At 72.4% G+C, this 56,237-nt stretch carries 55 protein-coding genes, 1 pseudogene and 1 riboswitch (2 of these 57 cut by a window edge); of the genes and pseudogenes, 31 read left to right on the top strand and 25 right to left on the bottom strand.

Going from position 1 to position 56,237, the window contains the following annotated elements; translation table 11 throughout:
- Both AC0I8G_RS04200 and AC0I8G_RS04195 read right to left on the bottom strand, forming a co-directional pair.
- Window positions 1–82, bottom strand: the 5' portion of a protein-coding gene (locus tag AC0I8G_RS04200) for a DUF4235 domain-containing protein (protein WP_380261614.1). 221 nt of this gene lie to the left of the window's left edge; the window shows 82 of its 303 coding nt (coding positions 1–82); it begins with the start codon at window positions 80–82; its stop codon lies off the left edge, out of view.
- A gap of 15 nt (window positions 83–97) precedes the next feature.
- A complete protein-coding gene (locus tag AC0I8G_RS04195; protein WP_328293306.1) occupies window positions 98–238 on the bottom strand; it encodes a hypothetical protein in 141 nt (46 codons plus the stop codon).
- A 92-nt stretch (window positions 239–330) separates the two neighbouring features.
- A riboswitch (TPP riboswitch) is annotated at window positions 331–435 on the top strand.
- Between the two features lie 51 nt (window positions 436–486).
- On the opposite strand from AC0I8G_RS04195, the gene AC0I8G_RS04190 reads away from it, so the two are divergent.
- The 3 genes from AC0I8G_RS04190 (at window position 487) to AC0I8G_RS04180 (ending at window position 3,411) form a co-directional block, all read left to right on the top strand.
- A complete protein-coding gene (locus tag AC0I8G_RS04190; RefSeq protein ID WP_471728805.1) occupies window positions 487–1,107 on the top strand; it encodes an ECF transporter S component in 621 nt (206 codons plus the stop codon).
- Window positions 1,100–2,569 (top strand): ATP-binding cassette domain-containing protein, encoded by a 1,470-nt coding sequence (locus AC0I8G_RS04185; RefSeq protein ID WP_471728804.1) that lies wholly within the window; start codon window positions 1,100–1,102, stop codon window positions 2,567–2,569. The genes AC0I8G_RS04190 and AC0I8G_RS04185 overlap by 8 nt, the downstream gene beginning before the upstream one ends.
- A 68-nt stretch (window positions 2,570–2,637) precedes the next feature.
- Window positions 2,638–3,411: an energy-coupling factor transporter transmembrane component T family protein gene (locus tag AC0I8G_RS04180; RefSeq protein WP_471728803.1), complete on the top strand. Its 774-nt coding sequence runs from the start codon at window positions 2,638–2,640 to the stop codon at window positions 3,409–3,411.
- Window positions 3,412–3,451: 40 nt separating this feature from the next.
- On the opposite strand, the gene AC0I8G_RS04175 is transcribed toward AC0I8G_RS04180, so the two are convergent.
- Window positions 3,452–4,540 carry a DUF3616 domain-containing protein gene (locus AC0I8G_RS04175; protein ID WP_471728802.1) on the bottom strand — a complete coding sequence of 363 codons (1,089 nt, stop codon included), beginning with the start codon at window positions 4,538–4,540 and terminating at the stop codon, window positions 3,452–3,454.
- A 188-nt stretch (window positions 4,541–4,728) separates the two neighbouring features.
- On the opposite strand from AC0I8G_RS04175, the gene dnaK reads away from it, so the two are divergent.
- From dnaK to AC0I8G_RS04145, 6 genes are all read left to right on the top strand, one after another.
- The gene (gene dnaK, locus AC0I8G_RS04170; protein WP_328293301.1) at window positions 4,729–6,588 is read left to right on the top strand and encodes a molecular chaperone DnaK; all 1,860 of its coding nucleotides are present in this window, start codon (window positions 4,729–4,731) and stop codon (window positions 6,586–6,588) included.
- Complete coding sequence (gene grpE / locus AC0I8G_RS04165; RefSeq protein WP_471728801.1) at window positions 6,588–7,172, top strand: nucleotide exchange factor GrpE; 585 nt, start codon at window positions 6,588–6,590, stop codon at window positions 7,170–7,172. The genes dnaK and grpE overlap by 1 nt, the downstream gene beginning before the upstream one ends.
- 31 nt (window positions 7,173–7,203) lie before the next feature.
- Window positions 7,204–8,241 (top strand): DnaJ C-terminal domain-containing protein, encoded by a 1,038-nt coding sequence (locus AC0I8G_RS04160; protein ID WP_471728800.1) that lies wholly within the window; start codon window positions 7,204–7,206, stop codon window positions 8,239–8,241.
- A 138-nt stretch (window positions 8,242–8,379) separates the two neighbouring features.
- Window positions 8,380–8,745: a heat shock protein transcriptional repressor HspR gene (locus AC0I8G_RS04155; protein WP_471728968.1), complete on the top strand. Its 366-nt coding sequence runs from the start codon at window positions 8,380–8,382 to the stop codon at window positions 8,743–8,745.
- Between the two features lie 37 nt (window positions 8,746–8,782).
- Window positions 8,783–9,793: a beta-propeller fold lactonase family protein gene (locus AC0I8G_RS04150; protein WP_471728799.1), complete on the top strand. Its 1,011-nt coding sequence runs from the start codon at window positions 8,783–8,785 to the stop codon at window positions 9,791–9,793.
- Between the two features lie 59 nt (window positions 9,794–9,852).
- On the top strand, window positions 9,853–10,629 hold the full coding sequence (locus AC0I8G_RS04145; RefSeq protein ID WP_471728798.1) for an aminoglycoside phosphotransferase family protein: 777 nt from the start codon (window positions 9,853–9,855) through the stop codon (window positions 10,627–10,629).
- On the opposite strand, the gene AC0I8G_RS04140 is transcribed toward AC0I8G_RS04145, so the two are convergent.
- Window positions 10,600–11,145: a P-loop nucleotide/nucleoside kinase family protein gene (locus AC0I8G_RS04140; RefSeq protein WP_471728797.1), complete on the bottom strand. Its 546-nt coding sequence runs from the start codon at window positions 11,143–11,145 to the stop codon at window positions 10,600–10,602. The two genes, AC0I8G_RS04145 and AC0I8G_RS04140, sit on opposite strands and share 30 nt — an antisense overlap.
- Window positions 11,146–11,266: 121 nt before the next feature.
- Here AC0I8G_RS04140 and AC0I8G_RS04135 point away from each other — a divergent pair, with 121 nt between their 5' ends.
- Window positions 11,267–12,403 (top strand): hypothetical protein, encoded by a 1,137-nt coding sequence (locus tag AC0I8G_RS04135; protein WP_471728796.1) that lies wholly within the window; start codon window positions 11,267–11,269, stop codon window positions 12,401–12,403.
- A 48-nt stretch (window positions 12,404–12,451) separates the two neighbouring features.
- Here the strand turns inward: AC0I8G_RS04135 and AC0I8G_RS04130 are convergent, their stop codons facing one another.
- From AC0I8G_RS04130 to AC0I8G_RS04120, 3 genes are all read right to left on the bottom strand, one after another.
- Window positions 12,452–13,447, bottom strand: coding sequence for an iron-siderophore ABC transporter substrate-binding protein (locus AC0I8G_RS04130; protein WP_471728795.1), 996 nt, complete (start codon window positions 13,445–13,447; stop codon window positions 12,452–12,454).
- 121 nt (window positions 13,448–13,568) lie between these two features.
- Entirely contained in the window at window positions 13,569–14,930 is a 1,362-nt protein-coding gene (locus AC0I8G_RS04125) for a 6-phospho-beta-glucosidase (protein WP_471728794.1), read from the bottom strand.
- Entirely contained in the window at window positions 14,927–15,766 is an 840-nt protein-coding gene (locus AC0I8G_RS04120; RefSeq protein WP_471728793.1) for a DeoR/GlpR family DNA-binding transcription regulator, read from the bottom strand. Before AC0I8G_RS04120 ends, AC0I8G_RS04125 begins: the two co-directional genes overlap by 4 nt.
- A gap of 176 nt (window positions 15,767–15,942) precedes the next feature.
- Here AC0I8G_RS04120 and AC0I8G_RS04115 point away from each other — a divergent pair, with 176 nt between their 5' ends.
- The 5 genes from AC0I8G_RS04115 (at window position 15,943) to nagB (ending at window position 21,016) form a co-directional block, all read left to right on the top strand.
- Window positions 15,943–16,950: a carbohydrate kinase family protein gene (locus AC0I8G_RS04115; RefSeq protein WP_471728792.1), complete on the top strand. Its 1,008-nt coding sequence runs from the start codon at window positions 15,943–15,945 to the stop codon at window positions 16,948–16,950.
- Between the two features lie 71 nt (window positions 16,951–17,021).
- Window positions 17,022–18,392, top strand: a complete 1,371-nt coding sequence (locus tag AC0I8G_RS04110; RefSeq protein ID WP_471728791.1) for an extracellular solute-binding protein — start codon at window positions 17,022–17,024, stop codon at window positions 18,390–18,392.
- On the top strand, window positions 18,392–19,339 hold the full coding sequence (locus AC0I8G_RS04105; RefSeq protein ID WP_471728790.1) for a carbohydrate ABC transporter permease: 948 nt from the start codon (window positions 18,392–18,394) through the stop codon (window positions 19,337–19,339). The genes AC0I8G_RS04110 and AC0I8G_RS04105 overlap by 1 nt, the downstream gene beginning before the upstream one ends.
- Window position 19,340: 1 nt before the next feature.
- Complete coding sequence (locus tag AC0I8G_RS04100; protein WP_471728789.1) at window positions 19,341–20,165, top strand: carbohydrate ABC transporter permease; 825 nt, start codon at window positions 19,341–19,343, stop codon at window positions 20,163–20,165.
- A 65-nt stretch (window positions 20,166–20,230) separates the two neighbouring features.
- A complete protein-coding gene (gene nagB / locus AC0I8G_RS04095) occupies window positions 20,231–21,016 on the top strand; it encodes a glucosamine-6-phosphate deaminase (RefSeq protein WP_471728788.1) in 786 nt (261 codons plus the stop codon).
- A gap of 96 nt (window positions 21,017–21,112) precedes the next feature.
- Here the strand turns inward: nagB and AC0I8G_RS04090 are convergent, their stop codons facing one another.
- The 3 genes from AC0I8G_RS04090 to AC0I8G_RS04080 form a co-directional block, all read right to left on the bottom strand.
- Window positions 21,113–21,982: a phosphogluconate dehydrogenase C-terminal domain-containing protein gene (locus AC0I8G_RS04090; RefSeq protein ID WP_471728787.1), complete on the bottom strand. Its 870-nt coding sequence runs from the start codon at window positions 21,980–21,982 to the stop codon at window positions 21,113–21,115.
- A 22-nt stretch (window positions 21,983–22,004) separates the two neighbouring features.
- Window positions 22,005–23,348, bottom strand: a complete 1,344-nt coding sequence (locus AC0I8G_RS04085) for an MFS transporter (RefSeq protein WP_380160386.1) — start codon at window positions 23,346–23,348, stop codon at window positions 22,005–22,007.
- Between the two features lie 125 nt (window positions 23,349–23,473).
- A complete protein-coding gene (locus tag AC0I8G_RS04080) occupies window positions 23,474–24,292 on the bottom strand; it encodes a sugar phosphate isomerase/epimerase family protein (protein ID WP_471728786.1) in 819 nt (272 codons plus the stop codon).
- Window positions 24,293–24,521: 229 nt separating this feature from the next.
- On the opposite strand from AC0I8G_RS04080, the gene AC0I8G_RS04075 reads away from it, so the two are divergent.
- Complete coding sequence (locus AC0I8G_RS04075; RefSeq protein ID WP_471728785.1) at window positions 24,522–25,025, top strand: ribose-5-phosphate isomerase; 504 nt, start codon at window positions 24,522–24,524, stop codon at window positions 25,023–25,025.
- 82 nt (window positions 25,026–25,107) lie between these two features.
- Window positions 25,108–26,622, top strand: coding sequence for an FGGY-family carbohydrate kinase (locus AC0I8G_RS04070; RefSeq protein WP_471728784.1), 1,515 nt, complete (start codon window positions 25,108–25,110; stop codon window positions 26,620–26,622).
- A gap of 13 nt (window positions 26,623–26,635) precedes the next feature.
- Here AC0I8G_RS04070 and AC0I8G_RS04065 read toward each other — a convergent pair whose 3' ends face one another.
- Together AC0I8G_RS04065 and AC0I8G_RS04060 are read right to left on the bottom strand one after the other, a co-directional pair.
- Window positions 26,636–27,490 (bottom strand): NmrA family NAD(P)-binding protein, encoded by an 855-nt coding sequence (locus AC0I8G_RS04065; RefSeq protein WP_471728783.1) that lies wholly within the window; start codon window positions 27,488–27,490, stop codon window positions 26,636–26,638.
- Window positions 27,487–28,233 (bottom strand): SDR family oxidoreductase, encoded by a 747-nt coding sequence (locus AC0I8G_RS04060; RefSeq protein ID WP_471728782.1) that lies wholly within the window; start codon window positions 28,231–28,233, stop codon window positions 27,487–27,489. Before AC0I8G_RS04060 ends, AC0I8G_RS04065 begins: the two co-directional genes overlap by 4 nt.
- Before the next feature lie 88 nt (window positions 28,234–28,321).
- Here AC0I8G_RS04060 and AC0I8G_RS04055 point away from each other — a divergent pair, with 88 nt between their 5' ends.
- Window positions 28,322–28,777: a MarR family winged helix-turn-helix transcriptional regulator gene (locus tag AC0I8G_RS04055; RefSeq protein ID WP_471728781.1), complete on the top strand. Its 456-nt coding sequence runs from the start codon at window positions 28,322–28,324 to the stop codon at window positions 28,775–28,777.
- Between the two features lie 16 nt (window positions 28,778–28,793).
- On the opposite strand, the gene AC0I8G_RS04050 is transcribed toward AC0I8G_RS04055, so the two are convergent.
- From AC0I8G_RS04050 to AC0I8G_RS04040, 3 genes are read right to left on the bottom strand one after another with little or no spacing between them, the layout of a single operon-like run.
- The gene (locus tag AC0I8G_RS04050) at window positions 28,794–30,500 is read right to left on the bottom strand and encodes an acetyl/propionyl/methylcrotonyl-CoA carboxylase subunit alpha (protein WP_471728780.1); all 1,707 of its coding nucleotides are present in this window, start codon (window positions 30,498–30,500) and stop codon (window positions 28,794–28,796) included.
- On the bottom strand, window positions 30,497–32,053 hold the full coding sequence (locus AC0I8G_RS04045) for a 5-oxoprolinase subunit B/C family protein (protein ID WP_471728779.1): 1,557 nt from the start codon (window positions 32,051–32,053) through the stop codon (window positions 30,497–30,499). Before AC0I8G_RS04045 ends, AC0I8G_RS04050 begins: the two co-directional genes overlap by 4 nt.
- 2 nt (window positions 32,054–32,055) lie before the next feature.
- Window positions 32,056–32,817, bottom strand: a complete 762-nt coding sequence (locus AC0I8G_RS04040; protein WP_471728778.1) for a LamB/YcsF family protein — start codon at window positions 32,815–32,817, stop codon at window positions 32,056–32,058.
- Window positions 32,818–32,878: 61 nt separating this feature from the next.
- Here AC0I8G_RS04040 and AC0I8G_RS04035 point away from each other — a divergent pair, with 61 nt between their 5' ends.
- Window positions 32,879–33,532: a GntR family transcriptional regulator gene (locus AC0I8G_RS04035; RefSeq protein ID WP_471728777.1), complete on the top strand. Its 654-nt coding sequence runs from the start codon at window positions 32,879–32,881 to the stop codon at window positions 33,530–33,532.
- Here AC0I8G_RS04035 and AC0I8G_RS04030 read toward each other — a convergent pair.
- A complete protein-coding gene (locus tag AC0I8G_RS04030; RefSeq protein WP_471728776.1) occupies window positions 33,508–34,731 on the bottom strand; it encodes a hypothetical protein in 1,224 nt (407 codons plus the stop codon). The two genes, AC0I8G_RS04035 and AC0I8G_RS04030, sit on opposite strands and share 25 nt — an antisense overlap.
- 138 nt (window positions 34,732–34,869) lie before the next feature.
- Here AC0I8G_RS04030 and AC0I8G_RS04025 point away from each other — a divergent pair, with 138 nt between their 5' ends.
- Genes AC0I8G_RS04025 through AC0I8G_RS04010 form a run of 4 tightly spaced genes read left to right on the top strand, consistent with a single transcriptional unit; the run spans window position 34,870 to window position 38,051 of the window.
- Window positions 34,870–35,565 (top strand): DUF969 domain-containing protein, encoded by a 696-nt coding sequence (locus AC0I8G_RS04025; RefSeq protein WP_328293282.1) that lies wholly within the window; start codon window positions 34,870–34,872, stop codon window positions 35,563–35,565.
- Window positions 35,562–36,590 (top strand): DUF979 domain-containing protein, encoded by a 1,029-nt coding sequence (locus tag AC0I8G_RS04020; protein WP_471728775.1) that lies wholly within the window; start codon window positions 35,562–35,564, stop codon window positions 36,588–36,590. Before AC0I8G_RS04025 ends, AC0I8G_RS04020 begins: the two co-directional genes overlap by 4 nt.
- Window positions 36,590–37,618, top strand: coding sequence for a DUF2891 domain-containing protein (locus AC0I8G_RS04015; protein WP_471728774.1), 1,029 nt, complete (start codon window positions 36,590–36,592; stop codon window positions 37,616–37,618). The genes AC0I8G_RS04020 and AC0I8G_RS04015 overlap by 1 nt, the downstream gene beginning before the upstream one ends.
- Before the next feature lie 4 nt (window positions 37,619–37,622).
- Window positions 37,623–38,051, top strand: a complete 429-nt coding sequence (locus AC0I8G_RS04010) for a hypothetical protein (protein ID WP_380262871.1) — start codon at window positions 37,623–37,625, stop codon at window positions 38,049–38,051.
- Here AC0I8G_RS04010 and AC0I8G_RS04005 read toward each other — a convergent pair.
- Window positions 38,038–38,985 (bottom strand): sugar-binding transcriptional regulator, encoded by a 948-nt coding sequence (locus AC0I8G_RS04005; protein ID WP_471728773.1) that lies wholly within the window; start codon window positions 38,983–38,985, stop codon window positions 38,038–38,040. The genes AC0I8G_RS04010 and AC0I8G_RS04005 overlap by 14 nt on opposite strands.
- A 156-nt stretch (window positions 38,986–39,141) precedes the next feature.
- Between AC0I8G_RS04005 and AC0I8G_RS04000 the strand changes: the two genes are divergently transcribed.
- Window positions 39,142–40,236, top strand: a complete 1,095-nt coding sequence (locus tag AC0I8G_RS04000) for a zinc-binding dehydrogenase (protein ID WP_471728772.1) — start codon at window positions 39,142–39,144, stop codon at window positions 40,234–40,236.
- A complete protein-coding gene (locus AC0I8G_RS03995; RefSeq protein ID WP_471728771.1) occupies window positions 40,233–41,552 on the top strand; it encodes an MFS transporter in 1,320 nt (439 codons plus the stop codon). Before AC0I8G_RS04000 ends, AC0I8G_RS03995 begins: the two co-directional genes overlap by 4 nt.
- A 222-nt stretch (window positions 41,553–41,774) precedes the next feature.
- Here AC0I8G_RS03995 and AC0I8G_RS03990 read toward each other — a convergent pair whose 3' ends face one another.
- Entirely contained in the window at window positions 41,775–42,722 is a 948-nt protein-coding gene (locus AC0I8G_RS03990) for a ribonuclease Z (protein WP_471728770.1), read from the bottom strand.
- A 383-nt stretch (window positions 42,723–43,105) separates the two neighbouring features.
- On the opposite strand from AC0I8G_RS03990, the gene AC0I8G_RS03985 reads away from it, so the two are divergent.
- On the top strand, window positions 43,106–43,603 hold the full coding sequence (locus AC0I8G_RS03985; RefSeq protein WP_471728769.1) for a cell wall-binding repeat-containing protein: 498 nt from the start codon (window positions 43,106–43,108) through the stop codon (window positions 43,601–43,603).
- Between the two features lie 61 nt (window positions 43,604–43,664).
- On the opposite strand, the gene AC0I8G_RS03980 is transcribed toward AC0I8G_RS03985, so the two are convergent.
- The 4 genes and pseudogenes from AC0I8G_RS03980 to AC0I8G_RS03965 form a co-directional block, all read right to left on the bottom strand.
- Window positions 43,665–45,194, bottom strand: coding sequence for an FAD-binding oxidoreductase (locus AC0I8G_RS03980; RefSeq protein WP_471728768.1), 1,530 nt, complete (start codon window positions 45,192–45,194; stop codon window positions 43,665–43,667).
- 25 nt (window positions 45,195–45,219) lie between these two features.
- A pseudogene (locus AC0I8G_RS03975) lies at window positions 45,220–46,191 on the bottom strand (oxidoreductase).
- A gap of 61 nt (window positions 46,192–46,252) precedes the next feature.
- Window positions 46,253–47,011, bottom strand: coding sequence for an SDR family oxidoreductase (locus AC0I8G_RS03970; protein ID WP_471728767.1), 759 nt, complete (start codon window positions 47,009–47,011; stop codon window positions 46,253–46,255).
- Window positions 47,008–47,778 (bottom strand): SDR family oxidoreductase, encoded by a 771-nt coding sequence (locus AC0I8G_RS03965; protein ID WP_471728766.1) that lies wholly within the window; start codon window positions 47,776–47,778, stop codon window positions 47,008–47,010. Before AC0I8G_RS03965 ends, AC0I8G_RS03970 begins: the two co-directional genes overlap by 4 nt.
- Window positions 47,779–47,867: 89 nt before the next feature.
- On the opposite strand from AC0I8G_RS03965, the gene AC0I8G_RS03960 reads away from it, so the two are divergent.
- Together AC0I8G_RS03960 and clpB are read left to right on the top strand one after the other, a co-directional pair.
- A complete protein-coding gene (locus AC0I8G_RS03960; RefSeq protein ID WP_471728765.1) occupies window positions 47,868–48,347 on the top strand; it encodes an RrF2 family transcriptional regulator in 480 nt (159 codons plus the stop codon).
- 102 nt (window positions 48,348–48,449) lie between these two features.
- Window positions 48,450–51,086 (top strand): ATP-dependent chaperone ClpB, encoded by a 2,637-nt coding sequence (gene clpB, locus AC0I8G_RS03955; RefSeq protein ID WP_471728764.1) that lies wholly within the window; start codon window positions 48,450–48,452, stop codon window positions 51,084–51,086.
- Between the two features lie 100 nt (window positions 51,087–51,186).
- Here clpB and AC0I8G_RS03950 read toward each other — a convergent pair whose 3' ends face one another.
- The 3 genes from AC0I8G_RS03950 to AC0I8G_RS03940 are packed head-to-tail and all read right to left on the bottom strand — an operon-like array spanning window position 51,187 to window position 54,043.
- Window positions 51,187–51,981: a hypothetical protein gene (locus AC0I8G_RS03950; RefSeq protein ID WP_471728763.1), complete on the bottom strand. Its 795-nt coding sequence runs from the start codon at window positions 51,979–51,981 to the stop codon at window positions 51,187–51,189.
- Between the two features lie 35 nt (window positions 51,982–52,016).
- Window positions 52,017–52,316 carry a hypothetical protein gene (locus tag AC0I8G_RS03945; RefSeq protein WP_471728762.1) on the bottom strand — a complete coding sequence of 100 codons (300 nt, stop codon included), beginning with the start codon at window positions 52,314–52,316 and terminating at the stop codon, window positions 52,017–52,019.
- A complete protein-coding gene (locus AC0I8G_RS03940; protein WP_471728761.1) occupies window positions 52,316–54,043 on the bottom strand; it encodes an ATP-binding protein in 1,728 nt (575 codons plus the stop codon). Before AC0I8G_RS03940 ends, AC0I8G_RS03945 begins: the two co-directional genes overlap by 1 nt.
- A gap of 229 nt (window positions 54,044–54,272) precedes the next feature.
- Here AC0I8G_RS03940 and AC0I8G_RS03935 point away from each other — a divergent pair, with 229 nt between their 5' ends.
- The 3 genes from AC0I8G_RS03935 to AC0I8G_RS03925 form a co-directional block, all read left to right on the top strand.
- Window positions 54,273–54,533 carry a hypothetical protein gene (locus AC0I8G_RS03935; protein ID WP_471728760.1) on the top strand — a complete coding sequence of 87 codons (261 nt, stop codon included), beginning with the start codon at window positions 54,273–54,275 and terminating at the stop codon, window positions 54,531–54,533.
- A 305-nt stretch (window positions 54,534–54,838) separates the two neighbouring features.
- Window positions 54,839–55,723: a phosphotransferase gene (locus AC0I8G_RS03930; protein ID WP_471728759.1), complete on the top strand. Its 885-nt coding sequence runs from the start codon at window positions 54,839–54,841 to the stop codon at window positions 55,721–55,723.
- Between the two features lie 7 nt (window positions 55,724–55,730).
- Window positions 55,731–56,237, top strand: the 5' end (the start) of a protein-coding gene (locus AC0I8G_RS03925) for a peptide chain release factor 3 (protein WP_471728758.1). It continues 1,116 nt past the right edge of the window; the window shows 507 of its 1,623 coding nt (coding positions 1–507); its start codon is at window positions 55,731–55,733; its stop codon lies beyond the right edge, outside the window.

The raw sequence follows: 56,237 nt of genomic DNA, 5'->3' as shown, positions 1-56,237 counted from the left end.
CCTTCTTCGTGACGCGGCTCGCGACAGCCGTCGCGATGATGCCGGCACCGGGGCCGACCAGCTTCCAGACGATCGAACTCATGGCCCGAACCCTGCCCTACAGCAGGTCCAGGAGCCAGCCCAGGACCGGCGTGAGGGCGGCGGCGCTCGCCCCGAGGACCGCGATCACGACGATCAGGGTCATCAGCCGGACCGCCCGGGAGGGGCCGCCGTCGGGTCCACGCATCATCCGGAGCACCCGGCCATGGTCGCAGCACCCCACCCGTGGTCCCGCGGGGAATCCCGGCGAGATCACGGGCGAGGGTGGGGAGCGGGGGTAGTAGGGTCGCGGGACAACGACAGGGGAGCGCCGGGTGGCGCTGAGAGTGCGGGTTCCCGCAGACCCTCGAACCTGATCCGGGTCACACCGGCGTAGGGAGTCGGGACGTCCTCGACCCGCGGCCACGGTGGCGGCGGGTCCCCCTCCTGGACCACAGGAGGACCACCATGAGCACCACCCTCACCCGCTCGCGCGGGACCGCGCACTGGCGCACCGTCGACCTCGTCACCGCCGCCGTCCTCGGCGTCGCGTTCGGCGTCGTCTTCTGGGGCTGGGACGTGCTGTACCTCGCCATCGAACCGCTGTTCGCGGCGCTGCCGCCGCTCAAGGGCCTCGTCGCCGGGGTCTGGCTGCTGCCGGCCGTCGTCGCCGCCCTCGTGATCCGCCGCCCGGGCGCCGCGTTGTTCGCCGAGATGGTCGCCGCGACCGTCGAGGCGCTGCTCGGCAACTACTGGGGCATCACGACCCTGGTCTCGGGCGCCATCCAGGGCGTCGGGGTCGAGATCGCCGTCGCGCTGTTCGCCTGGCGCCGCTTCGGACCGCCCGTTGCCGTCCTCGGCGGGATCCTCGCCGGGGTCCTGGAAGGGCTCTTCGAGCAGTTCTACCGCTACGACGGGACCTGGGACCTCGGCTGGCGCCTGTTCTACGTCGGCACCTTCGCCGTCTCCGGCGCCGTCGTCGCCGGCCTGGGCGGCTGGCTGCTGGTGCGGGGACTGGCACGTTCCGGCGCGCTCGGTGCCTTCGCCGCCGGCCGCGAGCACCACGGCCGCGCCCGCGACCGTGGCTGACCTGACCCTGCGCGGCCTGACGGTCACCCCCGCGGGGTCCCGTCGACCCGTGGTGGCCGACGTGGACCTCGACCTCCGGCACGGGGAACGGGTCCTGCTCGTGGGGCCCAGCGGGGCGGGGAAGTCGACCGTCCTGCGGGCGCTCGCGGGACTCCTCGAGGACGACGTCGACGCGAGCGGCGAGGTCCTGCTCGACGGTCGCGCCCCGCGCGCCGGGGAGGTCGGGCTGCTGGTCCAGGATCCCCTGGACGCCGTCGTCGCCGAGCTCGCCGGCCGGGACACCGCGTTCGGTCCCGAGAACGCCGGCCTGGACCGGTCGCTGATCTGGCAGCGGGTGGCCCGCGCCCACGCGGCCGCCCGCTACACCGCCGGTCGCGACCGCGAGGTCGTCACGCTGTCCGGGGGGGAACGCCAGCGGCTCGCCCTCGCCGGGACGCTGGCCGCCGACCCCGCCGTGCTGCTGCTGGACGAACCCACCTCGATGCTCGACGCCCCCACCGCCCGGGCCGTGCGCGCCGCGGTGCTCGAGGCCGCCCGCGACCGCGGGCTCGTCGTCGTCGACCACGACCTCGCCGGGTGGGCCCCGCACGTCGACCGCGTCGTCGTCCTCGGCCGCGACGGCCGGGTCCGGGCCGACGGCCCCCCGGACCGGGTCCTCGCCGACCCGGCCCTGCTGGCCGACGGGCTCTGGCTGCCGGGGGTCCCCGCCCCGCAGCCGCTGGACCTCCCGGCGGGGCTGCTCCGCCCGGACCTGCACGTCGTGGGAGACGTGCTGCGCGGCCACGGGCTGGGACTGGTCCGCCGCCGCCGTGGACTGCGCCCGACCCCACCCGTCACCGTGCTGCACGACGTGGACGTCACCCTCCGCGCCGGCGTCACGACCCCCCTGACCGGCGACAGCGGGTCGGGGAAGTCCAGCCTGCTGGCCGTCCTCGGCGGGCTCGAACGTCCCACCGGCGACCTCGTCGCCGTGACGGGGTTCGCCCCGCCGGGACGTCCCGCACCGCACACCTGGCGCTCGCGCGACCTGGCCGCCCGGACCGGGTGGGTCCCGCAGTCCCCGGAGCACTCCTTCCTCGCCACCGACGTCCGGGGCGAGGTCCGCGCGACCCCCCGGGTCCTCGGCCGGGAGACCGCCCGGGCCGACGCCCTGCTCGACGTCCTCGGCCTGCACGACCGCGCCGACGTCAACCCCTTCCGGCTCTCCGGTGGTGAACAACGACGACTGGCGCTCGCGGCCGCCCTGGCCGCCGGCCCGGCGCTGCTGCTCGCCGACGAACCGAGCGTCGGGCAGGACCGGGGTACCTGGGCCGTCGTCGCGGGACTGCTCGCGGGTGCGGCCCGGGACGGGGCCGCCGTCGCCGTCAGCACGCACGACGCCGGTCTGGTCGATGCCGTCGCCTCGGGCGCCGGGGTCCACCTCGTCGCCGGTCGCAGCTCGCGTGGGGCGGCAGCGGCGTGAAGGACGGAGAAGTCCTCCACAGCGATGTCCACAGGACTGTGCACACACCTGTGGACAAGGTTGTGGGATTGCCCCCCGCGCCTGTGGACGACGGGGTTCCGCCGACGGCTGCGCAACGTCGCAGCGCTGGTCCCGGGCCTCTCGTGCGGCACTGCGGACCCCTCCCGCTGCTGGTCGTCGGGGTGCTCTGCGCCGTCGGCGCCTTCGCCGTCCAGGAGTGGTGGCAGGCGGCCGGAGCGCTTGCCGTGCAACTGCTCTGCCTCCCGCTCGTCGTCGGTGACCGGCGTGCGTTCCTGGTGCGGTCGTTGCCGCTGCTGGTCGCCGCGGTCTCCGTCGGGTGGTCCACGGTCGTCGCCGGCAGCAGTCCCGAACCCCTGTGGACGGCGTTGACGGCGTCCCTGCGCCTGCTCGTGCTCGTCCTCCCCGGTGCGCTCCTGCTCGGCTGGATCGACCCGGCCGAGGCCGGTGACCACCTCGCCCAGCGGCTCCGGCTGCCCGGACGCGTCGTCGTGGCCGTCGTGGCCGCCCTCGGTCAGCTCGACACCCTCGCCGCGTCCTGGGCGCAGATCGCCGCCGCCCGCCGGGTCCGCGGGTTCGGTCCCGGACGGGGTCCGCTGTCGCGCCTGCGGTGGTCGGCCTCGACGGCGTTCGGGTTGCTCGTCGACGCGGTGCGGCGGGCGGGGCGGACGTCCGTCGCGATGGACGCCCGGGGGTTCGCCGGCGACACGGCGCTGCGCCGCAGCTGGGCGCTGCCCGCTCCCTGGCGACGCGCGGACACCGTCCTGCTGCTCGTCGGGGTGGTCGTCGCCGCCCTGCCGCTGGTGCTCCGACTGGTGGGGTGAGCCTTCGTCGCCGTCGGTGGGCTGAGTGGCGGGCTGAGCCTCAGGTGAGGTCCCACAGGTCGGCGAGCATCCCGCCGTCGGGGGTGTGTCGCTGCGGCGCGGGGGAGTCGAGGACGACCAGCAGTCGCCCGCCGGTCCCGGTGACGTCGGCGGGGAGGAGGGTGATCCCCTCGGGGTGGTCCTCACCCTGGCCGTGCGGGAGGTCCAGGACCACCGGGAGCTCCGCGGCCCGGACGACGTCGGCGGCCTCGGTGACGCACCCGCCGACCCAGCGGTGCACGCGCACCGGCCCCGAGAGACCCATCGAGGGGCCGCTGAGCACGAGCAGGTCGTCCCCGTCGGGGCAGAGGTCGCGGATGCCGAGGCCCCGCAGGTCGAGCAGGTGCAGCCGGTAGGTCGCGCCGTCCGCGAACTCCTCGAGGACGAGGCGGCCCGGGTTCCTGCGGTGGGTGCGGGGGCGCAGTTCCAGCAGGACCGCCCAGCCGCGCAGCACCGGCCCGCGCAGACCGACCCAGAGCCGGTCGCCGTCGGGGGAGTGGTGGACGGCGATGCCCTCGACGTCGAGGCCGTTGTCCTTCGAGGGGATCGCGAGGAACGGTGCGATGAGGTCGTCGTCGGCGAGGTGGGTGCTCAGGTCGTCGTCGTGGGCCCCGAGGACGGCCGCGGTGCGGGTCTCACCGTCGACGTCGACCTCGCGGGCGGGAAGGCCGGTCGCCGGGTCGATCGGCAGCCGGACGAGGACGAACCGGTTGGGTTCGCGCACGACCCGGCCGAGGCGCCGGCGGGCCTTGTCGTCGGGGTCGTGGTCGCGGATCCGCTTGCGCTTCAGGCTGTGCGAACCGATGGCCCACAGCCAGGGACCGCTGCGGGCCAGGCCTTCGACGTCGGCCTCCTCGTCGTGCGGTCCGGGCAGGTCGACGAGCTCGGCCAGGGGAACGCTGACCTGACGGTCGTAGCCCTGGACCCGGCCGTCCTCGACGACGGCCGTCAGCCGTTCGACCGTGGCGGTCTCGTCGCCCGCCACCCAGAGGTGGGGGCCGTCGGCGCGGACGGCGGAGAGGTTCACGTGGGTCGTCCTGGCCCTCGACGCCTCGTCGAAGTGCAGGGGCAGCCGGCGCAGGGGTTCCACGTCCTGAGAGCGAACGGCTCTCCTCCCGAGTTCCCCGGGGTCCCCGTCGGGAACAAGACCCCCTCCTCGCGAGTTGAGCCCATCAGACTCAAGTTGCCGACGTTCCGGCTTGACAGATCCGGGGCGCCGGGCAGACTTGAGTGGAGAACGCTCAACACTCACCAAGCGCAGGAAGAGGGCCTCAAGCCATGGCACGTGCGGTCGGCATCGACCTCGGGACCACCAACTCCGTCGTCTCCGTCCTGGAGGGCGGCGAACCGACGGTCATCGCGAACGCCGAGGGTGGGCGCACCACGCCCTCCGTCGTCGCCTTCGCCAAGAACGGTGAGGTGCTGGTCGGCGAGATCGCCAAGCGCCAGGCCGTCACCAACATCGACCGCACCGTCCGCTCGGTCAAGCGTGAGGTCGGCACCAACTGGACGACCACGATCGACGACAAGAAGTACACCCCGCAGGAGATCAGCGCCCGCGTGCTGCAGAAGCTCAAGCGCGACGCGGAGAGCTACCTCGGCGAGGCCGTCACCGACGCCGTCATCACCGTCCCCGCGTACTTCAACGACGCGCAGCGCCAGGCCACCAAGGAGGCCGGTGAGATCGCGGGCCTCAACGTCCTGCGCATCATCAACGAGCCCACCGCCGCCGCTCTCGCCTACGGGCTCGAGAAGGGCAAGGAGGACGAGCTCATCCTCGTCTTCGACCTCGGTGGCGGCACCTTCGACGTCTCCCTCCTCGAGGTCGGCAAGGACGAGGACGGGTTCTCCACCATCCAGGTCCGCGCCACCTCCGGTGACAACCACCTCGGTGGGGACGACTGGGACCAGCGCGTCGTCGACCACCTGCTCAAGAAGGTCTCCAGCGCCTACGGCATCGACCTGTCCAAGGACAAGATCGCGATGCAGCGCCTGCGCGAGTCCGCCGAGCAGGCCAAGAAGGAACTCTCGACGGCCACCAGCACCGGCATCTCCCTGCAGTACCTCTCGATGAGCGAGAACGGCCCCGTCCACCTGGACGAGACGCTGACCCGCGCCCAGTTCGAGCAGATGACCCAGGACCTGCTGGACCGCACCAAGAAGCCGTTCCACGACGTCATCAAGGACGCCGACGTCAAGCTCGCCGACATCCACCACGTCGTGCTCGTCGGTGGTTCCACCCGCATGCCGGCCGTGACCAACGCCGTCAAGGAACTGCTCGGCGGCAAGGAGCCCAACAAGGGCGTCAACCCGGACGAGGTCGTCGCCATCGGCGCCGCGCTGCAGGCCGGTGTCCTCAAGGGCGAGCGCAAGGACGTCCTGCTCATCGACGTCACCCCGCTCTCCCTGGGCATCGAGACCAAGGGCGGGATCATGACCAAGCTCATCGAGCGCAACACCGCGATCCCGACCAAGCGCTCCGAGGTGTTCACCACCGCCGACGACAACCAGCCCTCGGTCCTCATCCAGGTGTTCCAGGGTGAGCGCGAACTGGCCCGCGACAACAAGCCGCTCGGCACGTTCGAGCTGACCGGCATCGCCCCCGCCCCGCGCGGTGTGCCGCAGGTCGAGGTCACCTTCGACATCGACGCCAACGGCATCGTGCACGTGAACGCGAAGGACCGCGGCACGGGCAAGGAGCAGTCGATGACCATCTCCGGCGGCAGCGCGCTGTCGAAGGAGGACATCGACCGCATGGTCAAGGACGCCGAGGCGCACGCGAACGAGGACAAGCAGCGCCGCGAGGAGGCCGAGGCCCGCAACCAGGCCGAGGGTCTCGTCTACCAGACCGAGAAGTTCGTCGCGGACAACTCCGACAAGCTCCCCGAGGACGGCAAGGCGAAGGTCGAAGCCGCTGTGGCGGAACTGAAGACCGCCCTCGCCGGCACCGACGCGGCCGAGATCAAGGCCAAGTCCGACGTCGTCGCGCAGGCCTCGCAGGAACTCGGCTCCGCGATGTACGCGGCCGCCCAGTCCGAGGGTTCCGCCGACGCGGGCGCCTCCGCCCAAGGGTCGTCGTCCTCCAACGACGAGGACGTGGTGGACGCCGAGGTCGTCGACGACGAGAAGGACAAGTGATGGCGGAGGACCACCAGCAGGACGAACCCGTCGTGGTCCGCGACAACCGCAGGCTCGACCCGGAGACGGGTGAGGTCCGGGGCGCACCCGCGGCCGAACCCGCTCCGGCCGCGCCCACCGTGGGCGGCCCGGACGACGGCGCGGCCGAGGCCGACCTCGACGCGGCGCAGACCCTCGCGGCCCAGCGCCTCGACGAGCTCCAGCGGCTGAACGCGGAGTACGCGAACTACCGCAAGCGCGTCGAACGCGACCGCGACGTCGCCAAGAACACGGCGCTCGCGGGCGTGGCCGAGTCGCTGCTGCCGGTCCTCGACGACGTCCACCTCGCGCGGCAGCACGGCGACCTCACCGGTCCGTTCGTCGCCATCGCCGACAAGCTCGAGGCGACGCTCACGCGTTTCGGCCTCGAGCGCTACGGCGAGGCCGGGGAACCGTTCGACCCGGCCGTCCACGAGGCGCTCATGCACAGCCACTCCGACGAGTACGAGGTCGCGACGTGCGTCCAGATCCTCCAGCCGGGGTACCGGTTCGCGGAACGGGTGCTGCGTCCGGCCCGCGTCGCGGTGGCCGACCCGCAGGGATGAACTCGACCAGGTCTGAGGAGGGGGGACGTTCGTGAGCATGCAGGACTGGGCGGAGAAGGACTTCTACGCCGTTCTCGGCGTCGCCCACGACGCGGACACGGCGGAGATCAAGAAGGCCTACCGCAAGAAGGCCCGGACGCTGCACCCGGACGCCAACCCGGGTGACGCGGCCGCCGAGGCGAGGTTCAAGGAGGTCGGGGAGGCGTACGCGATCCTCTCCGACCCCGAGCAACGCCGGCAGTACGACGGTGTCCGCGCGATGGTCGGCGGCGGGGCCAGGTTCTCCTCCGGGGGTTCCGGGCCCGGTGCGGCCGGTGGCGGCGCGGGGTTCGAGGACCTCCTCGGTGGTCTGTTCAACCAGGGCGGCGGGCGCGCCCCCGGCGGGGTGCGCTTCGGCACCCCCGGTGGGGGTTCCGCGGGCGGTTTCGAGGACCTGCTCGGGGGGTTGTTCGGTCAGGGCGGCGGCGCGGGGTTCCCGGGCGGTCAGGCTCCGCCGCAGCGCGGTCAGGACCTCGAGGCCTCGGCCCGGGTGTCCTTCCGCGACGCCCTCGACGGCAAGACCGTGTCGCTGCGGGTCCCCGACCCGCGCGGCGGCCCGGCCCGCAACGTCAACGTCCGGTTGCCCCAGGGCGTCCGGGACGGGCAGAAGGTCCGCCTGCGCGGCAAGGGGATGCCCGGCCCCGGCGGGACGGCGGGCGACCTGCTGGTCGCCGTGAACGTCGAACCGCACCCGGTGTTCAAGCGGGACGGCGACGACCTGCGGATGACCCTGCCGGTCTCCTTCGACGAGGCCGTGCTGGGCGCGACCGTCGAGGTTCCGACCCTGGACGGCGCGGTCGTCAAGGTGAAGGTTCCGGCAGGAACCCCGTCGGGACGGTCGTTGCGGCTCAAGGGCCGCGGCGTCAAGCGGTCACGCACGGACGACGACCGGGGCGACCTGTTCGTCACCCTCGACGTCGTCGTGCCGCAACGTGTCGACGGGGCGGTGCGCGAGGCCGTCGAGGCGTTCGCCGCGGCCACCGCCGGCGAGGACCCGCGGGCCGGTCTCGCCGACCGCGCCCGCAGCTGACCCACCCCCTCCACCCGTGATCCCGCTGGGAAACCCGGCGGGATCACGGGTCAGGAGGGTCGAGACGAGAGGAGAGGGAGCTTGTACGACGACGACACCGCGTTGTTCGTGATCTCGGTCGCGGCCGAACTCGCGGGCATGCACCCGCAGACGCTGCGTCAGTACGACCGCCTCGGCCTCGTCTCGCCCAGCCGGGCGCGGGGCCGCGGGCGGCGCTACTCCGCCCGCGACGTCGCGCAACTGCGCGAGGTGCAGCGGCTGTCCCAGGAGGACGGCGTGAACCTCGCGGGCATCAAACGCATCATGGACCTGGAGAACCACGTGCTGGCCCTCGGTCAGCGGGTCGAGGAGCTCGAGGCCGAGGTGGCGCTCGTGCGGTCCCAGGCGCGGCGGATCTTCGCGGCCGGGATGGCCGGGGACATCGTCGCGACCCCGATGGGTCGTCGCCCTGAGTCACAGCGTTCCAACGCCCTGGTGGTGTGGCGGCCCGAACCCCGCCGTTGACCCGGCCCCCGCCCCCGGTGTGGGGCATGATCTGGCCGTGACGTCATCGCCGACCGGTTCCACGGTCCTCGCCATCGGGTCCTACACCTCCGCCACCGGGGGTCGCGGTCAGGGCATCACGCTGGTGCCGCGCGACCCGTCCTCCGGCCGGCTCGGCCGTCCCGGCCACGTCGCGGACTGCGCTTCACCCTCCTTCCTCGCGACGGGAGCGCCCGGTCTCGTGCACGCGGCCCACGAGGTCGACGAGGGTTTCGTCTCCACCCGCCGCTACGCCGGCGACCGCTGGGAACTGCTCGGTGAACAGCCGAGCGGCGGTTCCTCGCCCTGTCACCTCACCGTGACGCCCGACGTCGTGCTCGCCGCGAACTACGGCGGGGGCGTCGGGGTCCTCGGGCTGACCGGGGGAGTCGTCACCGGACTGCGACAGACGCTGCACGGCAACGGTTCCGGGCCGGACCGCGAACGCCAGGAGGCGTCGCACCCGCACTCCACGCGACTGCTGACGCCGGACGCGTTCGCCGTCCTCGACCTCGGGACCGACGAGGTCCGGGTCCACACCCTCGGCGCGGACGGCGCCTCGCCCGACCCGGTGCAGGTCGTCGACCTGGCGCCGGGGACCGGGCCGCGGCACGCCGTCGTCGATGCCGGCCGGGTCCACGTCGCGGGTGAACTCGACGCGAGCGTCACGTCGTTCACGCTGCAGGACGGCCGGTGGTCCGACCCCGTCCGCACCTCCGCGCTGGTCGGCTCCGTCGACGAACCCGTGTACCCCTCGGAGATCGCCCTCGCGCCCTGGGGTCTCGTCGTCGCCAACCGCCGCGCTGACGTCATCACGTTGTTCGAGGTCGTCGACGGTGTCCCCCGTGCCGTGCGCGACGTGACGATCGGGGTCGCGAACCCCCGCCACGTCCTGGTGATCGGCCACCACCTCTACGTCGCCGCCCAGGACTCCGACGCCGTCGTGCACCTCACGCTGGACGACGACCTGACCGTCGTCGACCGTTCGGTCGTGGAGGTCGGGTCGCCGACGTACGTGCTGCCCCTCTGAGCCCACTGGACCGCGCCCGTCCGCAGCGGCAGGCTGGCGCGCAGCGAGAGGGGGTTCCGGTGGCGTCGGACGAGGAAGTGCTCACCGGTGGTGGGGTCAACGAGGTGGTCCGCACGGGGGACGCCGTTCGTCGTCCCACCGGCCCCCACACCCCGAGGGTCCACGAGTTGTTGCGCCGTCTCGAGGGCTTCGCCCCCGTTCCCCGGGTCCGCGGGCTCGTCGACGGTTTCGAGTTCCTCGACTTCCTGCCCGGGACCGTCCCGAACTACCCGGTCGGTGACGAGGCGGCCTCCCGGACGGCCCTCCTGAGCGCTGCGGAACTCCTGCGCGACTACCACCGGGCGACGGCGGTCTTCGCCGCGGAACTCCCGCGCGACGGGTGGCTGTTCCCCGCGCAGGAACCCGTCGAGGTCGTCTGCCACGGCGACTTCGCCCCGCACAACTGCGTGCTGCAGGGGGAACGCGTCACGGGGCTGATCGACTTCGACACCGCACGACCGGGTCCACGCCGCACGGACCTCGGCGTCGCCGTCTACCGCTGGGTGCCGCTCTCGGACCCGGGTCACGACGGCGTCCGCCCCGGCACCGCGGAACAGGCCTCTCGGCTGGCGGAGTTCTGCGACGCCTACGGGGCGACGGCGGCGGACCGGGCCGGCGTCGTCGACGCCGTGCTCGAACACCTCGACCTGCTCGTGCGGTACATGCACGAGCAGGCCGCCGCAGGCAGCGCCGCGTTCGCGTCCCACGTCGCCGACGGCCACGACCGGCTCTACGTCCGGGACGCCGCCTACGTGCGGGCGAACCGGTCAGTGTTCGAGACCGCGATCCTGCGCTGACGTGGGCGGCAGTGCGTCGGAGATCCGGGCCAGCGCCCGGGCGACGTCGACGGTGGTGCTCGTGTCCACCCGGACGACCGGTCCGAGCCGCAGCGGTTCGGCCTGCGCCGCCCAGCGGTCCCAGTCCTGCGCGAGCCGGGCCGCGTCCTCGTGGAGGGCCGGGCGGTGCCGCGCCGCGAACCGTTGCCGGGCCACTGCGGAGTCCACGTCGCACCAGACCTCGACGGTGCGCGCGTCGCGGACCCCGGTCCGGACGAACTCGAGGTCCCGTGGCCGGAACCACCACGACTCCACCAGGACCACTCCGGACATCCCCGCCGCCATGGCCCAGACCGTCTCCATGGCCACCGCGCCCAGCGGCCGCGACGCCAACGCGTCCCCGGCGAGCACGGCCAGCGACTCCTTGACATCGTCCTTCGACAGCCGCGGCCAGGACGTGAGTCCGGCCAGTCGCGTCGCGAGACTGGTCTTGCCCGCACCCGGCAGACCGTTGACGAGGACGATGACGTCGGCCACGGGGACATCCCAGCACGACCGGTCGGCCGTCCGGAACGTGGTGGACCGGTCGACGTCCCCCGGAGGGGGCCCCGCACCTGCTCTGATGGTCGTCGGGGACGTTCGAGACACGGGGGGCGACGTGCGACACGCAGTGGTGGCCGCGACAGCGACGGTGCTGTTCGGGGCGGGAGTGCTCACCGGTGGCGGGACGGCGGTGACCGACGACAGTGCGTCGTCGGGGCCGGTGCTCGCCTTCGTGGGCGACGACGGAGGACGCGGCCAGGCGCTGTTCGGCCTGGACACCGGGACCGGCCGGCAGTGGGGCATCGCGGCCGGGTTCACGCACGACCTGAGCTGGTCGCCGACGGGAACCCGCATCGCGTGGATCTCCTTCGACGACGACTACCTCGGCCACGTCCAGGTCGCGAACGTCGACGGCAGTGCTGTCACCCCGCTCGAGTCCGAGGGGGATTCCCGCGCGCTGACCTGGGGACCGGACGGAACTCTCGCGTGGTTCCACCGCAGCACCTGGAACCCCACCGACTGCACGACCGACGACCGCCTCACCCGGGTGGACGTGGTGCTGCAGGCGCCGGACGGAGCCCGCCGCGTCCTCGGTACTGCGTCACCGGTGTCTGACGGCCTGGAGTTCTCGCCGGACGGTCGCACCCTCACCTGGCGCGAGTCCGGGGGTGACGATCCCTGCGTGCAGGCGCCGACCCGACTGGTCGTGGCCGATGTGACGACGGGGGAGCAGCGGGTCGTCGCCGGCGCGGAGGGCACCCGGGGGACGGCGTTCTCGCCCGACTCCTCGACCATCGCGGCGACCCGCGACGACGAGGAGGGCGGGGACGTGGTGCTCGTCGACGTCGCGCGCGGCACCGCCCGCAGGGTCGCCACCCCCGGGGTCGGGGAGACGTTGCCGCGGTTCGTCCCCGACGGGTCGCAGCTCGTCGTGGTGCGGACGGCCGGCGGGGCGCAGCGCTACGCCGTCGTCGGTCTCGACGGTTCGCCGGTGCGCGACCTCGCGCCGACGCCCGGCCGCGTCGAGGACGTCGTCGTCTCCCCGGACGGTGCCGCGCTGTTCGCCGCGGTCAGCGCCGTGGCCCCGGTCGGGTCGGACCGGGGAACGGCCGAACCCGGCGTCTGGCGCCAGCCGCTGGACGGTTCCCCGGCGACCAGGCTCACCGACGGGTTGCCCGGGAGGGAACTCGCGGCGGCGGCGACGTCGGCCGCCGCGCCGCTGGTTCCGCGTCACGCCCGCCGGTCGCGCTGAAACCCGAACGCTCTGCACCGCAACGGTGCAGGGCGTCCTGGGTGGACGTCAGGCGATGGCCTGCGCGAACAGCGGCACCGCGTGGTCGAGGGCGTAGCCGAGGCCCAGCGTGGTCCCGCTGGAGAACGCGTTGGCCTGGGTGGTGTCGTCGAACACCACGATGCGCCCGTCCCGGGTGGCCTGCAGGTTCTGGATCCCCGGGTTCGCGGTGATCTCCGCCGCCGTGGCGCCGATGGGGAACACGACGACGAGGTCGGCCTCGAGCTGGTCGAGCTGCTCGTCGGAGAGCGACACGTAGAAGCTGGCGTCGGTGGAGAGCGCCTGCACCGTCGGGCTCTGGGTGAAACCGAGTTCGGTCATGAAGTCGACGCGGCTGTCACCGGTGACGTAGGCGCCGAAGGCGCCGGAGAAGAACGCGGCGACGGAGACGGTCCTGCCCGCGAACCCGGGGTTCGCCGCCGCGACGTCCTTGAACTTCGCCTCGAGGTCGGCGATCAGCTTCGCGCCCGCGTCGCTCGTGCCGAGGGCGGCGGAGACGAGTTCCACCTGGTCCTGCCAGGAGGTGCCGTACGTGACCTTCTGGCCGGGCGGCGGACCGACCGTGGGGGCGATCTGCTTCAGCTCGTCCTGCTGGGCCTGGGCGTTGCTCTGCCGGGTGTTGAGGATGACGTCGGGGGTCAGCGCGGCGACGGCCTCGTAGCTGAGTTCGGTGGTGCCCAGCACCTCGGGGGTCTGCTTCACCAGGTCGCTCGCCCAGGGACCGACGCCGTCACCCCCGAAGGCCAGCCAGTCGGAGGTGCCGACGACCTGACCCCCCAGGGCCAGCACGGTCTCCATGTCGCCCCAGCCGAGCGCGACGACGTTCTTCGGGTTCGCGGGGACCTCCACGGCGCCGAACAGGGTGTCGATCGAGGTGGTCGAGGACGCCGCCCCGGAGCTGCTCGCGGAGGCGCCCGCGTCGTCGGACGAGCCGCAGGCGGCGAGGGCGGAGAGACCCGCGACGGACGTGCCGGCGAGCAGGGTGCGGCGGGACAGCGACGGCACGGAGGCTCCGATCGGGGGACCACCTCAGCGGATGCGACTGAGGACAGCCTGACCATACCCGACCGGCACCCCGTCGGCAGAGCGTGCGGGCCACCCCGGCGGGTGGTCCGCACGCCCGTCGTCAGTGCGCCCCGAGGACCGCGGCCACCTCGGGGATGCGGTCGACGTAGCCGTCGAGGAGCTTGCGCCCGACCGTCACCGAGTCCACGAGCGGGTGCAGGGCGAACGCCTGCAGCGCCTCGTTCCGGTCGCCGGTCAGGGCGGCCGCGATGGTGTGCCGTTCGACGGCCTTCACCTGCTGCATGAGGCCCAGCTGGTGCAGGGAGGGGGCGGACGTGGTCAGCGGGTGGACCCCGTTGGCGTCGACCGTGGTCGGGACCTCGACGACCGCGTCGTCGGGCATCCCGGCGATGGTTCCCCGGTTGCGGACGTTGAGGATCATCGTCGCGCGCTCGTTGCGGGTGATGGCGGCCATCACGCCCAGCGCGACGCCCGCGTAGCCCTGGTGCGAGGGGTCGGTCTCGACCTGGTCGGTGTGCGCGGGTCTCCCCTGCTCGCCGCCCTTGGCCTCGGCCATGTAGCTGGCGCTGCGCGCGGTCACGGTCTCGCGCCAGAACGCCGCGGCGTCGGCGCCCTTGGACCGGACCTCGCGGTAGAAGTCGCCCTGGGTCTCGAGCAGGAACTCCCCGCGGGTCGTGCCCGAGTCGACGATCGCCCGCACCGCGTCACGGTTGAAGTAGTAGTAGTAGAGGTACTCGTTCGGGATGAGGCCCATGGTGCGCAGCCACTCCGGCCCGAAGACGATGCCCTCCTCGAGGACCGAGAGCTTCTCGTCGTCGGCGAGCAGGGTCGGGAGCACGTCCACCCCGTCGTACAGGACCCGGCGCATCCACCCGAGGTGGTTCAGGCCGACGTAGTCCATCTGGACGCGGCGGTGGTCCAGGCCGAGGACACCCGCCACGCGGCGTCCCAGACCCGAGGGGGTGTCGCAGATGCCGAGGACCCGGTCGCCCAGGACGCCCTGCATGGCCTCCGTGATGATCCCGGCCGGGTTGGTGAAGTTCAGGAAGTAGGCGTTCGGGGCAAGTTCGCGGACCTTGTGCGCGATGTCGACCATGAACGGGACGGTCCGCAGGGCGTAGGCCAAGCCGCCCGGACCGGTCGTCTCCTGACCGATGACGTTGAGGTCCAACGCGACCCGCTCGTCGCAGCAACGGGCGGCGAGACCGCCCACACGCACTGCGGCGAAGATGAAGTTGCTCCCCGCCAGCGCCTGGTCCAGGGAGGTCGTCGGCACCAGCCGGGGCGCGTCGGGGAACTCCCGGGCGAACTGGGACAGGACGAGGACCATGCCGTCGAGGCGGTCCTGGTCGGTGTCGTACAGGGCCACCTCCTCCACCCGCGGGGTTCCCTGGTCGCGCAGGAGGGCCTGGTAGACGTAGGGGGTTCGGAACCCGCCGCCGCCGAGGATGCAGAGTTTCACGTGATGATCACCTTTCCGCCGGCGTCGCGGCAGAGTTGGAGGGGGGCGGGGTCGGCGCCCTTGGTCGTGATGAGGACGTCGACCTCGCTGACGGAGCACAGCCGCAGGGAGCCGGTGCCCGGGAACTTGGTCTCGGTGGCCAGGAGGACGACCTTCTCGGCGGCCTCGATCATGGCGCGTTTGATCGGTTCCTCGACCGCCATGTTGTCCACCACGCGACCGTTGTTGCGCACTCCGGTGCAACTCAGGAGGACGGTGTCCGCGTTGAGGTGGCTCAGCACCTGGCCGGTCACCGAGCCGACGAGGCTCTGGTAGTTGCGCCGCACGACGCCGCCGAGCAGGACGAGCCGGACGGCGTCGTCGTCGCGCAGGACGTCGAAGACGGCGAGGTTGGAGGTGATGACGGTGAGGTCGCGCCCCCGGAGGAGTTCGGCCACCAACGGGGTCGTCGTCCCGATGTCGAGGATGACGACCTCGCCGTCGTCGATGGAGGCCGCGGCCGCGGCGGCGACGCGTTCCTTCAGGGGGCGGTCGGTCGTGGCGACGAGGTCGAAGGGGCGTTCGCGGTTCTCGCTGCCCCCCTCGAAGGACGCGTCGCCGGTCACCGGCTGGGGCCGGAGGACTTCCGCCCGCAGAGCCTCGCCCGCGGTCCGGTCCTCGAGGGCGATGGCGCCACCGTAGGTGCGGACCAGTTCGCCGTCCTTGTCGAGCACCTGCAGGTCGCGGCGGATCGTCGACTCGCTCACCTCCATCCGCTCGGCGAGGTCACGCACGCTCGTCGCGCCCTCGTGGTGCACCGCGTGCAGGATGCGTCGGCGCCGCTCAGCGGAGATCACCGGTCCAGAGTAGGACCTTCGCGCGGAGTTGACCAGACTCGAGCAGAGACGGCCGAATTTACCGAGCTGTAACCCCAGGATCGACGCGGTCCCTTGCGTGACTCTGCGCGTGATGCTCATACTCGGCGGATCCTGGGCGCTACCGCCCTAGCCCCGTCGCACGCTGAGGAGCGTCCGTGCCTCCCACCGTCCCCGCGTCGCCCGGACCGGTCGTCGAGACCGACGTCGTGTTCGGCGGCACCGTCTTCTGCGACCTGGTCCTCTCGGGCACCCCGTTGCCCGGTCCGGGTGAGGAGGTCTTCGCCGACGGGTTCGCGCTGGTGGCCGGCGGTACCGCGAACCGCGCGGTCGCGACCGCACGGCTGGGCATGCACACCGGGATCCTCGCCGTGCTGGGGACCGACGTCCTGGGCGAGCACCTGCACGACCTCCTGGCGCGTGAACCGGGACTCGACCTGCGGTGGCTGCAGCGCACCTCCAGGTACCAGACCCCCGTCACCGTGGCCGTGACCAACGAGCACGACCGGGGTTTCATCACCTACCTGGAGGACGGCGCGGAGGTGCCCCGGCAGTGGCCCGGACCGCTGCCCGTGGTGAAGGCGGCCCACACCGGGATCGCCTTCGGCGTCCCCGGCTGGATCGCGGACCTGCGCCGGGCCGGGACGACGGTCTTCGGCGGCGTCGGCTGGGACGGTTCCGGGCTCTGGTCCGAAGAGGTCCTGCACCGCGCGGAGGAGGTGGACGTCTTCGTCCTCAACGAGGTCGAGGCCCTCAGCTACACCCGCACCGACTCCGTCGAAGCGGCCGCGAAGGTGCTCACCCGCCACGTCCGCTCGGTCGTCATCACCCGGGGCGCGGAGGGTGTCACCGCCGTGGACGCCGGCTCCGCGGGTGTCGGGTCCTGGGTCCACGTGCCCGCCGTGCCCGTCCGGGCCGTCGACCCCACGGGGGCCGGTGACGTGTTCACCGCCGGGCTGATGACCGGTTCCGTCCTCGGCTGGGACCTGCGGACCCGCGTCGCGTTCGCCGGCCTCGTCGCGACCCTCTCGGTCCGCTCGCTCGGCGGTTCCGCCAGTGCTCCCCGCCCCGCGGAGGTCGCGGAGTTCCTCGCCTCGCGACGCCCCGAGGGGGACTGGACCACCGTCCTCGACTGGGCCGCCCGGCAGCCGGCCATCCCCTCCTGAGACCACCACGTCCTGAGACCACCACGCACGCAGCTCGCGACCACCTTCCCGACCCACCCGTAGGAGACCCCGTGGACACGACCCGAGACTTCCCCCTCCCTCGCCGAGGCGTTCTCGCCCTCGCGCTGAGCGCCACGGCCCTGGTGGCCGCGGCGTGCGCACCCGGCGGTTCCGGTTCCGACGCCGCCCCCACCAGTTCCGAACCCGTCACCACCGACGCCGCGTCCCTGGGGAACGTGACCCTCACCGTCTGGGACCAGAACACCGACGGTGGCATCGACGACGCCCAGACCAAGCTCAACGACCAGTTCGCGGCCGCCTACCCGAACATCAAGGTCGAACGCGTGTCGCGGTCGTTCGCCGACCTCAAGACGACCCTGAAGCTCGCCCTGTCCGGTGACGACGCGCCCGACGTGGTCCAGGCCAACCAGGGCTACCCGGACATGGGGGCGTTCGTGCAGGCCGGTCTGCTGCAGCCGGTCGACGCGTGGGCGGAGGTCTACGGCTGGACGACCCGCTACCCCGAGGACCTGCTCAGCCTCAACAAGTTCTCCTCCGACGGTGCCACCTGGCGCGACGGGAACCTCTACGGCGTCTCGCAGACCGGGGAGATCGTCGGGCTGTACTACAACAAGGAACAACTGTCGCAGGCCGGTCTGACCGCGCCCGTCACCTTCGCGGACTTCGAGGCGGCCCTGCCGGTGCTGCAGGCCGCCGGCCTGCAGCCGATGCAGTACGGCGACGCCGACAAGAGCCCCGGGATCCACCTCTTCGGTGCGACCCTCTCGGCCGTCGCCGGGGTGAAGGCCGCCAGCGACCTCGTGTCCGGCAGCGGGGGCGCCTGGACCGACGACACCTCCGTCCAGGCGGCGACGAAGCTCTCCGAGTGGTCCACGAAGAAGTACCTGCCGGAGGGCCACAACGGCGTCGGCAAGGACCAGGCGGTCACCGACTTCGGGCAGGGCAAGGGGACGTTCCTCTTCACGGGGACCTGGCAGCAGGCGACGCTGCAGGAGGCCATGGGCGACAACGTCGGTTTCGTCGCGCTCTCCGGCGTCGACGACAAGGCCGAGACCCTGGGTGGTGTCGGGCTCGCCTGGGCGATCACCTCGAAGGCGTCCAACGCCAACGCGGCCGCGGCCTACATCGAGTTCATCACCAACGCCGCCGCCAGCCAGGTCCTGGTCGACACGGGGAACCTGCCCGTCGTCCTCCCCGAGGGGTACCAGGCCGTCGCCGGCACCCTCGCGGGCGACATCGCCGGGCAGTGGAACGACGTGAGCCAGCAGAACGGGCTCGTCCCGTACCTCGACTACGCCACCCCGACGTTCTACGACACCCTCACGGCCGGGGTCCAGCAGTTGACCGGCGGGCAGTTCACCCCGGAGGAGTTCACCGAGTCGCTGCAGAAGGACTACTCGGCCTTCCTCAAGGACCGCTGATGCCCGCGGTGTCCCCCCGGAGCAGTCGTCCGGACCAGGAAGCGGTCCCGGCCCCGGGCACCCCGGTCGTGACCTCCAGCCGGCCGGAGCGGCAGTGGAAGGCCTTCCTCTACCTGGCCCCCGCTCTCGTCGTCCTCATCGCCTTCATCGTCGTGCCGCTGGCGCAGGGTGCGTGGTACTCCCTCTACGACTGGAACGGCCTGTCCGCGGCGACCTGGGTGGGCCCGCAGAACTACGTGGACATCGTCACCGACCCGGCGCTGCGGGCGGCGTTCGGTCACGCGCTCGTGCTCGTGCTCTTCTTCGCCGTCCTCCCCGTCGTGGTCGCCCTGTTCCTCACCGCGGTGATGTCCCGGGCGCCCCGGCTGCGAGGGCTGGGCTTCTTCCGCGTGGTCCTCTTCCTGCCGCAGGTCATCGCGTCGGTGGTCGTGGCGACGTCGTGGCTGGCGATCTACGCCCCCGACGGCCTGCTCAACCGGCTGCTGCGTCTCGTCGGCCTGGGCCTGGTGACCCGTGCCTGGCTGGGGGACTTCTCCACCGCGCTGCCGGCCGTCGGGTTCGTCGGCAGCTGGGTGGGCATCGGGTTGTGCCTGGTGCTCTTCCTCTCCGGGGTCGGCCAGATCGACCCGGAACTCTTCGAGGCGGCGCGGCTCGACGGGGCGGGGCTGTTCCGGGAGTTCTTCGCCATCACGCTCCCGGGACTGCGCGGCCAGATCACCGTCGCCCTCACCCTGACCGTCGTCGCCGCCCTGAAGAGCTTCGACCTGATCTACGTGACGACGCGCGGCGGGCCGGGGAACTCCACCACGGTGCCGTCCTACCTCGCCTACGAACGGGCTTTCCAGACCAACCAGGTGGGCTCCGCCTGCGCCGTCGGCATCACCCTCGCCGTGGTGATCGTGCTCGTCACGGTCCTCATCTCCAAGCTGCAGCCGCAGGAGTCCTGACATGCGCATCAGCCGCTTCGAGACGAGCGTGAACTACGTCCTCCTGGGCGTCTTCGCGCTCTTCGCCGTGGTCCCCCTCGTGGGGGTCCTGATCTCCGCCTTCACCCCCGTCGACGAGTCCCGCTCCGGTTTCCAGCTGCCGTCCCGGTTCGCGCTGGAGAACTTCGGCGAGGCCTGGCGGCGCGGGCACTTCGGCGACTACGTGGTGAACAGCGTGCTGGTGACCGTGGGCGTCGTCGCGTTGACGATCCTGTTGTCGGTGCTGGCGGGGTACGCGTTCGCGACCATGCGCTTCCCCGGCCGGACGGTCCTGTTCTACGTCATGCTGCTCGGGCTGATGCTGCCGGTGGAGTCCTTCGTCATCCCGCTCTACTACGACCTCCGCGGCGTGGGACTGACCGACACCTACTGGGCCCTGCTGCTGCCCCAGACCGCGCAGTCGCTGGCCTTCGGCGTCTTCTGGATGCGCAACTACTTCCTCAGCTTCCCCGACAGCGTCCTGGAGGCGGGACGCATGGACGGTGCCGGCGACCGGACCCTGCTGTGGCGCGTCCTCGTCCCCAGCGCGGGACCGGCGGTCATGACGATGGGTCTGCTCATCGGCATGTGGACGTGGAACGAGTTCCTGCTGCCGCTCATCATGATCTCCGGGGAGGGGCTGCGCACGGCACCGCTCGGGCTGGCGTTCTTCCAGGGACAGCACGCGACCGAGCAGTCCCTGCTCGCCGCGGCCGCCACCATCGTGGCCCTGCCGATCGTCGTGGTGTACCTGTTCCTGCAGCGTCGCTTCATCGCCGGGATGCTCGGCGGAGCCGTCAAGGGGTGATCTCCTCGGCGTCCCGTCGCCGGACCGTGTCTCGAACCCCGAAACCTCGCCAGGAGTCCCGCGCGATGGAAGTCGTCATCACCCCCACCCCCCGGCACGCGGCCGAGCTGGCCGCGGACGCGGTCTGCCGCCTCCTGGAGGACGATCCCGGGTCGGTCCTGGGTCTGGCCACCGGATCGTCGCCGCTGGCCCTCTACCGGGCCCTCATCGACCGGCACCGGGCCGGCCGGGTGAGTTTCGCGCGGGCCCGCGCGTTCACCCTGGACGAGTACGTGGGGTTGCCCCGGGGGCACGCCGAGAGCTACCGGGAGGTGATCCGGCGCGAACTCGAGGACCACGTCGACTTCCCCGCGGGCGCGGTCACCGGACCCGACGGCCACGCGGAGGACCTCGCCCGGGCCGGACGGGACTACGAGGAGGCGATCGTGTCGGCCGGGGGTGTCGACCTGCAGGTCCTCGGCCTCGGCGGCAACGGGCACATCGCCTTCAACGAGCCGGGGTCGTCGTTGAACTCCCTCACCCGCGTCACGGCGCTCACTCGCCGGACCCGGTCGGACAACGCCCGGTTCTTCGGCGGGAACGTCGAGGAGGTGCCGTCGCTCTGCCTCACCCAGGGGCTGGGCACGATCCGGCGGGCGCGCCACCTCGTCCTGATCGCCACCGGCGAGGCCAAGGCCCCGGCCGTCGCGGCGATGGTGGAGGGGCCCGTCTCGGCGTCCTGCCCGGCGTCCGTGCTGCAACTGCACCCGCACGTGACGGTCCTGCTCGACGGGCCGGCCGCCTCGGACCTGCAGCCCCGGGACGACTACGCGACGGCCTGGGCGGTGAAACCCGCCGGGCAGGGGCTGTGACCCTCTCGGCAGACGTCCGGACCGCTGTTCACCTCGACGCCGGAGGGCCGGGGCGACACCGTCCCGGCCCTCCGGCGTTCGCCGTGCGTGAGGGGCTCAGCGCTCGATCTTGTCCAGCTTCAGCATCTTGGTGATGACGCTGTCGAGTTCCTCGTCGCGGAAGATCTTCTTCCAGTCGTCCTTGACGATCGACTCGCGGCCGTAGTCCATGGCGATGAGGCACGCGTCGGAGAACGGGTTCGACCCGCGGAGGCTGTTGGTCAGCGCGATCTGCACGTGACCGAAGAGCATCGCCTTGGCGGCCTCCTCGGGGACGCCCACGGTGTGGACGGTCTCGTGCAGGGCTTCCTTGAGCAGGGCGCCGATCATGCAGGCGATGGTCTCGACCAGGGTCGGTTCGAGGACGGCGAGCTGCTTCACGGTGACCCAGTGCACGGTGTCGACGGGGCCGTACATGATCCGGATGACGTCCTCGGCGATGTCGCGCTTGCTGAGGTCGTCGCTCTCGAACGCGGCGACGACGTTCTGCAGCGCGCCTTCTCCGCCGAAGTTGTCGGCGTACTCCTCGGGCCGGGTGCGCTCGAGGAACACCGACGGGTGGCAGGGGTGGGCGACGGCCTGGAGGACGTCCTCGCGCTGGGCGAGGAGGTTCGCGTAGGCGGCGGCCGGGTCGAGGGTGAGCAGGATCGAGCCCGGCTTCATGGCCGGGACGACGGACTTCGAGACGACGCCGAGCACGGTGTCGGGAACGGCGAGGATGACGACGTCGGCGCCGTCGACGGCCTCCTCGGTGGAGACGGCGGTGCGGCCCTCGGCGGCCATGCGTTCCTTGCCGGCCGGGGAGTTCTCGGCGTAGCGCAGGGTGTGGCCGGACTTCATGAGGTTGCGGGAGACCCGCATGCCCATCTTGCCGCCGGCGCCGACGACGGCGACGGTCACTGCGGGGGCTTCGGTCGTTGCGGTCATGCTGTTCGACTCCTGTCGGTTCTCAGGCGGTGGTGGTCTGGGGGGAGGGTTCCTCGAGCGCGGCCCGGCTGCGCCGGGACATGACGAGGAGGATGACGGCCGACAGCACGAGGAAGCCGCCGGTGATCATGAGCGGGATCTTCTCGTCGCCCGTGAGGTCCTTCAGCCACCCGGTGACGTAGGGAGCGGAGAACCCGCCGACGTTGCCCAGGGTGTTGATGAAGGCGATGCCCGCGGCGGCGGCGGCCCCGGTGAGGAACTGCGGCGGCAGCGACCAGAAGTTCGGCAGCGCCATGAAGATCCCGCAGGCCGTGACGGCGATGACGAGGATCGTCAGGTACGGCGAGTTCATGTACAGCGCGACCGGGACGCTCAGGCCGGCGACCAGGGTCGGCAGCGCGATGTGCCAGCTCTTGAAGCCGTTCTTCGCGATGTGGCGCGACCACAGGAACAGGGCGATCGCCGCGGGGACGTAGGGGACCGCGTTGACGAGGCCCTTCTCGAAGACCGAGAACGTCGTCCCGAAGCGCTCCTGGAACCCGGAGATGATCGTGGGCAGGAAGAACGCCAGCGAGTACAGGCCGTAGATGAGACCGAAGTAGGCCAGGGCCAGCGCCCAGACGCGGCCCTCCCTGAGGATGCGGCGCGCGGGGACGTGCCCGCGGTTCTCGCTCTCGGTCTGCTCGGCGTCGAGTTCACGGCGCAGCCAGGTGCGCTCGGTCGCGCTCAGCCACTTCGCGTCCTCGGGCTTGTCGGTGAGGTAGAACCAGCACGCGATGCCCATGACGATCGCGGGGATGCCGACGCAGAGGAACATGAAGCGCCAGCCCTCGAGGCCGAGGACGCCGTGACCCTGTTGCATGAGCAGACCCGCGAGCGGGGCCCCGATGACCGTGGTCAGCGGCTGCGCCAGGTAGAAACCCGCGAGCGCCTTGCGGCGGTACTCGCGCGGGAACCACAGGGTGAGGAACAGGATGGCGCCGGGGAAGAACCCCGCCTCGGTGACGCCGAGGAGGAACCGCAGTGCGTAGAGCTGTTCGGTGTTCTGCACCCAGGTGAACAGCGTCGCGACGATGCCCCAGGTGATCATGATGCGAGCCAGCCACTTGCGGGCCCCGAAGCGGTGCAGGGCCAGGTTGCTGGGGACCTCGAGGAAGATGTACCCGAGGAAGAAGATCCCCGACGCGAACCCGAACTGGGCCGCGGTGAGGCCGAGGTCGTCGCCCATGCCGTTGGGCTCGGCGAAACCGATCGCCGTCCGGTCGAGGTAGTTGATGAAGAACATCACCGCGACGAAGGGGATGAGCCGGACCGCGGCCTTGCGCAGCGCGGTGCTACCGGCGGTGGGGGAGGTGCTGGTGTCCATGGGAAGGCGTGCTCCCTTGCACGGGTGGTGGTCGTGGTCGCCGTCGTGGTCGCCGTCGCGGTCGGACCGGTCGGCTCGAGGAAACTGTCGCACCGTCGCGCAGATTGGTCAACCGGTTGTGCGCCTCAGTTGCCTGTCTGGTAGCTCGCCAGTGTCGCCAGCGATCGGGCGGTCCAGTCGGCCTCGAGCGCACGCGTCGTCGCGGCGTCATCCTGCGGCACCAGCCAGTGCTCGAGGACCTGGTGGACCCTGGCCGGGTCGGGCTGGACGACGGCGAGCAGGTCGCGGAAGTCGAGCTGTCCCTCGCCGAGGGGGCAGCTGGCCAGGGTGAAGCCCGCCCACCCGTCACGACGCGTGAACGTGAAGTCCTTCACGTGGATGTTGACCACGCGGGGGGCGAGTCGGCGCACGACGTCGCGGGGGTGCTCGAGGTTGGCGACGCAGTTGGCCGGGTCGAGCACGATGCCCAGGTGCGGGGAGTCGACCTCGTCGACGATCGCGAGCAGGTCGGTGGTCGGGATCTGCTCGTAGGTCTCCAGGCCCAGCGTGACGCCGGCGGCCGCGTACTCCGGGACGACCTCCCGCAGGCGGTCCACGGTCTCCCCGGCGGTGGGTCGGTCGCTCACCCCGCCGTGCTCGGAGTAGACCATCGAGCGGACCGTGCGCACCCCCAGGGCGAGGGCGTGCGCGAGGTGCGTGCGCAGGTGCTCGACCCCGGTTCCGCGGGTGCCCGTCTCGAGGATCAGGCCGCGTTCCGCGGTGGCCGTGCGCAGCGTGGCCGCGAGCTCGGGGGTGAGGGCCTCGAGGTCGGGGTGGTCGCAGACCTGGAACACCTGCCCGCCGAGGTCGGCGATCTCGTGCAGCATCTCCAGGAGGGAGATCGGCTGCGGTGCAGCCGGGTTCCAGCGGTGGCTGTACGCGTAGGTGGACACTCCGACGGCCACGATGCCTCCTTGGGCGCCCCGGGTCCCCGGAGCTCGATTGGTCAACCGGTTGCAGAGTATCGCTCCGGAGGGGCGGACGCGAGGAACAAGACGACGCCCGATCCGCTTGAACCCGGTGAGCGCGGACCGCGTGCCCGCGCGGGGCCTCCACCGCTGCGACGCCGCGGGAGCCGCCCCCGGCCCTGGTCACCCGGACCACCGCCGCCGAGCATCGAGGGAGAACCTGGACATGACTGATCTGCAGTGGCGTGTGGTGCTGGCCGCCGACGAGGCCGGTGTCTCCTACAAGAACGCCATCAAGGCCGACCTGCTCAAGGACCCCCGGGTCAAGGAGGTCCTCGACGTCGGCGTCGACAGCGACACCGACAAGACCGCCTACCCCCACGTCGCCGTCGCCGGTGCGCGCAAGATCGCCGCGGGTGAAGCGGATCGCGGGATCTTCGTCTGCGGCACCGGCATGGGCGTGGCCATCGCGGCCAACAAGGTCCCCGGCATCCGCGCCTCCGTCGCCCACGACTCCTTCTCCGTGGAGCGTCTGGTGCTCTCCAACAACGCCCAGGTCCTGACCCTGGGCGAGCGCGTCATCGGCAAGGAGCTCGCCCGCCGTCTGGCGAAGGAGTTCCTGGGCTACGTCTTCGACGAGACCTCCGCCTCCGCGGAGAAGGTCCAGGCCATCAGCGGCTACGAGACCACCGCGAACACCGACGCCGACGTGGCCGCCGCCTCCTGCTGAGCCCCCGGCCCGGCGCCGCGTCCTGACTCCCGTCCCCGGGTGACAGGATGCGGCGCAGGATCGGCGCAGGGAGGCGTGGACGGTGCAGCGGGATCTCCTGCTCGGGGTCGACATCGGCACCGGCAGCAGCAAGGGCGTGCTGACGACGCTCGACGGACGGGTCCTGGCCCGGGCCTCGCGCCGGCACCGCACCGACAACCCCCGCCCCGGCTACGTCGAGCACGACGCCGACGCCGTGTGGTGGGACGACTTCTGCGCCGTCTCCCGCGAACTCACGGTCCGCGCCGCTGACCCGACGGACGCCGCCCACGGCCGGGTGGTGGCCGTCGGCGCCAGCGGCATCGGTCCCACGGTCCTCCTCGCCGACGAGCACGGGCGCCCGTTGCGTCCCGCGATCCTCTACGGCGTCGACACCCGCTCCGTCCAGGAGGCCGCCGAGCTCGAGGAGCGCTACGGCGCCGATGACCTGTTGCGCCGCTGCGGTTCCACGATGTCCACCCAGGCCGCGGGCGGGAAGCTGGAGTGGCTGCGCCGCCACGAACCCGACGTGTTCGCCCGGGCGCGCCACTTCTTCATGTCGAACTCCTACCTCGCCTTCAGGCTCACCGGCGAGTACGTCCTGGACCAGCACTCCGCCAGCCAGACGACCCCGCTCTACGACCGCCACGAGGCCGCCTGGATCGAGGACCGCTGCGAGGAGGTCGCCGCGGGCCTGCCGATGCCGCGCCTCGTCTGGCCCTCCGAACGGGTCGGCACCGTGACGGCCGCGGCGTCCGCGGTGACGGGGATCCCCGCGGGCACACCGGTGGCGGCCGGCACCTGCGACGCGTGGGCCGAGGCGGAGAGCGTCGACGTCGGCCGTCCCGGCGACCTCATGGTCATGTACGGCTCCACGACGTTCTTCATCGCCGTCACCGACGGCCCCCGGGTCCACCCGGCGCTGTGGGGGACGGCCGGGGTACGGCCGGGGCAGAACACCCTGGCCGCGGGCATGGCGAGTTCCGGCAGCGCCGTGGAGTGGTGGCGGGAGACGAGCGGTTCGCCCGACGTGACGGACCTCGTCGCCGAGGCCGCCGCCGTGCCGCCGGGTTCCCACGGGCTGCTGGCGCTGCCCTACTTCGCCGGGGAGCGCACACCGTTCGCGGACGCCGACGCCCGGGGCGCGTTGCTGGGCCTGACGTTGCGCAGCACCCGCGGCGAGGTCGACCGGGCACTGCTCGAGGCGACCGCCTACGGGGTGCGGCACAACCTCGACGTGATGCGTGACGCCGGCGTCGACATCCGCCGCGTGGTCGCCGTCGGGGGCGGGACGGGATCCCCGTTGTGGCCGCAGATCGTCACCGACGTCACCGGCCTGCGCCAGGAACTCCCCGCCGAACGGGTCGGAGCCGCCCTGGGCGACGCGAAGTTCGCCGCGGTCGCCCTCGGCGCCGTCGACGTGGACGCCACCTGGAACCGCGTCGAATCCGTCACCGAACCCGATCCCGTGGCCGCCGAGGTCTACGCCGAGCTCTACCCGGCCTACCGGCGCCTGCACGAGGTGACGGCGGACCTGCAGCACCAGTTGTCGGCGCTGGAACGCCGCACCCGGCTCTGACCGGTCCGAGCACCTACCTCCCGGGGGCGCCGAAGCGGTCGACGTGTTCCGCGAGGAACTGCGCGAACGACGTGGGCGGGCGGTGCAGGACCTCCGCCACGTGCGGACTGGTCCAGTCCGCGTCCCCCGCGGCGAAGAGCCCGAGGGCGCGTGCGTTGTCCTCGGCCACCGCCGGCGCCAGACCCGCCCGGACCATCGCGGCGGCCTGTTCCCCGACGGTGAGGCGACCGTGGGTCACGGTGCGCCCGAGCACCTGGGAGAGTCCGGTCGCGACGTCGTCGTAGGAGAGGGTCTCGGCTCCGCTGAGCCGGTAGGTCCTCCCCGCGTGTTCCCCCGGGGAGGCCGCCACGGCGGCCGCGACGGCGGCGACGTCCCGCGCGTCGACCATCCCGATGCGTCCGTCCCCGGCCGCGGTGGCGAACGTGTCGGTGGCCGCGACGCTGGGCGCCAGCGCGAGGACGTTCTGCAGGTAGGCGTTGGCGCGCAGCAGGGTGTGCGGGATCCCGGTCGCCGCCAGCGCCTGCTCGACGCGGTGGTGGGCGCGACGGCGGGCGATGGGCGAGTCCGCCGACGCGTCGGCGGTGATCTTCGTGACGTGCTCGACCCCGGCCGTCCGGGCCGCCGCGACGACGGTGAGCTCCTGGTCCGCCGCGGGTGCGGTGACCAGCACCACCGAGGTGACGCCCGACAGCGCAGCGGTGACGGAGCCGGCGCGGTCGAGGTCCCCGGGGAACACCTCGACGCCGATCGCTCGCAACCCCTCGTGCGCCGCCGGATCGCGCACGAGGAGGCGGACCGGGTGCCCGGCGACGGCGAGGGTCCGGGCGGCGTGCGCTCCGACCTTTCCCGCGGTGGTCACGAGGATCATGCCGCCACCCCCGTCCGGAGCGCGGCCAGGACCTCCCGCACCTCGTCGGGCCCGTGCAGTCCGATCGACGCGCTGGGCGAGGTCCCGGCGGTGAGCGCGACGGCGACCTCGCCGACGTCGCGGGCCTCGACCTGACCCTGCGCGACCCGGCTGGTGACGGGGCCCAGGACGAGGGAGAACACCCGGCGCGAGGACCCCGACTCCGCGGCGGCGACGCGCTGCATCATCTGCAGCGCAGCCTGTTCCATGCTCACCAGGCCGCTCCCGGGGACGGGTCGGTCGGCGGAGTCCCCGACGATCACCGTGTAGGCGCCCGCGGCGCTCAACCGCGGCAGCGCGGCGCGCAGCACGGCCACGTGCGCCGTCGCCAGTCCCGTGAACGCGTCGTTCCAGTCGTCCTCGTCGATCTCGGCCAGCGTGCGGCCCTGCCACCAGCCGCCGATCGGTGCGACCACGGAGTCCAGCCCGCCGCGGAGGTCGACCACGCGCGCGACGAGCTCCTCCGCGCCGGCGAAGGTGGTGTAGTCGTGCACGACGAGGTGCAGGTGGGCGTCGGCCGCGTCGCCCAGGAGATCGCGGAACTCCGCCGCGCGCTGTGCCGAGCGGGTGGGGACGACGACCTCGGCGCCGGCCGCCAGGAAGGCGCGGACGACGCCCTCGCCGACGGCGCCGGTCCCGCCGGGAACGAGGACGCGGTGGCCGGTCAGGTCGGTGCGGGGATCGGGCAGGGGTGCGGTGGGCACGACGTCTCCAGGTTCGTTGGTTCTAACAACATTGGTGTGACCAACATAAGCACGTTCGTTGGGTGTGTCAACGATTAAGCTCGCCGGCATGACCGCTGACCCGTCGACCCGTCCTCCGGCGCGGCTGCGCTCCCTCGTCAGCTGGCAGGCGAGCAAGGTCACCACGGTGGGGACACGGCTGACCGCGAGCAGGATGCCCCTGGCCGCCCGCGGCGACTTCGCGGTGCTGGCGGTCCTGGAGGAATCGGGGCCCGTCAGCCAGGCCGAGCTGGGGCGCCGACTCGGCCTGGACCGCAACGACGTCAACGGCGTCGTGGGTCGACTCCAGAAGGCCGGTCACGTCGAGCGGGAGGTCGACCCGCAGGACCGGCGGCGCAACGTGGTGTCGCTCACGCCCGACGGCGGACAGTACCTCGACGAACTCCAGACCCTCACCGACGCCGTCCAGGCCGAGCTGGTGTCCGCCCTCGACGCCGAGGAGGTGGAGCAGCTGCGAGCGCTGCTGTCGAAGCTCCTGACGGCCCACCCTGCCCTGCCCGGCTGAGGCCCGGCCTCACCGCTCACTCGATGCGCGCGAGTTCCGTTCCCGCCGCGCACACGGTGCCGGGACGGGCGGTCCAGCGGATCCGGCCGTCGCGGTGCGCGAGGAGAGGGGTTTCCATCTTCATCGCCTCCAGCGCCCCGACCGGGTTCCCGGCCGCGACCTGGACGTCGTCGTCGACGTGCCGAGCGACGAGCGTCGCCGCGATCGGGGCGACGAGGACCGCCGGATCGGCGGAGGGGAGTGGCTTTCCTGCGACGGGTGTGCTCGTGCGGGCCAGGTCCGCCGGCAGGGCGAGGGTGAAGCGGCGTCCGTCGACCTCGACCCAGCTGCGCACGACTCCGGCCTCGGGGTCGGGGACCGGCCGGTCCGCGGCGAGGTCGTCGAGCCAGTCGCACTCGGTCTCGATCCACCGCGTGTGCACCGCGAAGTCGTCGGTGAACGCGGGGTCCTCGAGGAGTCGGCGGTGGAAACCCGCGACGGTCGGGAAACCGTCGAGGCGCAGTTCCGCCAACGCCTGGCGGGCCCGGCGCAGCGCGTGCCGACGGTCGCGGCCGTGGACGACGAGCTTCGCCACCAGCGAGTCGAACGCCGGGGCCACGACGGAACCCGTCGTGACCCCGCTGTCGACCCGGACGCCCGGACCGCCGGGCAGGTCGAGACGTTCCACCGCGCCGGGGGTCGGCAGGAAACCCCGGCCCGGGTCCTCGGCGTTGAGGCGGAACTCGAAGGCGTGCCCGCGGGGTGCGGGGGTCTCCGTGACCTCCAGCGGCAGACCGTCGGCGACGAGGAGCTGCTGGCGCACCAGGTCGATCCCCGTGGTCTCCTCGGTGACCGGGTGCTCCACCTGCAGGCGGGTGTTCACCTCGAGGAACGAGACGACCCCACCGGCCCCGACGAGGAACTCCACCGTCCCCGCGCCGCGGTAGTCGACCGCGGCGCAGATCCTCTGTGCCGCACTCACGACGGCCTCGTGCTGCGCGGCGGTGAGGAACGGTGCCGGGGCCTCCTCGACGAGTTTCTGGTTGCGACGCTGGACCGAGCAGTCACGGGTGCCGACGACCACGACGCCCCCGCGGCCGTCACCCACGACCTGCGCCTCGACGTGCCGCGGGCGTTCCAGGTACTGCTCCACGAAGCACTCACCGCGCCCGAACGCGGCGACGGCCTCGCGGACGGCGGAGTCGTAGGCCTCGGGGACCTCCTCGAGGTCGTGCACGACGCGCATCCCCCGACCGCCACCGCCGAAGGCGGCCTTCACGACCAGGGGCAGCCCGTGCTCGCGCGCGAACGCCAGGACCTCCTCGACCCCGGACACCGGCCCGGGGGTGCCCGCGGCCAGCGGTGCGCCCACCGAGCGGGCGATCTCGCGGGCGGCGGTCTTGTCGCCCAGGCGTTCGATCGTGTCGGGGGTCGGACCGATCCACGTGAGCCCGGCGTCCTCGACGGCGCGGGCGAAACCCGCGTCCTCGGAGAGGAACCCGTACCCGGGGTGGACGGCGTCGGCACCGCTGGCGCGCGCTACCGCGAGGAGCTTCGCCGCGTCGAGGTAGGTCTGCGCGGGAGTGGTCCCGGGCAGCGCCCACGCCTCGGTGGCGGTGCGGACGTGCAGCGCGTCGGCGTCGGCGTCGGCGTAGACCGCGACGGAGGCGACGCCGTAGTCGGCGCAGCCGCGGGCGATGCGGACCGCGATCTCGCCGCGGTTGGCGATGAGGACCTTCTTCACGCCGACGTTCCTCCTGGTGTCGTGGGCCGGAAACGCACGCGGGCCCCCGGGGGGACCTGCGCGAGCAGGTCGAGGTGGTGGGCGGCCACGCAGGCGATGACCGGGTAGCCACCGGTGACGGGGTGGTCGGCGCCGAACACGACGGGCCGCCCGTCCGGCGGGACCTGGATCGCACCGGGAACCGTTCCCTCACTGGGGAGTTCGCCCGGCACCCGACGCTCCAGGGGTTCTCCGTCGAGACGCAGGCCGACCCGGTTGGAACGCGGGGTGACCGTCCACTCCTGGGTGGCGAAGCGGTCGAGCGCCCCGGTCGTGAACCAGTCGTCGCGCGGGCCGAGCTGCACGTCGATCTCCACCACGTCCCCGTCGGCGGGGAGGTCCTGCGCCGCAACGGTTCCCAGGGTGACCGGACTCCGGGGCGAGGGGCCGACGGGCAGGTGGTCCCCGGCCCGCACCGGGTCCGGTCCGGTACCGGAGAGGAGGTCGGTGGAGCGGCTGCCCAGGACGGGCGTGACCGCGAGGCCGCCCCGCACGGCCAGGACCGACCGCAGCCCGCGGGCGGGACTCCCGACGAGGAGTTCCTCGCCCTCGTCAAGGGCGAACGGTCGGTCTGCGGCGACCGGGAACGCCGCGGTCGGGGTCGTGACGGTGAGCTCCGCGGGGGCGCCGGTCGAGGCGAGGACGAGACGGCCGTGGGCCCGGACCCGCAACCCCCCGGCGACGACCTCGAGGGCGGCGAGGTCCGGGGCGTTCCCGACGAGGCGGTTCGCCCGGCGCAGCGCGGCGCGGTCCAGCGCACCCGACCGGGAGAGGCCTTCCGCGGACCGGCCGGGACGGCCGAGGTCCTGGACGAGGGTCTGCGCTCCCGGGGCCACGACCTCGAGGAACGGCGCCTCGACGGGTTGGCGCCGCACCGGCGGGGGCACCGCGGGGACGGGCGGCTCGGGGGTCTCGACGAACCGGACGCGCATGCCCGGCCGCAGCAGGGCCGGTTCGGCTCGCTCGACGTCCCACATCGTGGCCGACGTCCGTCCCAGCAACCGCCAGCCCCCCGGACTGGCCCGGGGGTAGATCCCGCCGAACCGGCCGGCGAGGGCGACGGACCCCGCGGGGATGGTCGTCCGGGGGGTCTCTCGGCGCGGGACGTCGAGGACGGGGTCGTCCCCGGCGAGGTAGGCGAAACCCGGCGCGAAACCCGTGAACGCCACCGTCCAGGTCGCGGCGGTGTGCCGGCGGACGAGGTCGGGGACGTCGATCCCGCACGTCCGGGCCACCTCGGCGAGGTCTTCGCCGTCGTAGTGCACGGGGATCTCGACGAGGGTTCCGGTCACTGTCGCGCCACGGGGCAAGGACCGGTCGCGCACCGCGGCGGCCAGGGTGGCGGCACTGGTCAGCAGGGGCTGGAAACGGATGAGGACGGTGCGCGCGGCGGGGACGAGTTCCGTCGTCCCGGGCGGGGGCCCGGCGGTCAGCGAGGCGTGCAGGGCGAGGGCTTCGTCGAGGTCGGCGACCTCGACCAGGAGGCCGTCGGACCCGCAGGGGAGGAACCGCACGGTCAACCGGCGAAGGCGCGGACGGTCACGCCCGCACCCTCGAGTCCGCTGCGCACGGCCCGGGCCATCTCGACCGCGCCGGGTGAGTCGCCGTGGACGCAGATGGACTCGGCCGCGACGGGCACCTCGGAACCGTCCACGGCCGTGATGGTCCCGTCGCTCACCCACCGCACCATCCGGTCGGCGATCTCCTGCGGGTCGTGGAGCACGGCCCCGGGAACACGTCGGGAGAGGAGGTTCCCCTCGGGGGTGTAGGCCCGGTCGGCGAACGCTTCGGCGACGACCGTGAGTCCCGCGGCACGGGCCCGCTCCAGCAGCGGTGACCCGGCGAGGCCGACGAGGGGGAGGGACGCGTCGAAGCTGAGCAGCGCGGTGATGACCGCGCGGGCGTGCCGTTCGTCGTGGGCGATGGTGTTGTAGAGGGCGCCGTGGGGTTTCACGTAGTCGACCTGCGCGCCCAGCGTGCGGGCGACGCCGGACAGGGCGCCGAGCTGGTAGACGACGTCCCCGGTGAGTTCGTCCTCGCTCGCGTCGACGTAGCGCCGGCCGAACCCGGCGAGGTCGCGGTAGGAGACGTGGGCGCCGATGCGGACCCCGCGCTCCTTGGCGCTCGCCACGGTGCGGGTCATGGTGGCGGGGTCCCCGGCGTGGAACCCGCAGGCCACGTTGGCGCTGGTCACCGTGGCGAGGACCGCGTCGTCGTCGCCGAGCTCCCAGCGGCCGAAGCCTTCGCCGACGTCGGCGTTCAGATCGATGGTGGCCACGGATCGATCCTGCCGATCGTTCAACGATTCCGCAAGAGGTCCCGCTGGTACCGTCCACGACGTGGAACCCCAGGACCGCTCCGGTCGCGCGCACCGGGTCGCCGACCTGGTGCGGGACGGGATCCTCGACGGCAGCTACGGCGTGGGGTCGCGGTTGTCCGAACCCGAGCTCTGCACCGCCTTCGAGGTCTCGCGGAACACGCTGCGCGAGTCGTTCCGGATGCTGGCCGAGGAACGGCTGGTGGTCCACGAGCTCAACCGCGGGGTGTTCGTCCGCGTCCCCAGCGAGCAGGACGTCCACGAGCTCTACGACGCCCGGCGACTCGTGGAGTGCGCCGCCGTCCGCGACCACGGCCGGCGCACCGACGGCCTCGCCGACGTCGCGGAGACCCTCGAACGCGCCGAGCGCCTCGCCGCAGCGGGGGACTGGATCGGGGTCGGTACCGCCGACATCGACTTCCACCGGGCTCTGACCGCACTGGGCAGCGTCCGCATCGAAGGACTCATGCAGAGCATCTGGAACGAGATGCGCCTCGCCTTCCACGTCGTCGGTTCCCCCGACGACTTCCACGGCTCGTACCTGGCGCGCAACCACGTCGTCCTGGACACCCTGCTCGAACGCGGTGGCGTCGCGGCGGCCAGGGAGTTGCGCAGCTACCTCGACGAGGCCGAAGGGCGCGTGCTGCAGGCCTACCGCGACCGCCGCTCCGCCTGAACGGCCTCGGCCGCGGCACGGACCAGCGCGATCGTCTGGTCGACGACCGCGCGGCGGTCCTCCTCGAACGCGGCGTCGGTGATCGTCGCGGGGTCGGCGGGGTCGACGATCGCCGAGACGTGCAGGTGGCCGCCGGGGACGTGGTCCGCCCCGAGGGCGAGCCGCAACCGGTTCGAGCGGTACATGCTCTCGTTGCTGAGGTAGTCGCCGCCCGTCCCGGCCGCCGCGGTGCTGCCGGGGGAGGGGTCGGGGTTCGAGCGCAGCGCCACGGGGTCGGGGAACGAGCCGGCGGGCCACTCCCGGATCCCCTGCTTCAGCACGACGGGCCAGGGGCCGGTGCCGGCCGCGACCATCGCCGCGTGCGGCAGGGTCGTCTCGATCCACTCGGGGTTCTGGTCGGGCTGGGCCCAGCGGGCGGCGCGGCCCACCGGCCCGAAGTGCTGGTCGCGGCTGTTGTCCGGGGTGCCGCCGCGGGCGTTCGCCGCCCACTTCTCCACGTCCATCCGGCCGCGGCTGGTCATGCTGATCGTGGTGATCAGGTCCGCTCCCGCGAGCAGGGCCGGGCCGAAGGCGTCCTCGACGACCCCCTGGTCGAAGTCGCCGTAGTTCACCGGGAGCACGACGGACCGGACGACGACACGCCCCGCCGGGGTGTCGAAGATCGCGCCGTCCAGCTGCAGCGCAGCGCATCCGGACGGGTTGGAGTGCCGGACGTCGGCGTCGAGGCCGTAGGGGTCGAAACCGCTCACCGCGACGCGCAGGTCCCCCGCGGCGGCTTCGGGCCAGAGCGGGCGGTCGATGCCGCGGGAGGTCCGGTCCAGCACGTGCAGCAGGGCGAGGCGCTGGTGCTGGACCTCCAGGACGTCGTGGTCGAGGCTGCGCAGCACCGAACCCGTCGCGGTGCGGGCCCAGTACAGCGGACGGTCGTCGTAGGGGTCCAGGCCGTCGGAACCCGGTTGGTTCCCTGCCCGCCGGACGGCGCTCTCCCACAGCCGGGTGCCGTGGTCGCGCACGACGGTGTGGAGGGCGTCGAGGGTGCTCACCGTTCCCACGGCGGCCGTGAACTCCGCCACGAGCGTCGAGAACCCGGACGCGGTGAGGACCTGCTCGGCGACCGGGGCGGTGAGCCGGGATTCCTCCACCGTCGGCGGGAGCGGACGGGACGGGCTGTCGTGGGGGGTGCTGCTGGTGGTGGGCATGTCGACGTCACCTCGGGGGCTCGACCGGGAGTTGCCTGCGGAAACTGGTCCGACCGTACCCCTTGCGCGATCGTTGAACGATCCCTAGCGTCGCCGGGAACACTCGACCTCCCGTTCGTCCTCCGGAAAGGCGCGGAAGTGCTCGTTCTCCTCGGAATCCTCGTCGTGGTCGCGGGTTTCGCCCTGCGGCTCAACCCCATGCTCGTCGTCACCGTCGCCGGCCTCGTGACCGGTTTCCTCGGCGGGATGACCCCCGTCGAGGTGCTGAACGCGTTCGGGACCGGTTTCGCCGGTTCCCGGTCCGTCAGCATCTTCCTGCTCGTCCTCCCCGTGATCGGGATGGTGGAACGCAACGGTCTGCAGGAACAGGCCCGGCGGCTGGTGTCGAAGATGTCCCGGCTGAGCACGGGCGGGATCCTCGCGGGCTACTTCGTGATCCGCCAGGTCACCGCGGCCATCGGCCTGATGAGCATCGGCGGCCACGCCCAGACCGTCCGGCCGCTGGTCGCGCCGATGGCCGAGGCTGCGGCCGTCCGCCGGTTCGGGCCCCTCCCCGACGCGGTCTCGCAGCGCATCCGCGCGTTCGCGGCCAGCACCGACAACGTGGGCGCGTTCTTCGGTGAGGACATCTTCGTCGCCGTCGGTGCCGTGCTGCTGATCACCTCCTTCGTCGACACGACCTACGGCTACACGCTCGAACCCCTGCAGTTGGCGCTCTGGGCGATCCCGACCGCGGTGGTGGCGCTGCTGGTCCACGGCACCCGCAGCCTCCTCACCGACCGGGGGCTGGCCCGGGAGATGGCGAAGTTCGGCACGTCGGAGGTGGCGGGGTGATCCGCGTCGAGTGGTTCTACTGGGTGATGGGGTTCTTCTTCCTCGTCGTCGGCGCCCTCGTCGCCCGCGACCGGAGCAACCCCCGTCGGGCCACGAGCGGCGCGTTCTGGGCGTTGCTCGGCCTCTGCTTCCCGTACAGCTCGTTCGTCGTGGCGCAGACCGCGCCGGGGTGGCCGCTCGGACTCGCGATCGTCGCCATCGCCGCGATCGCGGGGACGGGTCGGTTGGCGCGCAGCGGGTCCGCCGCAGGCGGCGGGACGGCCGCGGTCGTCGACGGCCCCGGTTCCCCGGCCGGTCGTGCGGGGGCGACGCTGCTCGCGACGCGCGAGGTGCTCGCCGCCCGGTTCGGGAACCGTCTCTTCGTCCCGGTCCTCATCATCCCGGTCGTGACCGCGTTGTGCGCCACGGTGGGCAAGGACATCACCGTCGGCGGTCAGCCGTTGCTCCAGAGCGGGAGCGAGACCGTCATCGGTCTCGCCGCGGCGGGGATCATCGCGGTCCCCGTCGGGATGTGGTTGTTCCGGCAACGGACGCCGGCCCTCGCCCTGACCGAGGGACGTCGCCTCACCGAGGACCTCGGCTGGGCCCTGGTCCTGCCGCAGTTGCTGTCGGTGCTCGGGCTCGTGTTCGCGACCGCCGGGGTCGGGGACGCCATCGGCACGACGGTCTCGGCCGTCCTGCCGGACGGTGCGCTGTTGCCGGCGGTGATCCTCTACTGCGTCGGCATGGCGGTGTTCACCGTGGTCATGGGCAACGCCTTCGCGGCCTTCCCGGTGCTCACCGCGGCGATCGGCTACCCCGTGCTCGTCGAGGCCATGGGCGGGAACCCGCCGGTGGTGTTCGCGATCGGGATGCTGTCGGGGTACTGCGGAACGCTCTGCACCCCGATGGCCGCGAACTTCAACGTCGTGCCCGTGGCGTTGCTGGAACTCAAGAGCAACTACGCCGTGATCCGGCAGCAGATCCCGACGGCCGTCCCGCTGCTCGTCGCGAACGTCGTCCTGATGTACTTCCTGGCCTTCTGATGCTCGCCCCGCTCGCCGGGCGGTTGGCCCGTACGGCTGTGGCGAACGTGCGGCGGGAGTTCCCCCACGCGCCGGGGACGGAACTCCGGAGTCCCGGGGACCTGGTCCTGCCGAGGGCGGCGCACCCGGCCTTCCACGGGTGCTACGACTGGCACTCCGCCGTGCACACGCACTGGCTGCTGGTGTTCCTCCTCGAGCACCACCCCGAGGAGATCGACGTCGAGGCGGCGCGGACAGTTCTCGACGACCACCTCACCGCGGCCGCCCTCGAGCGCGAGACCCTCGCCCTGGTGACGTCGCCGGGTTTCGAGCGGCCCTACGGATGGGCCTGGCTGGTGACCCTCGCCGCGCAGTGCCGGGCCTGGACCGGTGCGAACCCCGCCTGGGTGTCGGCGCTGCGCCCCGCGGCCGACGCTGTCGCGGACCTCGTCCTCGACTGGCTGCCGCGGGCCGGGCGTCCGGTGCGCGCCGGGACCCACGCGAACTCCGCGTTCTCGCTCGGCCTGCTCCTCGACGCGGCTCCCGTGCTGGGCCGGGACGACCTGGCCGACGCCGTGCGCGCCACGGCCACGGACTGGTTCCTGCCCGACCGGGACGCCCCCCTGACCTGGGAACCGTCGGGAGAGGACTTCCTCTCGCCGGGTCTGGTCGAGGCCGACCTGGTGCGACGGTTGCTCCCCGCCGGGGAGTTCCCGTCGTGGTTGCAGGGGTTCTGGCCGGGGCTGGCGCAGGGGGAACCCCGGACCCTGCTCGAACCGGTCGCGGTGCCCGACCGGCGGGACGGCCGCCTCGGCCACCTCGACGGGCTGAACCTCTCCCGCGCAGCCGCCCTGGCGGACCTGGCTGCCGCGCTGGACCCGGCCGACCCGCGGCGGGACGTCCTCTCCGGGGCCGCCGACGTGCACCTCGGGCGGGGTCTGGAGGCGTTGTCCGCCGACGGCTACGCCAGCACCCACTGGCTGGGGACGTTCGCGGCGCGGGCCCTCGCCGCTCGGACGGGCGACCTCGGCGGCCCTCGGCCACGATGAGCGGGTGCACCGGCTGTCGAACGACGACGTGGCCTGCTGGCTGGTGAAGTCGGCCGGTCGGCCCGCGGAACTGGAGCCGACGGGGTGGCAGGCGGTGCGGCGCTGCCTGCGCCCGAGCTACCGGCTCGGCCTGATGGCCGCCGGGCAGCCGTGCCTGCTGTGGGTGAGCGGAGCGCGCGACCCCGGGGTCGCGGCGGTGGGACGGCTCGCGGGGGTCCCGGGCGACGACGACCGGGTGGAGCTCGACCTCCTGCCCCTCAGGGCGCCGGTCGAGCGGTCCGCGCTGCTCGCCGACGGCCGGTTCCGCGCGGCGGAGGTGATCCGCATGGCGGCGGGGAGCAACCCCTCCTACCTGCGCAGCGACCAGCTCGCGGCGGTGCTGGAACGGCTCGCCGACGACGACCGGGACGCGTGGGGTCTCACGCCGCCGTGAGGAGCTTGGCGGCCGTCGCCGGGTCGGTGACGAGGTGGTTGAAGAAGCCGCCGCGGGCACCGGCGAGGACGCTCGGCACCTTCACCGCCCCGTAGACGACGGCGATGCGGTGCGGGACGGCCCGCAGCACGTCGAGCGGGATCGCGATGAGGCGGTCGGCGCCGTCGTAGGAGATCTCCACGCCGTGCGCGTCGTAGAAGCGGGAGGCGACGTCGCCGACGGCGTCGCGCAACGGGGTCTCCGCGGTGGGGACGAAGCTCGGGATCGAGTCGCGCTGCAGCGGAGGGGCACCCACGCCCATGACCGCGCACCGGGCGCTCTCCCAGAGCGCGGTGAACCGCTTGAACTCCGGGTCGGCGACCAGGCTGCGCCGCAGCCCGCGCCCCGGGAACGCGGGGGCGTGCAGGAACCGCGGGGTCCCGCCCACGGCGGCGGCGACGCGGCGGGTGATCTCGTTGGTCTGGTACCAGGCCTCGGCCTCGTCCTGCCCGCCGACCATCGGGGCCACGACGACACCCGGCAACGCGGGCAGTTCGCGTCGGGCGATCTCGTAGGCGGTCCGCCCCGAGGAGACCAGGAGCACGTCCCCGGCGACGAGGCCGAGTCCGGCGAGCAGCACGGCCAGGACGGGCGAGACGGCCTCCGCCACGTGCTGGGTCGTCGTCGCGGGCGACAGCCAGACCCCCTCCAGCCTGAGGGTCGTGCGCAGCCGTTCCGCGAGGTCGTCGGGGTCCTCCCGGGGGAGCGGCAGCACCTCGATGCGGACCAGCCCCCGGTCCCGCGCCTCCTGCAGCAGACGGCTCACGGTCGCGCGGGACGTGCCCAGCCGCTCCGCGATCTCGGCCTGGGTCGCGTCCTGCAGGTAGTAGAGCGTCGCGGCGGTGTGCGCCAGCGCCAGTGGGAACCGGCTGTCTCCCTTGGGCCCCTTGACCACGCGCCACCTCCTGTGTCGGCCGCCACGCTACCCAGCGGTGGGGAGGGCACTCGAGTCGGCTGTGCACATGTGTGCTGGACATCTGTGCTGACCGGTCCTAGGGTCGGGACAGGACGGACCCGTGAGGGGTCGACGGACTCTGCGAGGGAGCAGCTGATGACCGGCACTGAACCACAGACCATGCGAGCTGTCGTGGTGCACGGACCGGAGGACTACCGCCTCGAGGAGATCCCCGTCCCGGTCGCGGGACCGGGGGAGATCCTGCTGAAGGTCGAGGCCGTCGGCATCTGCGCCAGCGACCTGAAGTGCTACCACGGCGCCGCGAAGTTCTGGGGCGACGAGAACCGCCCCGCGTGGACCGAGACCGGGGTCGTCCCCGGACACGAGTTCACCGGGCGCGTCGTCGGGATCGATGCCGAGGCGACCGCCCGCTGGGGTGTGTCGGAAGGCGACCGCGTCGTCGCCGAGCAGATCGTCCCGTGCTGGAACTGCCGCTACTGCGGCACCGGCAACTACCACATGTGCCAGCCGCACGACATGTTCGGGTTCAAGCGCCGCACCCCGGGCGCCATGGCCGAGTACATGGTCCTGCCGAAGGAGGCGCTGGTCCACAAGGCACCCTCGGACCTCCCGCCGTGGCAGGTCGCCTACGCCGAACCGCTCTCCTGCGCGCTGCACGCCGTCGAGCGCGCGAACATCCGCTTCGACGACACCGTGGTCATCGCCGGCTGCGGCCCGATCGGTCTCGGCATGATCGCCGGGGCGGCCGCGAAGTTCCCGAAGCGCATCATCGCCCTCGACGCGCTGCCGCAGAAGCTGGAACTGGCGAAGAAGTGCGGGGCCGACCTCACCCTGAACATCACCGAGGTCGACGTCGTCCAGACCGTCAAGGACCTCACCGACGGCTACGGCGCCGACGTCTACATCGAGGGGACCGGTCACCCGTCGGCGGTGGCGCAGGGCCTGAACCTGCTGCGCAAGCTCGGGACCTTCGTCGAGTACTCGGTGTTCAAGGACCCGGTGTCGGTCGACTGGTCGATCATCAGCGACGACAAGGAACTGAACGTCCTGGGGGCCCACCTCGGGCAGAACACCTGGCCCGCCGCGCTCAAGCTCATCGCCTCGGGTCGGCTGCCGCTGGACGAGATCTGCTCCCACCAGCTGCCGCTGGAAGAGTTCCAGAAGGGACTCGACCTCGTGGCCGACTCGGCGAACTCCGTCAAGGTGTCCATCGTCCCGGGCTTGTCGTGACCTCGCAGAGCACGACCACCGCGCCGCCGGAGGGCCGGCTGCAGCGACTGGGCATCCCCCCGGTCCTCCGCTGGGGTTTCGTCGGGGTCCTGGTCTTCATGACCGGCAACGGCGTCGAGTCGAACTTCCTGACCCCGCACCTGGTCGACGTGCTCGGTCGACCGGAGAGCGCCGTCGCGAGCATCATCACCTACTACAGCCTCTGCGTCCTCGTCGGCAGCTACGTGTCCGGGGCCCTGTCCGACCTGTTCGGGCCGCGCCGGGTCATGGCGCTGGGTTTCGTCGTCTGGGTCGTGTTCGAGGTGCTGTTCCTGCTCGCCCTGCAGGCGGAGAGCTTCCCGTTGGCCGCGGCCGCCTACGCCGTCCGGGGGTTCGGCTTCCCCCTGTTCGCCTTCGCGTTCCTGGTCTGGGTGAACATCACCACCCGCCCGGAACGCAACGGCGCGGCGGTCGGCTGGTTCTACGTCGCGTTCACCGGCGGTCTGCCGACGCTGGGCTCGCTGTTCGCCGTCGGGGCGATCCCGCTGTTCGGTGGCGGCACCCCGGGCGAGACCGGCGCGATGGTCGCCTCCATCGGCCTCGTGGTCATCGGGTTCCTCATCGCCTGGCTCGGCGTCCGCGACCCGCGCGGGAACCAGCGGATCGCCCCGGCGGAGGAGTCGGCCGCGCAGGTCCTGACCTCGGGCGTCCGACTGGCGTTCCGGCAACCCAAGGTCGGCATGGGGTTCCTGGTGCGCCTCATCAACACCGCGCCCGAGTTCGGGATGTTCATCGTCCTGCCGGCCGTCATCGCCACCGAACGTGGCTGGGGCCAGTCCCGGTGGCTGGTCATGACCGTGTGCGTCTACGCGACGAACATCCTGGTGAACGCCATGTTCGGCGCGATCGGGGACAAGATCGGCTGGCAGCGCACCGTCCAGTGGTTCGGGATCGTGGGGTCCGCCTGCGGTCTCGTGCTCTGGTGGTACGTACCGCAACTGGTTCCCGCCGGCAGCACCTGGGGCTACGTCCTGTCCGTCCTCGCCGGCTGCGTCTTCGGGATGCTCCTCGCCGGTTTCGTCCCGATGGGCGCGATCATGCCCGCGCTCGCCCCCGACCACAAGGGTGCCGCGATGGCGATGTACACCACGGCCGCCGGCGGGGCGACGTTCCTCGGGTCCGCCGTCGTGTGGGTGGTGCTGCAGCTCGGCGGCAGCGACCAGGCCGTCGTGTGGTCCTTCGTCGGCCTCTACGCCGTGGCGTTCGTCCTGGTGCAGTTCCTCCAGGTTCCCCAGGTCCGCGCGACGCACGGGAAGCTGGAGACGGTCACCGCCTGACCGACCCCGACCGTCGAGGGAGCCCACCGCCACCCGGCGGTGGGCTTCCCGCGTTCGGTCGGTCCTGCGGGAGGACGGCGGGGAACCAGGGGCCCCGGCTCAGGGAGCCTCGTCGGCGTCGGCGGCCTCCTCCTCCGGACGGGGCGGTACGTCCTCGTCCTCCTCGAGCTCGGGGACGGGCGGGTCGGCGGGGTCGAACGTCGGCTGGCTCACGCCCCGACGCTACGACGCCCGGGACACCGGCGCAGGGTGACGTCGGGGCGGTACCGCGACGACGTCGAGGTCGCGGGCGACGTGGACCGTCGTCCCGGCTCCGACCTCCGCGATCGCGGCCCGGGCTTCGAGCCCGAGTTCCTCCGGGTCGGCGTAGCGCTGCGAGAAGTGCGCCAGTACCAGTGTGCGCACTCCGGCGCGGGCGGCGGCGAGACCGGCCTGACGTGCGGTCAGGTGTCCCCGGCTGAGGGCCAGGTCGGTGTCGCGGTCGGCGTACGTGCACTCCAGGACGGCGAGGTCGGCGTCGCGGACGACCTCCTCGACGGCCGGGCAGAGGCGGGTGTCCATCACGAAGCCGAACACCTGCCCGGGGCGTTGCACGGAGACGTCGCCGAGGCGGACCCCGCGGAGCTCACCCCGTCGTGCCAGTTCCCCGACGTCGCGACCGCTGATCCCCGCGGCGGCGAGGGCGTCGGCGTCGAAGGAGCGGCCCGCGGGTTCGGCCAACCGGTAGCCGATCGTGGGGACCCGGTGGTCCAGTGCCTGCGCGGTCAACCGGCACCCCGCGACCTCGGCCACGTCGACGGGCTCGTCCAGGGTGGGAACCCCCTCGACGGTGACCGCCACGTGCGCGTCGGCGACGACGGCGAGCGCGCGCAGGTGCTCGAACGCGTCGACCGGCCCGTGCAGGGTCACCGGACGGCCCGGTCCGTCCTGGGCCATCCGGTTCAGGACGCCGGGGATGCCCAGGCAGTGGTCGTTGTGGCGGTGGGTCACGCAGATCCGCTCGATGCGGGGTGCGGAGACCTCGGCGTGCAGCATCTGACGCTGGATGCCTTCGCCGGGGTCGAAGAGGACCGAGGTGCCGTCCCAGCGCAGCAGGTACCCGTTGTGGTTGCGGGTCCTGGTGGGTGCCTGCCCGGCGGTGCCGAGGACGACGAGTTCGCGGGGGCTCATCCGAGCATCCTGCCGAGCCGGTCGTCGCCGGGGGGACCGGGGTGCGGGCGCTGCGGAGGACCGGGTGATCGCGGGCGGGTGGTCTGCGCGCCGTCGCACCCACGGGTGTCACCACGTGGAGTCACCCGTGGGTGTGACGAACCGGGCGCCATGACAGCCGAACCGTCGCACCCGCACCTCACTCCACGGGGACCGTTCTGCAGCTACCCTCCGTGTCCCACAGATGACTCCGAGGTGGTTCCGATGGCGAGGACAGGTGATCCTGCACCTCGTTCGGCGGCTGTCCGGCAGCGGGTCGTGCTCGGCAGGCACTCCGGTCCGCAAACCTTGGCGCACCGGCGGTGACCACCCCGTCGGGCCCCACCTCGTCTGGAGATCCGACCATGCGCACCAAGACCCTCGCCTCGATCGCCGCCGTCGCCCTGGCTGCCGTCGCGGTCGCCTCCGCGAGCGCCGCCTCGGCCGCGGACGCCCCCCACGTGGACCGCGGTGCGCGTGTCCTGTCCGCGGATGCCCTGCGGAGCATCCAGACGAAGTCTTCGCAGACTGTCGGCGGCAACGTCCGCCTCTCCGGCGCCGACCGGTACGCGACCGCGGCGGAGATCTCGTCCCAGTACGGCTGGGAGCACGACGACACTACGGCCGTCTTCCTCGCCTCGGGCACGAACTTCCCCGACGCCCTCGCCCTCGGCAACACCTTCTCGGGCTGGGGTCCGGTGCTCCTCACCGAGCGGGACCGTCTCCCCGACGCGACCCGGGCCGAGCTCGCCCGCATCCGCCCCTGCCTCATCGTCGTCGCGGGCGGCGCCCCGAGCGTCTCCGACGCCGTCTTCGCCGACGCCGAGCAGTACGTCGACCACACCGGGTGCGAGATCTCCTGATCGATCTCCCGAGCGCGCCCGCGGGAACCGCCCGCACCGGGCACCCGACGCGGAGGTCGGTTCAGGCCCCGGTGGCGGGAGAGGCGAAGACGCCGTCGGGGTCGACGGTCGTGCGGACCTGTCGCAGGCGGGCGAGGTTGTCGCCCCAGCAGGCCGTCGCCCGGTCGGGGAGTCCGGCGTCGGCGTAGTTCACGTAGGCCGCGTTCCCGGTCCACCGGCTCAGCGCCGCGCGGGTCCCGGCGACCACGGCGTCGAAACCCGCGGCGTCCTGCCGTCCCGTCCAGGTGGCGGTGTGCTGGACGGTGGCGAGGGCGGTGCGCCAGGGGAACGCCGTGGCGTCGGGGGCGACGTCGGCCACCGCACCGCCGAGGGCGTCGAACGACATCCCGGCCTCGACCAGACCGGCTGGTGGTGCGTCGATGACCGCCTGCACCGCAGCGACTCCCGCCTGGACCCCGGCGTCCGGGAGTTCTCCGCCGAGCATCGAGGAGGTCGCGGCGAAGGGTTGCCGGTGGTCGCTGTCGAGGGCCTTCGTCGTGCACGCCGCCGCGTCCAGCCCGGAACACCCCGCCTCGTAGGCCATCGCCGCGGCGTAGTCGAGGCGGCGGTGGGTGTTCGCGGCGGGCGCGGGGAGGCGGCCGAGGAGACCCGCGAGGGCGGTGTCCAGGGAGGCCGACCCGGTCCACGCCCCGGAGACCTGCACCCGGTCGCCGTCGCCGGGGTTCGCGAGGAGCTTGCACGTGGACCACAGTTCCCGCGGTGCGTCCGGCAGCCACGCCTGCCAGGCGGTGAGCACGTCGGCCGCGCGTTCCCACGGCCAGCGCAGGAAGAACACCTCCACGTCGGGAGCAGGACGCAGCGCGAACTCCCACGACGTCACCGCGGCGAACCCCGTCCCGCCGCCGCGCAGTGCCCAGAACAGGTCGTCGTCCCCGTCGACGGTCCGCTGCTTCCCGTCCGCGGTGACGACCGTCGCGGAGCGCAGCTGGTCGCAGGTGAGCCCGAACGAGGGGACCAGCACGCCGACCCCGCCGCCCAGGGTGAGCCCGCTGACGCCCACCGTGGGACACGACCCCGCGCCGATCGCGAGACCCCGCGAACCCAACTGCGAGTAGACGTCGACGAGGGTGGCACCCGCCCCGACGGTCGCCCTCGTCCCGTCAGCCGACACCTCGACGGAGTTCAGTGCCGCCAGGTCCACGACGAGGCCCGCGTCGGCGGACCAGCCCCCGTAGGAGTGACCGCCGCCGCGCAGCCGCAGCGGGGTTCCGGAGTCGGCCGCGAACCGGACGCAGGTCGCGACGTCGTCGGCGGTGCGGACGGGGGCCACGGCCTGGGGGGCCGCGGTGAAGCGGGGGTTGTAGAGCAGGTTCGAGGGGTCCCAGCCGGTGGTGTCGGGGCGCAGCAGACCACCGGGCAGGCGGGCGGACAGGTCGTCCCAGCTCGGCGTGGGCGTGGGCGTGGGCGTGGGCGTCGTGGTCGGACGGGCCGGTGGAGCCGGGCGGTCGCAGGCGGCCGTGGCCAGGGTGAGCCCGACGGCCAGGACCGTCCTGCGGGTCGTGGTCGCTGTGCGAGCGGTGGGTTCACCCATCGGACCAGCCTCTCACCGGGCCGGATCACCCCGGGGAGACGGGCGGGTAGTCGGTGTAGCCGGCGGCTCCCGTCCCGTAGACGGTGTCCGGGTCGTACGCGCTCTCGGGGTGACCTCCCCCCCAGCGCGCCACCAGGTCCGGGTTCGCGATGAACGGGCGGCCGACGGCCACGACGTCCGCGGTCCCGTCGTCCAGCAGCGACTCCGCGTCCGCCCGCGTGGTCTCGGTGCCGAACCCGCTGTTGAGCATCAACGGTGCTCCGCTGCGCGCCCGCAGGTCCTGGACCAACCGACCGGCGGGTCGTCGTGGAGGACGCTGAGGTAGGCGAGGCCCAGCGGCGCGAAGGCGTCCACCAGGTGCCCGTACGTGGCCGACACGTCGTCGAGGTCGGGTTCCCGTACCCCAGGCGGTCGTGCTGCGGCGAGATCCGGACCCCGACCCGGGGACCGCCGATCTCCGCGGCCACCGCTTCGACGACCTCGCGTGCGAGCCGGGTGCGGCCGGGGACGGATCCACCCCAGCCGTCGCCGCGCCGGTTGGAGGTCGGAGCCAGGAACTGGTGCAGCAGGTACCCGTTGGCGCTGTGCACCTCGACGCCGTCCAGTCCGGCCTCGACGGCGAGCCGGGCGGCGAGGACGTGCGCGGCCACGACGTCCTGGATCCCGTCGTCGTCCAGTTCCCGCGGTACCGGTAGGGCAGCTTCCCGAGGGCGGTGTGCGCGTCGCCCTCCGCCGCGAGCGCGCTCGGGCCCACCACCGCGTCGCCCGTGATCGCGGGATGGCTGGCCCGCCCCGCGTGCATCACCTGCAGGACGATCCGGCCGCCCGAGGTGTGGACGGCCTCGGCGACGGCACTCCACCCCGCGGCCTGCTCCTGCGTGCAGAGGCCCGACTGCCCCACGCAACCCCGCGATCCCGGGCTCGGTTAGGTCGCCTCGGCCACGAGTTCCCCGGGGACACCCGTCACCCCTGACCGCAGCCGGGTCGTGGGGGCCATCACGACCCGGTTGGGCAGTTCGAGCGCACCCCACCGGATCGGGGACTACGAGCCGCCCACGTCAGACCCGGCCCGCGGGCACGAGACCGTCGAGGTACTGACCGAACGTCGTCGTGGCGCTGAGGAACTCGCCCTCCGGTACGAGGTCGCCTCCGGCCAGCTGCAGGGCCAGGGCGTCGGACACCGGCAGGGTCTCCACCTGCCGGCTCACCCCTCGTCGCGCGAGGACGCGACGGGCCATGTCGGCCACCCACAGGGCGTCGGGACCGGCGATCGGGGGCACGGTGCCCCGCGCCGGACCCGTCACGAGTTCCACCAGGCGGGTGGCCACGTCGATCGCCGCGACCGGCTGGGTCAGCATCGGTGGGACGTACACGACCGGTCCGTCGGCGACGTCGAGCAACTGGGCCGCGAACTCGTGCAGCTGGGTCGCGCGCAACAGGGTCCACGGCAGCGGGCCCGTCGTCACGAGTTCCTCCTGTCGACGCTTCCCGTGGTAATAGCCGAGGTCCACGACGTCGGCACCGACGATGGAGAGGAACGCGATGTGCCCGACGCCGGCGTCGTGGGCGGCGGACAGCAGGTTCCTCGCGCTCGCGGAGAAGAACGCCTCAGACTGTTCGCGGCCCGCGTCGGCGCGGGTGTTCGACAGGTCGAGGACGCGGTGGCAGTCGACGAGACGCCCCTCCAGACCCCTCCCGGTCGTCAGGTCCACGCCCGTGGAGGTCGTCAGCACGACGACCTCGTGGCCCCCGCGTCGCAGCAGGTCGACGGCGTGGCGTCCGATGGTGCCGGTCCCGCCGGCGACCGCGATCCTCATCGCCGACCGCCGGTCGCGTTCCCGGGTACGGTGAGCCACTCGGAGTAGGTGGTCGTGGAGGTCGTGGCGTCGGGGGCGGGAACGAGCGAGTCGTCGTCGAGGACGACACCGAAGTACGGGGCTGCGGGGTCGGTGACGACCTGCTGGTCCGATCCGGCCGCCGCCAGCCCGATCCGGACGAACTCGTCGAGGTGGAGCTTCTCCGGACCGGCGATCTCGAGGAAACCCTTCACGGGTTCACCCGCCGCGGTGCGGGCCACCGCTGCGGCGACGTCTGCGGAGGCGACGGGCTGGAACAGCGCGGGCGAGATGCGCGCGTTCCCCTGGTCGTCGGTCGAGGACGCCGCGATGCCGCGGGCGAACTCGAAGAACTGCGTCGCGCGGACGACGGAGTACGGGACGCCGGAGTTGCGGAGGAGTTCTTCCTGCGCGGCCTTCGCCCGCAGGTACCCCGAACCGGGGTGACGGTCGTTGCCGACGACGGACAGGGCGACGTGGTGGCCCACTCCGGCGGCCTCCTCGGCCGCGAGCAGGTTCCCCGTGGACGTGGTGAAGAACCGCAGCACGTCCGCGTCGGCGAAGGAGGGGGAGTTCGAGACGTCCACGACCACTGCGGCGCCGGTCAGGACGTCGGCGAGCCCCGCCCCGGTGAGGGTGTCGACCCCCGACGCGGGAGAGGCCGGGACGGCCTCGTGCCCGTGGGCGGTGAGCAGCTGGACGACCTGGGAACCGATGAGCCCGGTTCCACCGATGACGACGATCTTCACGAGGAGCACCTCCGGAGAATGACTCGGACATCCTTTGTCCGGGTTCATCAACTCAGACAAAGACGGTCCGGGTCAAGTACCCTGCGAGGGTGAAGATGTCCGACGGCGTCGAGTGGGCCGTGCACTGCTGCGTGGTCCTCACGGCCGCCTCCGGTCCGGTGCCCGCGGCGCGCCTCGCCGAGTTCCACGACGTGTCCGCCAGCTACCTGGCCAAGCACCTGCAGGCCCTCTCCCGGGCCGGGATCATCGCCTCCGTGCAGGGGAAGGACGGTGGGTACCGCCTGACGCGCCCCGCCGACGAGGTCAGCGTGCTCGACATCGTCGAGGCCGTGGACGGGGCGCGTCCGGCGTTCGTGTGCACCGAGATCCGACAGCGCGGGCCGCTGGCCTCCCCGCCCGAGGCCTGCACGCGTCCGTGCGGGGTCCTGCGCACGATGGCCGCGGCCGACGAGGCGTGGCGGGCATCGCTGCGGGCGACCTCCGTCGCGGACCTCGCCCGGGGGATGGGCGAGCAGTACGGCGTCGGCGCGATGGAACCCGCCCGGGCCTGGCTGGCGGCTCCGCGCTGACCACCGCGCACGACCGCCCCGCTCAGGGTTGAGCGGAACAAGCTCAACTCTGGCATGGTTGTACCCAACGTCAGTCACCCACCTCACGACCGGAGGTAGCCCGTGGACCTCAAGCTCACCACCCGCGCCCAGGAGGCCCTGGCCGACGCCGTCGGCCGGTCCACGTCCGCGGGTCACGCGCAGGTCGAACCCCTGCACGTCCTCGCCGCGCTGCTCGAGCAGGAGAACGGCGTCGCCGGCCACCTGCTCGCTGCCGTCGGGGCTGACCAGGCCCTGCTCACCCGCCGGGTCGAGGGCGCGCTCGCGTCGCTGCCCAGCGCGTCCGGCTCGTCCGTCAGCCAGCCGCAGCTGTCGCGCCCCGCCCTGCAGCTCATGCAGGACGCCGGCGACGAGGCCCGCGCGCTCGACGACGCCTACGTCTCCACCGAGCACCTCCTGCTCGGCGCCGCCGCGTCCACGTCCGCCGCCGGTGAGGCCCTGCGGGCCGTCGGCGCAACGCGCGACGCGCTGCTCGACTCCCTGCCCAGCGTCCGCGGTGGGGCGAAGGTCACCTCGCCCGATCCCGAGGGCACCTACAAGTCCCTCGAGAAGTACGGCATCGACCTCACGGAGCAGGCCCGCGAAGGCCGCCTCGACCCCGTCATCGGCCGTGACGCCGAGATCCGCCGCGTCGTGCAGGTGCTCTCGCGCCGCACCAAGAACAACCCCGTCCTCATCGGCGAGGCCGGCGTCGGCAAGACCGCCGTCGTCGAGGGCCTGGCCCAGCGCATCGTCGCCGGGGACGTCCCCGAGTCGTTGCGCGGCAAGCGGTTGATCTCCCTGGACCTGGCCAGCATGGTCGCCGGGGCGAAGTACCGCGGTGAGTTCGAGGAACGCCTCAAGGCTGTCCTGCAGGAGATCCAGAACTCCGGGGGACAGGTCGTCACGTTCATCGACGAACTGCACACCGTCGTCGGCGCGGGCGCCGGTGAGGGTGCCATGGACGCGGGCAACATGCTCAAGCCCATGCTCGCCCGCGGCCAGCTCCGTCTCGTCGGCGCGACCACGCTGGACGAGTACCGCGAACGCATCGAGAAGGACCCGGCGCTCGAACGACGCTTCCAGCAGGTCTTCGTCGGCGAACCCTCCGTCCCCGACACCATCGGCATCCTGCGCGGCCTGCGGGAACGCTACGAGGCCCACCACAAGGTCTCGATCTCCGACGCCGCGCTGGTCGCCGCCGCCACGCTCTCCGACCGCTACATCACCGGCCGGCAACTGCCGGACAAGGCCATCGACCTCGTCGACGAGGCCGGGTCCCGGCTGCGGATGGAGATCGACTCCTCGCCCGTCGAGATCGACGAGCTCCGCCGCTCCGTCGACCGGATGAAGATGGAGGAACTCGCGCTGTCCAAGGAGGGCGACGCGGCCAGCCGCGAACGCCTCGAGACGCTGCGCGCGAACCTCGCCGACCGCCAGGAGCAACTCACCACGCTCACCGCGCGCTGGGAGCAGGAGAAGGCCGGGCTCAACCGCGTCGGCGACCTCAAGCACCAGGTCGACGAACTCCGGTCGCAGGCCGAGCGGCTGCAGCGCGAGGGTGACCTCGGCCGCGCCAGCGAGATCCTCTACGGACGCATCCCGGCCCTCGAACGCGAGCTCGAAACCGCCCAGGCGGCCGAGGAGAACGTCTCCAGGACTGCCCCGATGGTCGCCGACGAGGTCGGACCGGACGACATCGCCGAGGTCATCGCCGGCTGGACGGGCATCCCCGCCGGCCGGCTGCTCGAGGGCGAGACCGCGAAGCTGCTGCGCATGGAGGAGTTCCTCGGCGCCCGGCTCATCGGGCAGAGCACTGCGGTGCAGGCCGTCTCCGACGCCGTCCGCCGTTCGCGCGCCGGGGTCAACGACCCCGACCGACCGACCGGCTCGTTCCTGTTCCTCGGACCCACCGGGGTCGGGAAGACGGAACTCGCCAAGGCGCTCGCCGACTTCCTCTTCGACGACGAGCGCGCCATGGTCCGCATCGACATGAGCGAGTACTCCGAGAAGCACGCCGTCGCCCGTCTCGTCGGGGCCCCTCCGGGTTACGTCGGCTACGAGGAGGGTGGGCAGCTCACCGAGGCCGTCCGCCGTCGGCCGTACTCCGTCGTCCTGCTCGACGAGGTCGAGAAGGCCCACCCGGAGGTGTTCGACATCCTGTTGCAGGTCCTCGACGACGGGCGCCTCACCGACGGTCAGGGCCGCACGGTCGACTTCCGCAACGTGATCCTGGTGCTGACCTCGAACCTGGGGTCGCAGTACCTGGTGGATCCGGAACTCTCGAAGGCGACCAAGCACGACGCCGTCATGACCGCGGTGCGGCAGAACTTCAAGCCGGAGTTCCTCAACCGCCTGGACGACGTCGTGGTCTTCGACCCGTTGTCGACGCAGGAACTGTCGCGGATCGTCGAGATCCAGGTGCAGAAGATGGCCGACCGCCTGGCCGACCGTCGCCTCACCCTCGAGGTGTCCGACGCCGCGAAGGACTGGTTGGCCATCACCGGCTACGACCCCGCCTACGGCGCGCGGCCGTTGCGCCGCCTGGTGCAGCGCGAGATCGGCGACAAGCTCGCCCGGGCGATCCTGTCCGGCGAGGTCCGCGACGGCGACACCGTCGAGGTCGACGTCGCCGGCCGCAGCTTCGACCTGGACGACCCGGGGGCCGGCGACGCGCCGGGCCTCGTCGTCCGGCGGGCGGACACCGCGCTGACCGTCTGAGCCCTGCTGCAGTCGTCCCCCACGCCGGTCAGGCAGCGCGGGGGACGACCTGGCGATGCCTACGCGCTCACGTGAGCGCGGGCGAACTCGAGAACGACGTTCAGGAGAGGTCCTCGACGAGTATCGTTCGAGCGAGAACCGTGCTGCGCACGGTGGGATCACCTTCATCTGCCACGTCTTGGACTGTCGCAACGACGCGAGCGTGCGTCAGCGGCAACTGACGCTGCCAAGTGTCGGCTATGGAGGATTCTGCACGGCGGTACGGTCCATCGGCCCGCCTCGTCTGGCTGGAAGCGAACTGTGCGAAGACACCGTCCTCGAGAACTTCGAACCGTTCGATGCTTCGCACGTGTCGTCGGACCCTTCGGCCGCGCATGGCCAGCTCGGCCTTCACCAATCTCGCCAGGGAGGAAGGGTCCGAAGGGTAGGAGTGACCGATCGTCAACTCCTCCTCAGCGACACCCCAGCCTGGCTTGTTGTCGAGACTACCTACCAGCACGAGTTCTCGACCGCCGTAGAGGAGCCCCGTGTCTCGTCGGGGAAGGATGGCTCGGGCCCAGAACAAGCGAACTCTCCCCCCTCGTGCGTGCTCGCCTCGATCACCGAAGTACAGGAACGGCATGGTCCCTACTTCAAGGTTCTCGATGCGGCAGTCGAGTATCCCGCGCCGCGTCGTGACGTCCCACCGGTCACGGACGATGGGACGGCGCTTCTTCGCTACCGCCAGGGCTCGGTCAACCCTGTCGACGCTGCTGGGGCGGCGATCCTCTTGCTTCTCCCGATTCACGCTGAGGCCTCTGAGTGCGAGCGCGACACCTTTTTTGATCGCGACGCTTCCAACGGGGCTGTCGTCGATCTCAGTGAGTGCTCGTTCGGAGAAGTAGAACACAGGCATCCTCGCAACGGTCTTGGGCGGACTTTCCAAGGTGATCAGGCCGTCGCAAGGCGCGGCGCCACCGCCTCGTTCTCGTGGGGCAGGGAACCGACCAGCCGCAGAATGGCGGTTTGCTCCTGGCCGTCCTGGTCCACGTACTGCCGGGGGACGTCGAGGTTCAGCTGGATCATCGCCGTGCGCAGACGCCCGCGGAGCAGGAGGTCGTCCCAGCTCTCGCGTTCCCCGGAGCCGGGAGCGATCTCCGGCCCGGTAGTCGCGTTCCAGAAGAGGTCGCCCAGGACCTCCTTGGCCATCTGCTCCCAGTCGGCTCCGGACGGGCGGCTGGACGGGCTCATCAGCGTTCTCCTCCGGTGTCGCCGACCCATCGGTAGCGGCGTTTGGGGCTCGTACGGGCTCCCTCGGGTGCGACCTGGCCGCGGGCGATGAGGGCGTTGACGTGGGCGTTGACAGTGGGGCGGCTCAGACCTGTGGCGTCGAGGAGCTGCTGGGTCGTCGCCTCACCGAGGGAGCGCAACGCCGCGGTGACCCGCTCCGCGGTGTCCGACGCGTCGGACGGGAGGTTTGGCTGCGGAGGAGCGTGTGTCAGGTCGATGGGTGCGGTGAGGCGGTAGCGGGCGTAGCGCCGTCCGCCTTCCTTGACGGCGAGACCGGTGGCCACCAGGTCGCGCAGGACCTGCCCGGCGTCGATCCGGTCGGCGCCCCATTCGCGCAGCATGCTGTTGGTGACCGGCCCGGTGCGCAGCATCGCGAGCGCCACCTCGTGCCGTGGGCTGGGCAGGTGGCCTGCGACGGCGGCGATCCAGCGCCGCACGTCCGGTCCGAGGAGCTGGGAGCGGTCCAGGGTGACGGCGAAGCTGAGGATGGTGCTGTCGAAGACGGGACGCGGCAGACCGTTGTCCCGGGCCAGGTCGATCATCGTCGGCACACCGGTGTGACGGTTCTCCGCGATGAGTTCGTCGGAGTGGGGTAGGTAGGTGTCGGACAGCAGACTGGCCAGGACGGAGTTGCGGGAACTCGAGGCGCGGTTCTGACCTAGGTCATCGGTGGTGAGACCTCCGTGCAGTCCACCAGGGCTACGCACGACGAGGCGGTCCGGGAAGAGGTCGACCTGGATCTGCGTCCCCCGGGTCAGCGGGCTGTAGTCGCGGTGCAGGATCGCGTTCACGACAGCCTCGCGGATGGATCCCAACGGGTATTCGAGTTGGTCGCGGCGTCCGGTGTCGGTCATGACGGCGCGGGCAGCGAGGTTTCGGCGCACTACCGCGAGGGATTCGCTGACGAGGTCGGGGATGGGACCGCGCACGGTGACGTTGTCGAGGAACCGCGTCTCGCCCCGCTCCGGCGGGTGGACGACGACGGACACCATGAGCTGCGGGAAGAGGCGCTGCGGGTAGTCCCCGAAGGTGAGGTACCCGGCCAGGGTCAGGGGTGAGTCCGGCCGCCTCTCGGCAAGAACCCCGGTGTTGTGCAGGACGACCGTGTCGTCGGCCCGGCGCAGCCGCGGGGATCCGGCCCGGACGCGCTCGAGCGTGCGGCGCACCAGGTCGGGATCGAGGTCCTCGATGCTGGTATCGGGAACGGGTTCCTGGTCGTAGGTGGGCTGAGTGCGCGACGCGTAGAGGAGTCCGATCTCCCCCTCGCTCATCCGCCGGTCGCCGTCCCCGGTGCGCAGGTACGCGCCGGTGGTCATGCCTTTCGCGGTGACGTAGGCAGGTCGCTGGCCAGCGGGCAATCCGGGGACCTGGCCGAGGAGCACGAGCTGCCCCTCCACCTCGACGATGTCCGTGGAGACCGTGAGGGGAGGGGTGATCGTGTCCCGGGCCAGGGCGACGAGGTTGTCCCGGTACCGGGCGACGTCGGGCAGGTCGACGACCTGGAAGCCGGCGTCCTCGTCCACCCCGACGAGGACCGTGCCACCGTCGGTGTTGGCGAAGGCGACGAGCGTCTCGCGCAGCGAGCCGGGGAAGCCGCCGGCGCCGCTCTTGACCTCGACCGTCTCCGGCTCGCCGCCAACCCGGCGCAGGACGTCGAGCAGCTGTGTGACGTCCACGGGCTCGGACACGGCGACCTCCTTCGGCTACTTGTTTAGCAAGTTGTCGACTAGCTTGCCAAGTAGCTCTCCGCCAATTTGCAAGCTACGCGAGCATCAGGTGGCGTCCTCGACGATCTTCTTCGCGTCGCGGACGCGCAGGCGGCCGGACATGAGGGCGGGGGAGCAGGGTGTCGCGAAGGGCGACCGGTGAGCGACTCCTGCTCCGCGGCTAGTCCTCGTTCCCCGAGGGCGTCCCGGCATGGTGCTGGCCATCGAGTCGTTCACCGTCTGGACGCACCTCGAGTTCAACCCCGCGACAACGACGTTCTCGACCAGCTCGTCGCGCGGCACTCCAACGTCCAGCACGGGTGGCGCCGACCTCCTGCGTTTCGGTACCAGCGGCGTGACGGCGCTTGCCGTCATCACTCGGGATGCCGAGGTACTCCGGCCGTGGGTGGTGGCGGCCACACCGGTTGTCCTCGTCAACTCCTCGCGGTGGAAGGACCTTGCCTGGATCTGACCCCTCGGGTGGTCGGCGGTGGCCGCTGCGCCGCGGTTGCCGCCGGCTGGGTGGCGGTCGGGTCGCGCTCGAGGACATGAGGACTTCATCGACACAGCAACACGATCAGTGGTGTGGGTACGAGGAGGACGACGTCGTCTCCACGCTGCTCGCCCCGGTGTGACGCGAGGCTCCCCGCTGAACCATGAACGCGGGACACCGTTGAGGACGCCCCGGGCCTCGTCGTCCGGCGGGCGGACACCGCGCTGACCGTCTGACCCCGAACTCGGTGGACACGCCCACCAGGCTCCGAGAACCTGGTGGGCGTGTTGGCATCAGGAGGGAACCGGCTGCCCTGGAACGACCTGCCCGTGGCGGTGCACGCCGCCGTCGCGGAGGTCCTCGGGTCGCCGGTGGAGCGGGCCGAGTCGCAGTCCGGCGGGTTCTCCCCCGGATCGGCGGACCGGGTCCGCACCGCGGACGGGACGCGGGCCTTCGTCAAGGCGGTGAGCCCCGCGCAGAACAGCGACACCCCGGCGATGCAGGAACGCGAGGCGCGGATCACCGCGGCCCTTCCGGCCGGGGTTCCCGCCCCGGGGTTCCGCGGCGCGCGGTGGGTGGGGGACTTCCACGTGCTCGTCCTGGACGAGGTGCCCGGCCGGTCGCCGGAACTGCCGTGGCGGCCCGCCGACCTCGACCTCGTGGTGGGGGCGCTGGAGCGACTCGCCCGCACCGCCACCCCGTGCCCGGTGCCGGACCTGCCCACGGCGGCCGAGTCGCTGGCCGGGCAGCTGCCCGGGAGCGCCCTGGAACTCCTCGAGGGGGACACCCTCGTCCACCTCGACCTCCGGGCCGACAACGTCCTGATCACCGAGGGGGGTGCGGTCCTGGTCGACTGGCCGCACGCCTGCGTCGGCCCGCCCTGGCTGGACCTGCTGGCCCTGCTCTTCGAGGTCGACCGGCTGGGCGAGGAGGGCCTCGCCGAGCGGGTCCTCACCACCTCGGCGCTCACCCGGGACGTGGCCCCGGAGGTCCTCACGACCGTCCTGGACGGGTTCTCGGAGTTCTTCCTCGCCCGCGCCGCGCAACCGGCGCCGCCCGGGTTGCCGACGCTGCGGCCGTTCCAGCGGGTGCAGGGCGAGGCCCTGGTCCGGTGGGTGCAGCGGCGGACCGCCCGAGCTGTCGTGACCAGGCCCGCGCAGCGGGGATGATGGAGGGGTGAGCGCCGACATCGAGACCCCCGGACAGATCAGCGACGTCAACCCCGCGCAGATCGTGGCCGAGGCGGCCCGACGTCGCACCATCGCCGTCATCAGCCACCCCGACGCCGGGAAGTCGACGCTGACCGAGGCGCTCGCGCTGCACGCCAACGCCATCCGTGAGGCCGGACACGTCCACGGCAAGGCGGGCCGGGCGGGGGTCGCGACGGACTGGCAGGACATGGAGAAGCAGCGCGGGATCTCGATCAGCTCCGCCGTGCTCCAGCTCTCCTACCGCGACCAGGTCGTCAACGTCGTCGACACCCCCGGTCACGCGGACTTCTCCGAGGACACCTACCGCGCGCTGACCGCCGTCGATGCCGTGATCATGCTCGTCGACGCGGCCCGCGGCATGGAGGTGCAGACCCGCAAGCTCTTCGGCGTCTGCAAGCAGCGCGGGCTGCCCGTGATCACCGTCGTGAACAAGTGGGACCGGCCGGGCCGCGAGGCCCTGGAGCTGCTCGAC

This window comes from Kineococcus sp. AC630, from assembly GCF_979255925.1.
This window is presented reverse-complemented; position numbering and strand designations above follow the sequence as displayed.

Bases quoted from the DNA above. Each gene is read 5' to 3' on its own strand.
- AC0I8G_RS04190 (WP_471728805.1), top strand. From the start codon at position 487: ATGAGCACCACCCTCACCCGCTCGCGCGGGACCGCGCACTGGCGCACC.
- dnaK (WP_328293301.1), top strand. From the start codon at position 4,729: ATGGCACGTGCGGTCGGCATCGACCTCGGGACCACCAACTCCGTCGTC.
- grpE (WP_471728801.1), top strand. From the start codon at position 6,588: ATGGCGGAGGACCACCAGCAGGACGAACCCGTCGTGGTCCGCGACAAC.
- AC0I8G_RS04155 (WP_471728968.1), top strand. From the start codon at position 8,380: ATGCACCCGCAGACGCTGCGTCAGTACGACCGCCTCGGCCTCGTCTCG.
- AC0I8G_RS04105 (WP_471728790.1), top strand. From the start codon at position 18,392: ATGCCCGCGGTGTCCCCCCGGAGCAGTCGTCCGGACCAGGAAGCGGTC.
- AC0I8G_RS04100 (WP_471728789.1), top strand. From the start codon at position 19,341: ATGCGCATCAGCCGCTTCGAGACGAGCGTGAACTACGTCCTCCTGGGC.
- nagB (WP_471728788.1), top strand. From the start codon at position 20,231: ATGGAAGTCGTCATCACCCCCACCCCCCGGCACGCGGCCGAGCTGGCC.
- AC0I8G_RS04090 (WP_471728787.1), bottom strand. From the start codon at position 21,982: ATGACCGCAACGACCGAAGCCCCCGCAGTGACCGTCGCCGTCGTCGGC.
- AC0I8G_RS04085 (WP_380160386.1), bottom strand. From the start codon at position 23,348: ATGGACACCAGCACCTCCCCCACCGCCGGTAGCACCGCGCTGCGCAAG.
- AC0I8G_RS04075 (WP_471728785.1), top strand. From the start codon at position 24,522: ATGACTGATCTGCAGTGGCGTGTGGTGCTGGCCGCCGACGAGGCCGGT.
- AC0I8G_RS04065 (WP_471728783.1), bottom strand. From the start codon at position 27,490: ATGATCCTCGTGACCACCGCGGGAAAGGTCGGAGCGCACGCCGCCCGG.
- AC0I8G_RS04055 (WP_471728781.1), top strand. From the start codon at position 28,322: ATGACCGCTGACCCGTCGACCCGTCCTCCGGCGCGGCTGCGCTCCCTC.
- AC0I8G_RS04030 (WP_471728776.1), bottom strand. From the start codon at position 34,731: ATGCCCACCACCAGCAGCACCCCCCACGACAGCCCGTCCCGTCCGCTC.
- AC0I8G_RS04015 (WP_471728774.1), top strand. From the start codon at position 36,590: ATGCTCGCCCCGCTCGCCGGGCGGTTGGCCCGTACGGCTGTGGCGAAC.
- AC0I8G_RS04000 (WP_471728772.1), top strand. From the start codon at position 39,142: ATGACCGGCACTGAACCACAGACCATGCGAGCTGTCGTGGTGCACGGA.
- AC0I8G_RS03990 (WP_471728770.1), bottom strand. From the start codon at position 42,722: ATGAGCCCCCGCGAACTCGTCGTCCTCGGCACCGCCGGGCAGGCACCC.
- AC0I8G_RS03985 (WP_471728769.1), top strand. From the start codon at position 43,106: ATGCGCACCAAGACCCTCGCCTCGATCGCCGCCGTCGCCCTGGCTGCC.
- AC0I8G_RS03980 (WP_471728768.1), bottom strand. From the start codon at position 45,194: ATGGGTGAACCCACCGCTCGCACAGCGACCACGACCCGCAGGACGGTC.
- AC0I8G_RS03970 (WP_471728767.1), bottom strand. From the start codon at position 47,011: ATGAGGATCGCGGTCGCCGGCGGGACCGGCACCATCGGACGCCACGCC.
- AC0I8G_RS03950 (WP_471728763.1), bottom strand. From the start codon at position 51,981: ATGCCTGTGTTCTACTTCTCCGAACGAGCACTCACTGAGATCGACGAC.
- AC0I8G_RS03945 (WP_471728762.1), bottom strand. From the start codon at position 52,316: ATGAGCCCGTCCAGCCGCCCGTCCGGAGCCGACTGGGAGCAGATGGCC.
- AC0I8G_RS03935 (WP_471728760.1), top strand. From the start codon at position 54,273: ATGGTGCTGGCCATCGAGTCGTTCACCGTCTGGACGCACCTCGAGTTC.